Below are 56,639 nucleotides of genomic sequence, written 5' to 3'. Positions count from 1 at the left end.
TCGAGGTGCTCCTCGACGCACTGCGATTCAACGCCGAGGTCCGAGGAATCGTGCACCTCTACCTTTCGTTCGCGGCGGAGGCCGCGCAGGTCACCCATCCGGCACACGGGTACTTCACTGCGAGATTCGAGGGACACGTCGCCCGAACGACCGAGACCATCCTCGAGGGGCAGAGGCAGGGTGTCGTGCGAGAGAGGGTCGTGGCTGCTGACGCGGCACGGCGCATCATCGCCACCGCCGATGGGGTCCAATTGCAATGGCTCCTGGACCCCTCGGTCGACGCCCACGCACTACTCGCGGCGACCATCGACGACCTCTTCACCACCGGGACTCGAACCAGCATCCGCTCCGCCTCGCATCACACTCGGTAGCGCAGATCGCGCCTCCTACGCCGACGGAGGAGGCGCCGTGCGGTGGCGCCTCCTCCGCGGATGTTGCAGTTCGGACTAGGCACGAACCACCAGGACCTGTGCGGTCACGGTTCGCTTACCCTCCTGCCGGGTCTGACCCTGCTGCAAACTTTACACACTGTTGAAAGTTGTGGCGAGCCTCTCGGATGCGATGCGATGAGACCTCCCGCCGAGCCACCCGTGCCGCGGATCGTCGGCAGCAGGCTGGCGCCGAGCGCGCGGCGACCTGCGCCACCAGACCTCAGCGCGCTCCGTTGCCCGTGGGCCCGTCGGCGAGGTCCCTGAACCGGGGTGCGCCCAGATGCATGCAGACCGCCGCGACGCTCAGCAGCGTCGCGAACACCGCGAGCACGACCTCGGTCCGCATCACGCCCCCGAGCACTCCGATCACGAGCACCGTCGACGCGGATGCCGCATAGGTTGCGACGGCGAACTTCGACGCGAGCGAGCTCTGCTGACTCGGGGCCGCTCCGCGCGTCAGGTGCACCAGCGAGGTCCGGTAGGCCACAGCCCCGCCAGCACCGAGCAGTGCCATCGCGAGCAGGGCGAGCGGGTTGTTCGAGATCAGCACCGACGTGACCGCGAGCGCGCAGCCGACGGCGAACGCGAGGTGACCGCTCGCCGCGGGGAGCAGCCGACCGAGCGGCACGCTCGCGAGCTGAGCGATGGCCGCGGCGACCAGCATGGTGACGCTGCCGGCGAACTGCGCAATCGGCATCGAGGCATCGGAAAACACCGTGGGCGCGTACACGACGCCCGAGCTGAGCCCCGTCCAGACGACGGCGGCGCGCGAGATCGTCCGGACGTCCGCGCGCGTCAGGCGCCGGGAGGCCGGAGCCCCAGCCCCGCCCTTCCGCGCAGCGCGTGGCACACCGCGGGGAAGCAGCAGGGCGAGCACCAGCGCGAGCACGAGAGCTGTCGCGGCACCAGCGAAATACATGGACATCGCCCCTGCGACGGTCTCGAGCGCCGCAACCCCCTGGGCGATCGCAGTGCCGACAACAGCGCCGACGAGGTTCCCCGTCGCAGCCAGCCCCCGCCCGCGCCCTCTGAGCGCACCCACGACCAGACCTGCCGCACCGCCCGTGGCGAGTCCGACCGCGACACCGGTCGCGGCCCGTCCGACGAGCAGCTGCACCTCGCTCGAGGAAGCGAGGAGCAGGTTCGCGAGCGCAGCGATGAGCAGGGCCGCGACCACGGCCGCACCGGGTGTCACCCGCAGCCGCGTGAATCCGACGACCAGGAGGGTGGCAACCGCTGCCGATACGTAGACCACGAACGTCAGCGACACACCGAGCGGGCTCAGGGGAACCTCGGCCCGGAGCATGGGCAGCAGCGGGTTGATGCTGTTGGCGCCGGCGATCACGAAGCCGAAGGCGATGGCGGCGAACGCGGCCAGCGCACGCTCCCTGGGGCGGATGTTCGTCAAGGGCACTCCAGATATCGCTCACCGATCGGATCGCGAAGGCCCCGAAGGTCACCTGGCGCGCGGGTGCCACGCACACACCCTGCTGAGGCCGAGTGTACCTCCGAACCGCCGGTGGACAGCGCTCCAGGATCCGTGTACATTCATGCAACGGACATGTGACTGGTCATGCAGGCAGGATCCGATTGTTGCTCTACAGAGCTACGATCGGGTCCTTTTTTTGTTGCCCGGAAGCTGTCCCCCGAGTTCCAATGGAGGAGCACAACATGAACATCAGCTCAGAGGCGGCAGAGATCCTCGAGCACGTCGGCGGGAGCAGCAACGTGTCTGCCCTGCAGCACTGCTCGACCCGCCTGAGGTTTACCCTCAGCGACGACACCCCCGTCGACGAGGCCGCGCTCAAGTCCATCCCCGGCGTGCTTGGCGTGGTCCGCGGCCCACAGACGCAGGTCATCGTCGGAGGACGGGTCCTCGAGTACTACCGAGCGGTCGAGAAGCTCCGCTCGGGGTCACCGACCGCCCCCGCGGCCGAGAAGCCCCGCACCCCGTGGACCGCCAAGCGGGTCGGCTCGAAGGTGCTGGACTTCGTCGTCAGCGTCTTCGTGCCCATCATCCCCGCCATCGCCGGCGCGGGAATCTTCAAGTCACTCCTCGTCCTCGCGGCTGCGCTCGGCTGGATCGACCGGGAGAGCGATTCGTATGCGCTCATCTCCGCCGTCCCCGACGCCGTCTTCGCGTTCCTGCCGCTGCTCGTCGCCTACACGACCGCGAAGAAGCTCGACGTGAACCGGCCGGTGGCCCTCGGCTCCGTCGCGCTGCTCCTCTTCCCCGGATTCACGAGCCTCGTGACCCAGGATGGCGGCGCGGCGCTCTTCGGGATTCCGGTGCCCGTCGTCAACTACAACGCGCAGGTGTTCCCCGCGATCCTCGCGGTACTGCTGCTCTGGGGCGCGGAGCGCTTCTTCACGAAGTTCTCGTGGCCGCCCATCCGCACCTTCTACGTGCCCCTCATGTGCTACCTCGTGGTCGCGCCTGCCACGGTGTTCCTCATCGGCCCGTTCGGCTTCGAGATCGGCGACCTCTTCGCCGGCCTGCTCTTCAACTTCCACAACACCTTCGGGTGGATCGCCGTCGCGCTCCTCGCCGCCATCCTGCCGTTCCTCATCTCTGTCGGCATGCACAAGCCGCTCCTGCCGCCGACGATCACGACGATGGCAACGTACGGCAAGGAGAGCTTCTACCTGACCGCCTCCCTCGCGCACAACATCGCCGAGGCCGGCGCGAGCTTCGCCGTCGCCGTCCGCACCCGCAACCAGGTGCTCCGCGCCACAGCGATCTCCGCAGGCTTCTCAGCACTGTTCGGCGTCACCGAGCCGGCCCTCTACGGCGTCACCCTCCAGAACCGACGCGCCCTCATCGCGGTGCTCGCCGGCGCCATCACCTCGGGCGCATACCTCGGCATCACGTTCGTCGACACCTTCGCGATCGTCAGCCCCGGCCTCGCGAGCTTCTCCATGTTCATCGACGCCCTCGACCCGTGGAACCTCATCCACGCCCTCATCGGCCTCGTGATCGGCGCGGCCGTGTCGTTCATCGTCGGCGTCGTGCTGTGGAAGGACTCCGACTCTGGCACCCTGCGCGTGCTCGGCAAGACCGACGAGCATGCGGACCCGGACGCCAGCGCGGACGCGGGCACGGATGCCGCAGCGGGTGCGACGCAGCCTCGCGCGCTCACGATCGTCTCCCCCATGCAGGGCGAGGTCGTCGAGCTCGCCTCGCTCGGCGACGGGGTCTTCTCGACGGGTGTGCTCGGCGACGGCGTCGCGATCCGCCCCACGGATGGGCGCGTGGTCGCCCCCGTGTCGGGCACCGTGACCTCCCTCCTCGACTCGCAGCACGCGATCGGCATCCGCACTGACGACGGCGTCGAGGTGCTCGTGCACGTCGGCATGGACACCGTCGTCCTCGAAGGCGCCCCCTTCACAACGCACGTCGCGCAGGGTGACCGAGTCGAGGCGGGCCAGCCCGTCATAGACGCGGACCTCGACGCCATCGCCGCGGCTGGCCTCGACACGATCACCCCCATCGTCGTCGTCAACACGGCCGGCGGCGACGCGCAGTTCGACACCGGCCAGCACGTCAACCGGGGCGCATCCCTCATCTCACTCACCAACATCAAGGAGACCGCACATGGCACTGTCTGATCACTTCCTCTGGGGCGGCGCAATCGCCGCGAACCAAGCCGAAGGCGGCTGGGGTGAGGATGGCCGCGGCTGGGTCGTCACCGACGTGCTCCGCCGCCACCCGAACGCCAACAACGACGACTTCGCCGCGCTGCACGCCGTCACCCTCGAGAGCATCGCCGAAGCCAAGCGCGACCCGGACCCCACGTACTTCCCGAAGCGGCGCGCCATCGACTTCGTGCACCGGTACAAGGAAGACCTCGCCCTGTTCGCCGAGATGGGCTTCAGCGTGCTGCGGGTGTCGATCCTCTGGTCGCGCCTGTACCCGACCGGCGAGGAGCTCGAGCCCAACGAAGACGGCATCGCCTACTACCTCGACCTGTTCGAGGAGATGCAGCGCCACGGCATCCAGCCCCTCGTGACGCTGTCGCACTTCGACGCACCCCTCGAGCTCGCGGTCACCCGCAACGGCTGGCTCGACCGGGCCACGATCGGCCTCTTCGAGCGTTTCGCCCGCACCTGCTTCGAACGGTTCGGGCACATCGTGAAGCGGTGGATCTCGTTCAACGAGATCGACGGCATGGAACGCCACCCGTTCACCTCGGGCGGCATCATCGAGGAGACCGTGACGGGGACCTCGATCACGCAGGCCTGCTACACGGCCCTGCACCACCAGTTCATCGCCGGCGCATCCGTCACCCGCATGCTGCGAGAGCTGCACCCGGACGCGCAGATGGGCTGCATGATCACCATGCTCACGACCTACCCGCGCACCTGCCACCCGAACGACGTCGCCGCGACGCGTGCGAAGGAACGCCTCCTCTACATGTGCTCGGATGTGCAGGCCGGCGGGTCGTACTCGCCGATCGTGCTCCGCCAGCTCGAGGAAATGGGGGTCACGGTGCCGTTCGAGGACGGCGACGTTGAGCTCCTGCGCGAGCACACCGCCGACTTCGTGTCGTTCAGCTACTACATGTCGATGACCGAATCAGTCGACCCCGACGCTGAGCGCACGCCGGGCAACACGGTCCTCGGCGTCAAGAACCCCTACCTCGGCTCGTCCGAGTGGGGCTGGCAGATCGACCCGATCGGGCTGCGCATCTCCCTCCTCGACCTCTACGACCGCTACCGCAAGCCCCTCTTCATCGTGGAGAACGGGCTCGGGATGCGCGACACGGTCGACGAGGACGGACGGATCCGCGACGACTACCGCGTCGAGTACTTCCGAGCGCACTTCGAGCAGATGATCCAGGCTGTGGACGAGGGCGTCGATCTGCTCGGCTACACCAGCTGGGGGCCCATCGACCTCGTCAGCTCGTCGACGTCGCAGATGAGCAAGCGGTACGGGTTCATCCACGTCGACCTCGACGACCTCGGGAATGGCACACTGGAGCGCCGACGCAAGGACTCGTTCCACTGGTACCGCCAGGTCATCGAGTCCAACGGCGCAGACCTCAGCTAACCCCCTCCCCTCCAAGCGGCGTCAAAGGAGACCACCGTGCCCGCCATCAAGAAGGTCCTCAATTCCAGTGTGGTGCTCGTCGTCGACGACCGCGGCGTCGAACGCGTCCTGCTGGGCAAGGGCATCGGGTACGGACAGAAGCCGGGCGACGAGGTTTCGGCGACGATCACGGACCAGGAGTTCATCTCCCTCCCTGACTCGGATCACCGGAACCTCGTCGAGCTGCTCGCGCAGATCCCGGCAGAGTACGTCGAGCTGACCCGCGAGATCGTCGCGGATGCGGGTCGCGCGGGACTCACCCTCGACCCGCACGTGTACCTCACCCTCACCGACCACCTCCATTTCGCGGTGGAGCGATACCGGAAGGGCATCGCCCTCACGAACCGGCTCGCGTGGGAGGTGCGCACCGTCTACCCGGACCACCACGCCGTGAGCGTCCGTGCTCTCGACGACGTGGAACGACGCCTCGGAGTGCGGCTCGGCGAGGAGGAGGCAGCCAACGTGGCCTTCCACCTCGTCAACGCCGACACGGGCAAGCTCGGCGTCGACTCGATGCGCGTCGTCGACCTGGTCGCGAAGGTCACGAGCATCGTGACGATGACCTCCGCCGTCCGAGTCTCCAGGAAGGACCTCCACGCCTCACGGTTCCTCACGCACCTGCAGTTCTTCGCGGAGCGCTTCTTCGCGGGCCAGCTGCTGGGCGGCGACGACTTCCTGTTCCGGAACCTCAGTGAGCGAGCCCCTCGTGCGATCGCGACCGCTGAACGCGTGCGCACGTTCATCCGCGAGACGCACGGCGTGGAGCTGCCCGACGAGGAAGTGGCCTTCCTCGCGGTGCACATCGCGCGCGCCTCGCCGGAGTAGAGAAGAGAGGCGAACGCGGCGCCGCGCGGTCTTCTCCGGACAACGCGGCGCCCCATTCCTCCTACTGGCGTCGGTCCCCGGCCTCGGCCGCCTGCCCTTTGAGGCGCCCCGCGACCCACACACCCACCAGGGCGAGTGCGGCGGTGGACCCGAAGACCGCGAGGAACGCGGGCGTCGTGGCTCCGAGCCGCGCGACGGCCGCCCCACCGAGGCCGGCGATGACGGCCGTCGCGAGGGTCTGCGCGAGCTGCAGACTCGCGCTGATGCTCCCCGCGGCCGAGGTCGGCGTGGCCGACATGGCCGCCGCCGTCGATGCGTTGAACGCGATCCCCATCCCGATTCCAGCGATGCCCCAGCCGACGACGGCCCAGCCAGGCCAGACCACCGGAAGCGCGACAGCAGCCCCCATGAGCAGCTGGCCGCCCAGCAAGACGAGCATCCCGAACCTCGTCGAGCGAGAACGCTGCCCCGGTCTGGCCGCATCGATCCGCGCCTGCACGAACGACCCGGCCGTCCAGGCGAGCGCGCCGGCCGCGAGACCCAGCCCTGCGATCGTGACATCGAGGCCGTGGATGCTCGTGAGCCCGAGGGGCAGGAACGCCTCCGACCCGAAGTACACACCGCACAGGATGAAGCGCACGACGACCCCGGCCGGTGCACCACGACGCGCACGGAATGAGCCCACTGGCAAGGTACGACGCAAGCCCACGGCCGCGGCCACCAGGCCCATGACGAGCAGCGCAAGCATCAGCGGGAGCGCATCCACCTCGAGGCCGAAGAGCACGGCCCCCGTCCCAGCCGCGAGGAGCACCGAGAACCAGACGGGCGCGGAGAACAACCGGCCGCTCCGCACCCTCGGGCCTGCAGAGACCCGGAGTGCACCAGGCAAGACGAGCGGGAGGAGGAGGATCGTGATCGGCGCGATGGTCCAGAACACGACGCGCCAGTCGAGCACCGTCGTGAGCACCCCGGCGAAGACCGGACCCAGGAGCGACGGGATCGTCCACGCCGACGACAGGAACGCGAACATGACGGCCTGGAGCCGAGGCGGATACGCGAGGCCGACCAGGCTGTACGCGTACGCCATGATCGCTCCGACCCCGAATCCCTGGAGCGCTCGCGCGGCCACGAACACGCCCCACCCGGGGGCGAGACCGGCGAGCAGGCAGCCGAGTGCGAAGACCAGGCTTCCGACCACCACTGCCCGCGCGGGCCCCCTGCGGTCGATGTCGCTCCCGGCGACGACGGTGCCGACGATGCTGGCGAGCATGAGTGCAGAGAGCCCCCAGCCGTATCCGCGCAGGCCGCCCAGCTGTTCGGCGACGGTCGGGAGGACGGTTGCGACCCCAAGCGATTCGAAGGCCACCGCCCCGACGCTCACGAGGATCCCGATCGTGGACCCGCGCAGACGTGGCGAGAAGACACCTCCGGCCTCGACCTCTGAGGGTGTCGTCGCCCCCGCCGTCGAACGCGATTCATCCTGCTGCATGCCCACTCCCATCATTACATTCCACACCGGAACGTAATGAATGTAGGGTACGGTGAGGCAATGCCGCAACCAGAGCCGCACACCGCACCCCAGACCCGATCACTGCCGCACGGCCGCCCCCGCGACGCGACGATCGACGCCAGGGCGACCGAGGCGGTCATCGGCCTCCTCGAGACCGGTCAGTATCGCGCGCTCACGATGGAGAACGTCGCGGCAGCCGCCGGCACGAGCAAGCCCGCGCTTCGGCGGCGCTGGAAGAGCCTGCCGGGCATCGTCGTGCACACGCTCATCTCGGTGCTCGGAACGACGCCGACGCCTGACACCGGCTGCGTGCACTGCGACCTCGTCAGCGGCATCTCGAACATCGCCGACGGGTTCGGCAACTCCCCCATCACCCGCGCACTCCCGGGGCTCCTCGCCGACCTGGAGGCCGACCCGGAGCTCCGCGAACTGTTCCTCAGCGAGTACTTCGAGGCTCGCCGCGCGACGACCAGGACAGTCCTCGAGCACGCCATCGAGCGAGGAGACCTGCGGGCGGAACTCGACATGGAGCTCACCCTCGACCTCCTCGCGGCACCGCTCTACTACCGAGCGTTCTTCGGCCACCAGCCGATCGACGCGAAGCTCGCCGAGCGCACGGTGCTCAGCGTCCTGACCGGTATCGCCGACCCCTCCTGGAAAGAACGGCACCATTCGGAACAGGACCGGCCACCAAGCTAGCCGAGTCGAGCACCGCCTCGAACGCCGTGCTCAAGAAACGGACGATGCTGCCGCCGCCGCGCGGTGCGCGCGCACACGTCCGCGGGATGCACACGCAGCCGCCGGGCACCACCGTCTGCGGCCGGATGAATCCAGAAAGACCCAGCGACAGTCGACCTCATCGCACTGGCGAAGGAGCGCACGGTCGGGCCCCCGCAGCGTGAGGGTCGCCTGGATGGCGAGCGCTGACAGCGCGGACGCGACATCGCCGAGCGGCGCCCCAGCCAGAGCCGGGTTCCCCTTCGCGGAGAACTCGAGGAGCGCGTCCACCCTCAGCTCCCTGGGCGGCGAGGGCTCCACGGCTGCCATCGCCAGCCCACGAAGGGTCTCGCGGAGCCGCACCGTTTCCTTCAGGTCACTTTCGCTCGGCGCCTCTCGGGGCCGCAGGCCCATCAACGTGAGCCACCGTTGGAGGTCGTCAGGGCCCTGAAGGCGCTCGACGGGATGCGCGCCGAATGTCTGCCCCCGAGTAGCGAGGAGGTTGAGCCACGCCGCTCCACCATCTGTCCTGAATGCTGTCTTGTCGGCCACTCGACAAGTGTAACGTGTGAACCGTTACAGAATGGAGACGCCATGGACAAGCAGTACGACCCAGAAGCCGGCCTCGATGCGCTCGCCGCGTTGCAGGAACCCGAGACGACGCAGGGATGGCGCACGACCGTCGACGCGACGGCGCCCGGTTTCGATGAGTGGATCGTCGGTGCGGTCTTCGGCGGCACCTACCAGCGCCCCGGGCTCAGCCCCCGCGATCGGCAGCTCCTCAACCTCGGAGCCCTCGCGGCGCTGGGCGGCGTGGATCCTCAACTGCAGGGACAGATCGCATCGTCGATCAGGATCGGCATGTCGAGAGAAGAGGTCGCCGAAGCCTTCGTGCACCTCGTCGCCTACGTCGGCCTGCCCCGCACCATGGCGGCCCTGCGCGCACTCGACACGGTCTCCCCGAACAGCACGACAGCGTGAGCGCTGAGGTCGTCCGAACGATTGCCGGCGACCTCGACGCAGCGAGCCTCGGCGTCGTGGACTCGCACGACCATCTCTTCCTCTCCACGCCCGCCCTGCCGGGCCAGGAGCTCGCCGACTTCGCGGCCGCGGTGCTCGAGGCTGACCTCTTCCGCGAGGCCGGCGGAACCACGATCGTGCAGTGGACTCCGCGCGGCCTCGGTCGGCAGCTGGCCGCACTGCGAGAACTCGGGCACGCGTCCCGGACCCACATCGTCGCCGCGACCGGCCGGCACCGCCGGGAGGTCTACCCGCCCGGGCATCCGCTCCTCGACGCCAGTGCCGTCGAACTCGCGGCGGCCTTCGTCGACGACGTGATCGATCGGCGGTGCGGCCTGATCAAGGTCGGGACCGGACCGGCGGGCGTGACGCCGTTCGAACGGACGAGCTTGGATGCAGCTGCGGCCGCGCATCACGCGACCGGTGCGCCCATCGCCGTCCACCTCGAAGGAGGAAGGGGCGCCCTCGAGGTCGTCGGCCTGCTCCGGGAGCTCGAAGTGACGCCTGAAGCCGTCGTCCTGGGACACCTGGGCCGCAACCCCGACCTCGAGTACATCGCCGAAGTCAGCACCACGGGCACGTACCTGTGCGTCGACGGCCCCTCGCCCAACCACGCACGCACGGACACCGCCCTGCTGTCTGTCATCAGCCGGATCGTGGACACGGGCCACGCCGACTCGCTCCTCATCGGCGGCGACACCACGACGCGCTCGGCGACAGCAGCCGACGGCGGGGCCGGGATGCGCGGCCTCCTCAGCCAGACGAGGCGGACGATCGCCTCGCGCGTCGGTGACGCCGTCGCCACAGCGATGTTCACGGCGAACCCCGCTCGGGCGTGGCGCCTTCGCGGCAGTGAGCACCCCGAACGACGAGCCATCTCGGCGGACGCGGATGCGCGCTGCGCAGCGTCACGCGCGCGGATCGTGAACCGCAGCTCCGTCGGCTAGCTGGGGATGATCGTCCCCTGGTGATACCGGAGGGTTGGGCCTCGCGTGTCCCAGAGCGACGCATGCCTGCTGTCCCGACCGGGCTCATGGAGCACGTAGTTCACGAGCACGAGCTCCGCGCTCACCCGATTGAAGAGCCACTCCGATGTGCGCGGCAGAGGTCGCTCCTCCTCGCCGGCCAGGGCCGCCACCGACTCCGCGTACGTCCAGCGACGCCCGGAGCGCCCGATCTCCGCGAAGTCCTCGGACAGGAACGCGGACGTCTGGGCGGAGTCGGCTCGAACGGCCGACGAGAGCAGCGCGAGTTCAGCGCTCTTGATGTCTGCGAAGTCCTCGGTATCCGTCTCCCACATAGAGCGACCCTATCGACGCATCGGCTCTCCGGACGCCTGAGAGGAACTGCCCGGACGCCGACCGGACACGCTGCCCCGCAGCGCGCCAGCAGCAACCAAGCCGCAGACCACGAACATCCCGGCCCCGGCCGCGACCGGTATCGCGATGTCGACCACCCCCAGGAGCCCGCCCATCGTCGCCCCGATGGCGAGCCCCAGGAGACCGAGCACGCGCGTGCTGGCGCCCACGCGGCCGAGCAGCTCGTCCGGGATGAGGCGCTGGCGGAGGGACTGCGAGCAGATGTTCCAGACTGTCGCGTGCAGGATGTAGAGCGCCAAGAGCACGCCGGCGACGATCGGCTTCGTCGTGAGGCACAGCCCACCGAGCGTGAGCGCCCCCAGCGCCAGACTGGCCACGATCGTCCATCGGTATCCGAGCCACGTGCGAAGCCGGGCTGCGAGGAAGGAGCCGAGCAAGCCGCCGAGGGCCGACGCGGCGAGCAGCAGGCCGTATCCGGTGCTGTCCAGGCCGAGGCGCTCCTCGGCGAACAGCACGAGAATCGAGAAGGGCAGCATGTAGCCGACGCTCGCGAGCGCTCCGATGAGCGCAAGACTGCCGACGACGCGGTGGCGTGCCAACCAGGCGATGCCCTCGCGCACCTCGACGAAGACCGAACGTCGTGCATTGCGCGCATCCCCTCCTTTCCTCGACGGTCGCCGAATCGGCAGCGCGAGGGCGACGAGGCCCGCGACGGCCCACAGCCCACCCATCGCGAAGACAGGGGCTGCTGCGGCGAGTGCGAACAGCAAGCCCCCGAGGGGAGGGCCCGCGAACTCGTCCGCGACGAGCTGCGCCGCCGCGACCCTCCCGTTCGCGGAATCGAGTCGCTCGCGGTCGACGAGCGACGGCAGCATGGCCGATGCGGCGTTGTCCGCCGCGCTCTCCAACGTCGCGACCACGGCCATCGCCGCATACAGGACCATGAGGGAGGAGAAGCCGAGCTGGATGGCCACGGCAAGCCCCAGCAGGGCGCAGCCGCGCAGCACATTCGCCGCGACGATCAGGGTCCGACGGTCAACCCGATCGACCCAGACGCCGATGGGCAGCGCGACCAGGAGGCGGACCAGCGCGTAGAGCGTCGCCAAGCCCGCGACGAGGCGCGGGTCGTCGGTAACCGAGGCGGCCAGCAGCGGCATCGATACGAACGCGATGCCGTCTGCCAGGTTCGACAGGGCGTTCGCGCTCCAGAGCACACGAAATCCGCGACCGAGTGGCATCCGGGAAGCCTACCGATGCGTGGCTTGCCTGATATCCCTCATCAAGCGCGGAGTCCGAAGGCGTCGCACCTCTGGCAGCCAGGCCCGCGCCGGGTAGCTCAGCCGCACGACGAAGTAGTTGAGGTACTCGACGGCCCCGAATGCCCATGTGAACAGGACGAGCACCGCGACCAGCCAGGAGCTGGGCCACCAGGCCACGACGCCGACGAGACCGCCGACGAGCACCGCGAGGTTCAGCCACTTCAACACCCAGAACGTGCGCGCGAGACCGACGGGCATCCTGGAGGTGCCGACCCAGCGGCGGGCGAGCAGCCAGTACGAGCCACCGTGCAGGAGCACGAGCAGCAGGGGTGCGAGCGCCGACCAGAACGCGGCGACGTCACTGCCCGACGGCAAGATGGGTGGCACGACCCACACGCCCAGCATCGTGAAGGTCAGGACCGACGCCAGCTCGCCGGTGCCGAGCGAGAAGTACTGGCGGCGGGCAGCGTCGCGCAGCCCAGGCAGCGAACCGCTGGGACGGGACGGACTCACCCCGTCGAAGCCGGGCGGCCGACGTTCCGTCACCTCGAGCGCTCGACCGAGTTGCTGCTGCTGCGCACGACGAGCCTCGTCGGCAGGATGCGGTGCTCCCCGCTCCGCGGCTGCTCGCCTTCGGCGCTCGCGTCGACGCGCCCCACCACCATCTCGACGGCCGCGGATGCGAGCTGCGCCGGATCCTGCGCGAGGCTGGTGAGCTGCAGGTACGGCAGCTCGGCTTGCTCGGAGTCGTCGAAGCCGACCACGGCCAGGTCCTCGGGAACACGCTTGCCGAGGAGGCGCGCCTGGGCGACGACGCCCTGCGCGCTCCGGTCGTTGAAGGCGACTACAGCGGTGGCGTCCGGGTAGCGGGCCAGCGCCTCCTCGATCACCTTCGCGCCGGCGGCCTCCGAAGCTCCGCCCGCGACGATCGCGACCTGGTCGCCGAGCCCGGCAGCAGCCGTGGCGGCGAGGAACGTGGCCGTGCGCACCTCATCACCCGAGACGCCAGGCGCCCCGAGGTACAGGATGCGCGAGTGCCCGCGCTCGTGCAGGTGCCGCACCGCCAGCTTCATGCCGCGCGCGTCGTCCATGGACACGCTGTCGAACGACGCCGACGAGTACTGGCTGGCGACCGTGACGACGGGAACCTCCTCGGCGATGCGGTCGAGCTGCTCCTCGGGCAGCGACGCTCCGAGCAGGACGAGCCCCTCGACCCGCTCCCCCAGCAGCGCCTCGATCGCATCCGCCTCGCCCCGTCGCTTCGTGACCGCAGCGAGCGACACGTTGTACCCGGCAGACCGGGCCGCGAGCTGGAGCTCGTCGATGAGCTCGCCGTGGAACGGCTGCGCCGCGTGGAAGACGATGCCGACGAGGCGCGAGCGGCCCTGCTTGAGCATCCTCGCCCGCTCGTCGCGCCGGTAGCCGAGACGGGCAGCGACCTCGAGAACATGCGCGCGCGACTCTGGGCTCGCACCCGGCACGTCGCGCATGACGATCGACACGAGCGGCTGCGAGACGCCAGCCGCGTCGGCGACGTCGCGCATCGTGACGCGCTTGCCGCCGCCCGGTCTCACCGGGCGGCGGGCGTCTCGTGCGTCAACGTCGCTCATACCTCGATGCTAAAGGCCTCCCGGAACCTGCGGAGCGCGAGGTCGGAGTCACCGGACGCGAACGCCTCCATCGCGACGACCCCGCGGTAGCCGAGCTCGTCGAGTTCCCGAGCGACCCGCGGGTAGTGGATCTCGCCCGTTCCCGGCTCGCAGCGCCCGGGCACATCCGCGACCTGGATCTCGCCGATGAACGGCAGCGCGCGCCCGCACAGGTCGACGAGGTCCCCCTCGCCGATCTGCGCGTGGTACAGGTCGAGGTTGAGCCGAAGGTGCGGGCTGTCGACCGCGGCGACGAGCGCGATCGTGTCGCTCGCCCGGTTGAACGGCACGCCGGGGTGGTCGACGGCGTGGTTGAGGTTCTCGAGCGTGAACACCTTGCCGTACTCCTCGCCGAGCTTCGCGAGGCGCTCCAACGTGCGCAGGGCGGCGAGCCAGTCGGCCGGAGTGGTGTGCGCGCTCGGGCGCACGGGCAGGCCGTTGTCGTCGAGGCCCGTCCCGTGGATCACGAGGCGCGGCACATTCAGCACCTGGGCCGCCTCGAGCGACTCGCGCGCCGTGGCGACGATCGCGTCGGCCCCGTACGGGTCGATGAGCTCACCTCGGATGTACCCAGACATGGAGCCGAACGTCGCGCCGGTCGCGACGAGCGCATCCAGGTCCTTCTCCCACCACCGCCAGATCTCGACCTCGAAGCCGGCTTCATCGATGCGGCGCACTCGCTCCTCGAACGGGAGGTCGAGGAACAGCATCTCCGCACACGCGGCGAGCACGAACGGCGATTCGACAGCGCCCGAGCCAGCACTCGAGCCAGCACCAGCGACGGCCCCGCTCATCGGACGACCTCGACTGGTGCGCCGGTCTTGACCGACTCGATGCAGGCGAGCGCGATGACCATGGCCTCGAGCGCGGCCTCCGTGCCGGGGCGGGGGGTCTCGACGCCGGCGACGGCGTCGACGAATGCCTGCAGCTCGCCCGTGTAGGCGGCACGCATGAGCTGCGTGTCGGCGCGCACCGTGTCGAAGGACGCGCCCGCCGCGCCATAGAGGCGCAGGCTCGACGCCGCCAGCTCACCCGCGGTCGCCATGCCGGCGCTGCCGAAGACCTCGGCACGGGTGTCGTAGCCGTAGGCGGCGGAGAAGTTCGCCTCCGCCGTTGCGATGGCGCCGTTGTCGTAGCGGATCGTGACGACAGCGGTGTCGAGGAGGCCCTTGTCCTTGAAGTCCGGCGCGACGAGCGCATCCGCGACCGCGTAGACCTGGGTGGCGCGGGAGCCCGGGTTGAAGAAGTTGAGGGTGTCGAAGTCGTGGATGAGGGTCTCGAGGAAGATCGTGAACGGCGGGATCGCCGCGGGGTTCGCGAGGCCCGGGTCGCGGGTCACCGAGCGCAGCAGCTGCGGCGTGCCGAGGGCTCTCGCGTCGAGGGCGGAGCGCAGCTCGGGGAACCCGTTGGCGTAGCGGCGGTTGAAGCCGACCTGGAAGATCACGTCGTGGCGTTCGACGGCGGCCTCGACGCGGCGCAGCTCCTCGAGCGAGACACCCGTCGGCTTCTCGCAGAAGATGGCCTTGCCTGCCGCGGCCGCCTGCTCGACGAGCGCGGTGTGGAAGCGGGGCGGGGCCGTGATGACGACCGCGTCGAGGTCGGGGCGGGCGAGCAGCTCGGCGATGTCCGTGTACGACTGCTCGACGCCGAGCGTCTCGGCGAGCTTCGCCGCGGCACCCTCGACGGGGTCGGCGATGGCGATGAGCTCGGCGTTCGGGATGCCGCGGGCGATGAGCACTGCGTGGTTGCTGCCGATGCGGCCGGCGCCGATGAGCGCGACACGAATGAGGGGGGTCTTGGACATGGTGCTTCTCCTGAGGACGGCGGTGCCGACACGACACTGTGCTGCTGGGTGCGCCCAGCACGCACAGACTATTACGTACTAGCGCTCGGCGTCTAGTACGTATAAGGTTGCCTCCAGTCGGCCGGGAGACCCGGCCCGAATCGCGCAGAGATCACCCAGGGGCGCGACGAACCGCGGAGACAAAGGAGTTCTCATCACTTCCACGCATGGGGCATCAGCGTCAGAGACGACCCTGCCCAAACTCACGCCAGGCCCGTACCGCAAGCGGCTCGGACTCATCTCGATCGTCGCCTGCTTCGGCGGACTGCTCTTCGGCTACGACACCGGCGTCATCAATGGCGCGCTGCGCCCCATGGCCGCGGAGATCGGCCTCGATGCCTTCACGGAGGGCGTCGTCACCAGCTCCCTCGTGTTCGCCGCCGCCTTCGGTGCACTCTTCGGCGGACGCATCTCGGACGCCATCGGTCGCCGCCGCACGATCATCATCCTCGCCGTGCTGTTCTTCCTCGGCACGGTCGTCGTCGTCGCGTCGCCGAACTTCGCGCTGCTCGTCGTGGGGCGCATCATGCTGGGGCTCGCCGTCGGCGGCGCATCCACCGTCGTGCCCGTCTACCTGGCAGAGCTGGCGCCGTTCGAGATCCGCGGTTCGATCACGGGCCGCAACGAGGTCGCGATCGTCACGGGTCAGCTCTCCGCGTTTGTCATCAACGCCATCCTCGGCAACACGCTCAGCCACATCGACGGGGTCTGGCGCATCATGTTCGCCGTCTGCGCGATTCCCGCCATCGCCCTCTTCTTCGGGATGCTCCGCATGCCCGAGTCGCCGCGCTGGCTCGTCGAGAAGGGGCGGCACGCGGACGCGCTCACCGTGCTCAAGACGGTGCGCTCCGAGGAGCGCGCGATCGCCGAGCTCGGCGAGGTCGAGCAGGTCGCGAAGGAAGAGCAGACGGAGGCGAAGGTGGGCCTCGGCGCGGTGCTCACGAACAAGTGGCTCATCCGCATCCTGCTCATCGGCATCGGCGTCTCCATGATGCAGCAGCTGACCGGCATCAATTCGATCATGTACTACGGGCAGGTCGTGCTCATCGAGTCGGGCTTCGAAGCGGATGCGGCTCTCATCGCGAACATCGCGCCCGGTGTGGTCGCCGTCATCGGCGGGTTCATCGCGCTGTACATGATGGACCGTGTGGATCGCCGGAAGACGTTCGCGATCGGCCTCACGCTGACGACGACCTGCCATCTGCTCATCGGCGCCGCGTCGCTGCTGCTTCCGGTCGGCAACCCGGCCCGCCCGTTCGTGATCCTCATCCTCGTCGTCGCGTTCGTCGCCTCGATGCAGACCTTCTTGAACGTCGCCGTCTGGGTGTACCTGGCGGAGATCTTCCCGCTGCACATGCGTGGCCTCGGCATCGGCGTGTCCGTGTTCTTCGGCTGGATGACCAACGGCTTCCTGGCCCTCTACTTCCCGAGCCTCATCGCCGGGATGGGCATCAGCGGGGTGTTCTTCCTCTTCGCCGGCATCGGGGCGGTCGCGTTGCTCTTCACGATCACGCAGGTTCCCGAGACCCGCGGGGTGACCCTCGAGAAGCTCGAGGTCGGCGTCACGACGGGAGCAATCCACGTGCTCGGGAAGACCCGCTAACCACCACAGAATTCACGACTCGGCCGCTTCTGCGAGCGGCCGACCTGCCCGCGGGATCGGCTTTGATCTGGACGTCCGAGCCGACTCCGCGGGCTCTTTCTGTGCGCTGCGCCGAACAGCATCTCCGGGCTCGCGCAAACGTCGACAAGTCTGCTCTAGTCGAGAAAGTACGCGAGCGTTTTGGCGTCCGAGTCCAGGACTTCCTCCGGTGCGACCCCAACTTCGAGCGCAAGCTCGACCGAACCGAGCAGAGCGGTTGCAATGTCTGGTGAGAGAGCATGATCCAAGAGGTCGAGATAGCCGGCCAAGCTCTCGTCAAGCCTTCGGATGAGGTCTTCGTATTCGCTGGCGAGGTGTTCCGCCAGCACCTGCTGTTCCCGGAGATAGCGCCCGATGAGGGCCGCCTCACGATTGGCAAGAGAATCGCGCACGGCCTTGTACATGATGATGCCCACGGCATTGCCGATTACTGCGCCCAGGACAGGCGCGGGTATGAGCGCCTGCCCGACGAAGGAAGACAATGCGCTGACCGCAGATTCCAGGCAGACAAGCTCCGCGTTCCCGATGAACTCGGTCTCGGAGATCTCGCCCGCGCGGAGCCGGTTGGCCTGCTCCGCGATGGCGAATCCTGCGGTCACGACCGAGCTGGCGACGGCTGCGGAGGTCTTGGTGAAGTTCGTCAGGGAATAGATGGTGAGCCCCCTGACGCCACCCTTCGCGAAACCGAGACCAGAGTCGCCCGCGATCTCGATCCAGTTCTCGCTGGTGAAGTCCCTGAGCTGCGTTCCGCCGCGTCGCTTCTCGACCACGGCCAGCACGAATGTGGCCCCACCTTCGATGGCCGCAGCCGCGAGTGTGACCTTCATCCCTTCCTGCAGGCTCGTGCCGCTCGCCTGCACGGCATCGGCGCGCTGCGTTCCATCGGTGGAGCGAAGCGACTCCTTCTCTGCGCTGAGCGTCGATTCGTACGCACCACGCTGGGCCTGGTGGTACTCCAGCTTCGATGGCTCGAGCACGTCGATGTCGACGGAGTTCTGAGAAAAGAATGCTTGGACTCGCTGCCACTCCCGGAAGGATGGGCCGTCACCGGGACCTCGGACGAGCTTGCCCGCCTCCTCGGGGCTCATCGCGTGGAGCGCCTGAATTCTCTCGAAGTGATCTGCAGGGATCTGGTACTTGGCACCGTTCTTGAGGAAGTCGGGGTACTTTTCGAGGTGGTCCGCAATTGCGCCGAGCCCAAGACGCCCGCCAGCAGCGACGAACTTCTGCTGGATGTCGATGCCATCTCGAAGGAGGTCGACAGGACCGTTGTCGTTCACCCACTGATAGGCAGCATCGGTCCCGACGATCAGACTCCGTGCATTGCCGATCCCGACTTCCGCCACTTCCGCGATGAACCCGTGCATGCCCTTGACCCCGCCACGATTGGTGGCAATGACCTCGAGGTCGATCTTCGCGATAGCAGCATCGATGCTGGACAGAGCCTCGCGGAGGTTCAGGTCCTGCTGACCAAGGGCCGCCAGAAGAGTGTCAACCCGCAATTGATTGAGATGGCTGGCCCAGGCAGCGACGGCTTGCTCCTGACTGCTCTCGATGAGCCGGCCGGCGTCACTCATCATGGCTGGCGGGCATGATCCGTGTCCCAAGTAGCGCGGCGCACGCCTTGGTGTTGTTCACCAGTGCTGCAAGCTGAGACTGCTGATCAGGTGCCAGAGTGATGAAATCGGCCGCGTAGAACTGCAGGGCGCCGCAGTACGTCTTCAAGAGCAGCTCGCGGATGGAGGCGGTGCGCTGGAGGAGATCGTCGATCTGAGCATCCATCGTTCGCACGAGCGCCGTGTTCTGCATGACAGCCTTGAGCGCCTCCTGCTTAGCCTCGCGGTTCTCGAACTTCTTCTTGGCGAACAAGGCGATGGAAGTGAGAAGCGCTGCGCCGGCGACGGTCCACCCGATGGGTCCAGCGAGAGCGAGGAGCGCGCCACCTGCTGCAGTGCCGCCCCCACCCGCGGCGAGCGCTCCACCACCGAGCCAGGCCATCGCGGCATTGGTCGCCGCAGCACCGGAGAGAGTCGAGATTGCTGTGCCTGTCGACGCAGTTCCGAAGGTCGTAGCGACCCACATCGCCGCGGTCGGTGCCACGCTTGCGACGGCCGCACCCGCCGTAATCCCCGCCCCAGCGCCCGCAGCTGATGCTCGAGCGGCTTGGAGGTCCTTATGCGCGAACTCTTCTGCCTCTAAGAATTGGGCTTTCAGGAGGTCGATCTGCTGGAAGTCCGCATCAAACGACTTCGGAGTGTTGGCGATGCTGTTCACCACAGTCTCAACGAGTTCGATGAGATCTGTCGAGCGCTCACGCTGACGAAGCAGCGAGAACCCCTTGTCGCTCATCGCTGTGAAAGCCGCGTTGTATTCGGCGATGGCGTCCTCGTAGGGATCTGACTTCGGAGCGCTCAGCTTCTCGACTGTGTCGACCGTCACGTCCTTCAGATCACCGGCTTGCTCGACCAACTGCGCCGAAGCGTGACGAGCGAACTTGCCGAGTCCCCCAAACGCTTTCGTGATGCCTTCCTTGGCTTCACCCAAGCCGTCTTTGGCTTCACTCGAACTGGTTGAGCTGTCCATTGCCACTGCCTCCCCGACGTTTCCGGTTTAGATAGGAGGCTATCGAGCACTAACGACATTTTGCGATCGAGGGACCGACGTCGTCGCTTCAGAGCAGCGGCACCCCACCCGCAGCTGCGTCAGCTGTTCGACGACTCCCCATCGACGACCGCGGTGACGCGGTCGAGGTACAGCGAGACGAGCTTCGCTTCCTGCGGGGAGAGGTCCTCGGAGAGGCTGCGGATCTGGCCGGAGACGGGGTCGATCTCGTCGGCGTCGAGGTCGGTGTCCACGGGAACGATCATCTTGCGTCGACGGTCATCGGGGTCCGGCGCCGTTCGCACAAGGCCAGACTCGGCGAGGCGCTGCACGAGCATCGTCGCCGACGCGCTCGTGACGTCGAGCCAGTCGGCCAGCTCGCCTGGGCTCGTTCGCTTCCCCTCGCCGGTGCGCTCGAGGATGAACCGCATCGCCGAGCGGTGGGTCTCGCTCAGCTCACCGGTCGCCTGGCGGCGCCGCCCGAGGCGCGCCTCCGCGCGGCGGAGCTCGTCGACCGCCTCCGAAGCCTCGTCTCCTGGAGTCGCGGAGGGGCGCTCACGCGTCGTCGAGTTCTGTTCGCGGTTCCTTGAGACGTCAGTCATCAGCTGTGGTCACCGGCCCGATCAGAGGAACGCGGAGACGGCGGCGATGAAGCCGAGGCTGAGCGTCGCGCCGATGACGGACAGGGCGAGGAACTCCTTCGGGAGCGTGCGGCGCTGGTAGGCATCCCAGTAGCGGTCCGAAGTGGAGCGCTTGGCAGACTTCTCAGAGGTGGAGGTGGGAGCGAGGGAAGTCATGTAGTTAGCCTAGCTATGTTCATCACGGGCAACAAGGTGAGAACTCCCCACCCTCACCAACGGGCCGGTCACCGACCGAGCGCACCCGATATCCCTCGCGCCGCCATCCGCACCCCGAGTGCGAACTGCGGCTCGGCGAGGCGCTCGACATGCGCGATGATCGACACCGCCGCGACGACCTCGCCGTGCGCATCCACCACCGGGGCGGCCATCGAGAACGCACCAGGCGTCATCTCCTCGACCGACCTCGAGAGTCCCGTCGCCCGGATCTCCGCGAGCCGGCGCCGAAGCGCCTTCTCCTCGGTGATCGTGTTCGGCAGGTACTGCCGCGGCTTCGACGCGACGACCTCGTCGAAGACCTCGATGGGCGAATGCGCGAGCAGCACGAGCCCAACGCCCGTCGCGTGCAGGGGCAGCCGCGTGCCGACATCCGAGATGACCCGCACCGCGTTCGGGCTCGAGATGCGCTCGAGGTACACCGCGCCGAGGCCGTCCCGCACCGCGATGTGCACGTTCTCCTCCGTCGCCTCCAGGAGATCCTCGAGATACGGCCGTGCGATGGCGCGCAAGCGCTCGACCGTCGTCCGCCGCGCCCCGAGGCGCCACAGCTTGATGCCGACCCGGTAGGTGCCCGACTCCGTCCGCTCGAGCCCACCCCACCCGGTCCAGGACGCGAGCATGCGGTGCGCCGTCGACACCGGCAGGTTCGCCGCCGCCGCGACCTGCGTGAGCGTCAGCTCCTCACGAGCCGCGAACGCGTCGACGATCGCGAACAGCTTCTGCGCCACACTGCGCTCATCACCACCGCCACCGGACATGCCGCAATGGTAGCCGCGAGCGGACCATCCACATCGATGATGCTCGGCATCATGAACTTCAGCTTCCCTGATATGTGGGTTCGGAACGAAAGTGGTGTTGTGCCCGAGACGGCACATGCAAGCCGCGGCCGATAACCGCCACAGACGCACCGCACCAGACGAAAAGGATCGACGATGATCAAACTGCTCTCCCACCTCTCGCACATCGAGATCGCGACGCCAGACGTCGAAGCCTCGGTCACGTTCTACGAGAACGAATTCGGCCTGCGCGTCGTCGCACGCGAAGACGGCAAGGTCTACCTCCGCTCGTGGGGCGACTACTACACGTACAGCCTCGTCATCGCCGAAGGCCCAGAGGCCGCCCTCAACGTCATGGGCTGGCGCACCTCCAGCGCCGAGGCGCTCGACGAGGCGGCCAAGCGCATCGAAGCCGCCGGCGTGCACGGTGAATGGGCCGACCGCAGCGTCGGCCACGGCAAGTCGTACACCTTCACCGGGCCGTACGGACACACGATGGAGCTCTACTGGGACGTCGAGAAGTACCAGGCAGACGCCGAGCACGCCTCCGTCTTCCCCGACCGCCCCGAGAAGCGCTCGAAGCACGCCGTCGGCCCCCGCCAGCTCGACCACGTCACCGTCGCCGCCTCCGACGTTCGCGGCTTCGCGAAGTGGTACAACGAGGTCCTCGGCTTCCGCATCATGGCCTACACGGTGCTCGACGACCACCCCGTCACGGTCTTCTCCGTCCTCACCACCAACGAGAAGTCGCACGACCTCGGCGTCGTCCTCGACAGCTCGTCGCGCCCCGGCCGCATCAACCACTACGCGTACTGGGTCGACACCCGCGAGGAGCTCCTCCAGGGCGCCGACGTGCTCATGGAGAACAACATCCCCATCGAGTACGGCCCCTCCATCCACGGCATCGGCGAGCAGAGCTTCCTCTACCTCCGCGACCCCAGCGGCATGCGCATCGAGGTCAACACGGGCGGATACCGCAACTACGTGCCCGACTGGGAGCCCAACGACTGGAAGCCCTCAACCGGCTCCAACAACCTCTACCGCAACGGCGCCATGCCGATCTCGATGACCGAGTCGTTCCCGCCGGACGCCGGACGCCCCACCGCGACCGAAGAGGGCATCCTCCCCGGGACCGAAGAGGCCATCCTCAACCCGTACGCAGTGCAGGGCCGCGGCTAGGTCACTCCGCTCCGGGCAGTGCCCAGCTCGTCGGCTGCTCCACCGGCGAGCTGAGCACCGCACCCGCACGATCCGCGCGGGCCCCCGCATCCACCAGGTTCCTCCTTTCCTGGTGCCGGATGCGCGGGCCCGCGTCTGTGCGCGATCTCATCTGTGCGTGCGCGTCAGCTCCGGATAGAATCTGCGTGCTCGCGTGAGCGGATGCGCGCGTCAGCGCGTCGGCAGGGCGACCCCGGTGACCTCGGCCAGCTCCGCGATGAGGCGCGCCCGGAAGTCCGCGTCACGCACACCGCCCGCCGGCTGCTGCTCGGCGCCGTGGTGCCAGTAGCCGCCCGTGACCTGCAGGCTCGGGTCGACCGCCAGACGCTCCTGCGTCTCGTGGCCGAGGTCGAAGTCATCTGGTGCCCCGGACCCGCCCATCTTCGTCGCCACCCAGCCCGGGTCGACGGAATTGGCGAGCACGCGCGGACCCCACAGCTCGGCGACGCCCGCCGAGAAGGCCGCGACGAGCAGCTTCGTGTCGGAGTAGCTCGCCGTCACGGAACCACCCGACCAGTCGAGCCCCGCGAGCTCTGCCTTGCCGTCTCGGTGCATGCTGCTGCTGAGGTAGACATGCCTGCTCGGAGTCGTCAGGAGAGCCGTGCAGAGATACGGCGCGACCACGTTGACGGGCAGCAGGCTCGGCCCCGTCAGCACTCCGGCGTTGTGGATCACCGCGTCGATTGCCCGCCCCTCGTTGAGCTCGTCCGTCGCGTCGAGCACCGCGTCGCGGTCGGACAGGTCGGCGACCACGAGGTCCGCACCGCGGTCGATGAGCGCCGAGACTGCCTCCGCCCGAGCCGCGCTCCGCGCGTGCACGATGACCTCGTGCCCCTGGTCGAGGAGCGACTCCGCAGTCGCGTATCCGAGGCCGTCCGTTGAACCGGTGATGAGGATGCGTGTCATCGCCCCATCCTCACACCCCGACTGCTCTGCACGCTCAAACTCCCTCGTGGCACGGCGCAGGAGGTATATTCACTGGCAACTGACACGGTCGACTCCGTCGCCGTGACCCCATTCGCTTCCCTGGCCTGAAGAGACGAACATGACGCGACAAGAAGTTCTCGCCCTCGGATACCTCATCGCGGGACTCGCGCTCGGCGTGATCGCCGTCATCGCAGACCTCATGGGCGGACCCGCCTACCTGCACGCCCTCACCTGGGTCGGCGGATTCGCCGGCGGCTACGGCCTCATCACGATCATCAAGAGCGCGCGACAGCGCAAACGGCACCCGCTCGGCACCAGAGACTACGAGCCGGACACCAGCAACCCGCCGCACCTCCTCTGAGCCTCTGGGGCGGGCCTACCCGCCGAAGATGCGGCGGGTGATCTCGGCCGCGGACCTCTCGAGGAGCAGCCGCAGCCGCGGCTCATCCTGGGGGCGATCCTCCGACCAGGTGACCGCGATCGCAGCCGCCGGCCACCCAGTGTGGTCGAGCACTGGCATCCCCACCGAGCGCATCCCCGCCGACACCTCGCCGTTCTCCGACGCCAGCGCCCCGCTCCGGACCCCATCGAGTACCGCCCGCAGCTCACGCGGAGTCCTCGGGCCGCGACCCGTGCGATCCGCGAACGAAGACGCATCCGGGAACAGCGCACGCACCTGCTTCTGCGGCAGGGCCGCGAGCATCGCGCGACCGGATGCGGTGAGGTGCGCCGGCAGACGCACCCCCACGTCGGCGACCAGAACCGGCCGACGCGGTGCGCGCTCGTCGACGATGTAAAGCACATCCCGGCCGCTCATCACCGCAAGGTGCGCGCTCTCCCCCACCTGGTCGACGAGGTCGGCGACCACCTGGTGGCCGACGCGCGCGAGCGGCTCCTGCCGCGCGTATCCGCCAGCCAACTCGAACGCGGCCGTCCCGAGACCCCAGCGACGCTCGCCGCGCAGATGCACGACGAAGCGGTGCTCGAGCAGCGTCGTCAGCAGGTGGTAGACGCTCGAGCGCGGGATGCCGAGCTGCGTCGCGATCGTGCTCGCCGCAACCGGCCCCCGCTGGCGACTCAAGAAGCTGAGGATGGCGAGCGTCTGGTCGGCCGCCGGCACCTGGGCGCGGCCAGCAGCCTTGCCGTCGGCTTCCGTCACGAGCTCACCCCGGCAATGCCCTCGAGCGGCCTCGACCTGGCCGCGCGCGTGACCAACATGAGTGCAAAAAACGGCCCGAACCGCGCCAAAAGCCCTCGGACGGCAGATATTGCACGCAAGTTGGTCAGGCGCGCAGGCGACTTCGCCGGGCCCGCCGCGTCGGTGGCGCACGACTCCCGGGCAGCCGTGACCAACGTGAGTGATAAAACCGACCCGAACCGCAGCAAACGGCCTCGAGTAGCGGGTATCTCACGCAAGTTGGTCAGGCGCGCGGGCGACTCCGTCGAGTCCGCCGGATCCGCCGCGTCCGTGGCAGCCGCCGGGGCCGGCGGGTCCGACTCCCGGGCGCGCGTGACCAACATCAGTGATGAAAGCGGCCCGAACCGCGCTACGGGGCCTCGAGTGGCGGTTATCTCACTCATGTTGGACACCGGGGCGACCGTCAGCAGCGCACGCGCGAGCTGGCCGGCCAGCGCGGGCACTCTGTCTGAGATCACAGACACTGAGTGTCCTCCCCGCGCTGACAATGCGCAACGGGTGGGGTGGAATCGAGGTCATGAGCACACCCGCATCCGCCGCCGGCCGCACCTCGTCCAGCCCCGCCGAACCCGGCTCAGGCCAGGCCGCATCGATCGGGCCCGTCACTCTCGGTCTTCGCCCGCTCGAGCCTGCGGAGGTCGTCGCTGTCGCAAGGCATGGCGCGCACGTCGACGTCGCACCGGCCGCACTCGCCGAGGTGGCGCGCACCCGCGACCTCATCGAACGCCTCGCCGACGACCCGAACCCGCACTACGGCATCTCGACGGGCTTCGGCGCGCTCGCGACGAAGTTCATCGCGCCCGAGCGGCGCGTGCAGCTGCAGGCGAGCCTCGTCCGCTCGCACGCGGCTGGTACTGGGCCGGAGGTGGAACGCGAGGTGGTCCGGGCGCTGCAGCTGCTGCGCCTGCAGACCCTCGCGACGGGGCGAACCGGCGTGCGCCCCGTGGTCGTTGAGACCTACGCGGCCATGCTCAACGCGGGCATCACCCCGATCGTGCGGGAGTACGGTTCGCTCGGCTGCTCGGGTGACCTCGCCCCGCTGTCTCACCTGGCCCTCGCCGCGACCGGCGAGGGCACCGTGCGCGACGCGAGCGGCACCGAAGTTGATGCGAGTGCGGCACTAGTGGCCGCCGGCATCGAGCCGCTTGTCCTCCGCGAGAAGGAGGGCCTCGCGCTCATCAACGGCACCGACGGGATGCTAGGGATGCTGCTGCTCGCGATCCACGACATCCGGATGCTGCTCACGACGGCCGACCTGGCCGCCGCGATGTCGGTCGAGAGCCAGTTCGCGACCGATGCTGTCTTCGCCGCCGATCTGCAGGCCCTGCGCCCGCAGCTCGGCCAGGGCGAGTCCGCCGCGAACCTGCGTCGATTCCTCGCCGGATCCCCCATCGTCGCCAGCCACCGCGGGCCTGAGGACGGCCGCGTGCAGGACGCCTACTCGCTGCGCTGCTCCCCCCAGGTGCACGGGGCCGCCCGCGACACGCTGGCGCACGCGGCGATGATCGCCGAGCGTGAGCTCGCATCCGCCGTCGACAACCCAGTCGTGACGCTGGATGGTCGGGTCGCGTCGAACGGCAACTTCCACGGGGCGCCCGTCGCATACGTCCTCGACTTCCTGGCCATCGCGGTCGCCGACGTGGCCAGCATCTCCGAACGCCGCACCGACCGCGCCCTCGACCCGTCCCGCAACCGCGGGCTCCCGCCGTTCCTCGCGCACGAGGTCGGCGTCGACTCGGGCCTCATGATCGCGCAGTACGCGGCCGCGGGCATCGTCTCGGAGCTCAAGCGGCTCGCGGTGCCCGCATCCGTCGACTCGATCCCGTCATCGGCCATGCAGGAGGACCACGTCTCGATGGGCTGGGCTGCAGCGCGCAAGCTGCGCCGCGCCGTCGACGGGCTCGGGCGCGTGCTCGCCATCGAGGTGCTCACCGGATCCCGCGCGCTCGAGCTCCGCGCTCCCCTCGAGCCTGGCCGGGCAACCAGCGCCGTCCTGGGCCTCGTCTCCGCCGTCTCCGATGGAGCCGGTCCCGACCGTTTCCTGAGCCCCGAGATGGAGGCCGTCGCCGAGCTCGTGCTCTCGGGAGAGGTGGCGCGGACAGCCCTCGCGAACTCCACCGCCAGCTGACGCGCGACGCGGCGAGCACGGCTGGCCCGCCGGATCCAGATGCAGCTCCCACATGACTTCCGGAGAGTTCTCGCTCACAATCGAAGCGGAAGCCGCATTCCTTCCTGCCTCCCCTCGGCTCCATTCCCTCCCCGTGGCACCTCGCCGCCCCCACTCGAGAGGTCCTCCATGTCGCACCCGAACCATTCATCTCGCCGACCCGAGCTCTCGCGCAGAGCGCTCGTCACGGGCGCGGCCTGGTCAGTGCCGCTCATCGCCGTCGCATCCGCCGCCCCGGTCGCTGCTGCGTCTGGCGTGTGCACGCAGGACGCGCAACTCAGCTGGCAGAACACCTTCACCGCCACGGATACGAGCAACGGCGTCGGCACCTTCACGACGCCGACGGGCGAGGTCGTCACGTACACCGTCACCGTCGCCCCTGGGCCGAACATCGAGGTTCCCGCGACCTCCGACAACCTCAACACGACCGGTGACGGCATCTTCCTCGGCGACCGACAGACGGTGGCCGCAGCAAACAAGGAGTTCGACGCCGCCTACACGCAGACGACGACGATCACCTTCGACCGACCCCTCGCGAACATCCGCTTCCGCGTCTTCGACGTCGACGGGAGCGACTTCTACCGCGAGCACCTCCGCGTCGTCGGACTTCCGGGAGCGGTCGCGACCCCCGGGAACAGGGTCGAACTGGAGCCCGTATCCAACACCTACCGTCCGACGGCCGACCTGCCGATCGGGCCGGTCGTGGCGGGTTCCGTCACCTACTCGTCGACCGGCTCGACCGACTCCTTCATCGTCGAGCTGACGACACCACGAACCGCGGTGCCGCCGCAGGGCGTCCTGAGCCACGGGGTGCGGATGACGAACCTCACGTACACGACGGCCTGCCCCGCCGTGTAGTCCAGCCGTCGCCTACGTCGTCGGCGCGGCCTCGTCCCAGCCCTGCTGCGGCGTCTCGCACGTGTCGCGGAACACGTACTGCGAGGGCAGCTTGCGCTGGTGCGACGACCAGTCGATGGCGGGGCGGCGCTGCTCCTTGGGGAGGTAGCCGAGGCGGTACACGGCCATGAGCTCGAACTCGTCCGGCACCTTGAGGAGGTCGACGATCTTGTCCCACTGCCCCGGCACCTCCATGGGGAACGACACGAATTGGATGCCCATCCCGATCTCACCTGTGGTGAGCCAGATGTTCTCCATGGCCGCCCCCATGCTGAACACCGAGTAGAACGAGGACAACTCCCCGGGCCGATACTCGGCGCGGTCGAGCATCACGCCGAGCAGCAGCGGTGAGCCCGCGACGAGCTTGCGGTTCTCCTCGCCGAGCGTGTTGGGGACGCGCAGCGAGTTCATGAGGAACTGCCCGCGCTTCGTGAACACCTGGCTCGTGAAGGGCCGGAGCGGCGCGGGGAGCTTGTCGAACAGCATCCCGTCTCGCCGCTGCTCCATCTCCTGTTTGCTGAAGCGGAAGTACGGCTTGTACCGCTCGAAGAACGTGCCGTTGCTCATGGCCGTCGTCATGCTCTCGCCGCTGATGCTGGCGATCTCCTCGATCGTCTCGCGCGCCTCGACGACAACGAACCGCCACGGCTGGCTGTTGAGCTGCGATGGGGCACGACCGGCGACCTCCATGAGGAGGCGCTGATGCTCCTCGCTGACGGGGTCGGGGAGGAACGGGCCGTTGGTGGTCTTGCGGCGCCGCAGGACGTCGAGGAATTCCATGCGCTGAGTCTGGCGCATCCGCCTGAAACGTATGCCCGAGCCTTCGGGTGGACCTCGGGGCTCAAAAGTCCAGACCCTCAGCCTGATGCTGGCGATCCGAACTCCTTATGTGCGATTTCGACAGAAGCGTGGAAGCCTGGCCTGAACACCCGGCTCAAAGGAGAACCAGTGACCAGTCCCCTCAACGTGCTCATCCTCTCGGGACACATGACGTCCGAGCATGACAACGAGTTCCGCAGCTTCCGCCAGCACAACCAATGGCTGACGACACTCCTCGAAGACACGGGGCGGTTCAAGGTGCGCGTCACCGAGGACCCCCGCGGTCTCACCTCCGAGATCATCGGCAAGTACGACGCGCTGCTCATCGTGTTCGAAGGTCGCGACGGCTACCACGACCAGGGCACCGGATTCGGTCCGGAGACGGACGCGGCGATCCTGAAGTTCGTGCACGACGACGGCAAGGGCATCGTCTGGTTCCACGGCTCTGCCGTGCAGGAAGACGACTGGGGGTACCCGGAGGAGTACAACGTCATGCGCGGCTCGAAGCTCAGCGTGCCAACCGGCATCCGCCCCCGCCCCTGGGGTGAGGCGCAGCTGCGCACGACCGAACCCCGCCACGCCATCACCGACGGCATCAACGACACCTGGACGGTCACGGGCGACGACATCCTCGTCGGCGTCGAACTGTACGAGGGCGCGCGGGTTCTTCTCACGACCTTCGACGACCTCGAGTCCTACGAGAAGGCGCCCATGTGGCCCATGCCCCACTACCCCGTCGCGATTCCGCCGGAGGGCATCACCGCGCTGCCCGGAATCAACACGGAGCAGCCCCTTGCCTGGATCAACGAGTACGGCACTGGCCGCTCGTTCACGATCACGATCGGGCACGACATCGACACGTTCCGCCGCATCGAGTTCATCCGCATGTTCCCGCGCGGCGTCGAGTGGGCAGCGACCGGCGAGGTGACCCTCACCGGACCGGACCGCCGCGGTGACCGCCGCATCAACCCGTGGCCGTACTACAACGGCGAAGGCTGAGGCGCTTCGGCGCCAGATGTGTCGCCGCGCGGTCTGGCGGCCCCACCTACATCGCAGTCACCCGCGCCTGAGCCCGCGCCCGCAAGATCGCTGCCAGTCGAATACCCGTCCAGCGCTCATCCTGGAAGGCAATTCGACTGGCAGCGATTGACCGGTCGGGGCGCTGGCGGGCAGGGCGGCAGGGCAGGGCAGCAACGCGGCAGCGGTGGGGCCGGGCGGCAACCCGGCAGGGCTGGACTTCTCAGCGGCGAGCGGATGCTCGCACCGCGAGCGCGTAGAAGGGTGCGGCCGCGAGCGCGATGGCGGGGTGGCGTCGGGAGTGGGTGCCGGCGTACGGGATCGCGGCGAGCGGGAGCGCAGTCGGCAGCAGCAGCGTGCCGGCGCGGCGGCGATGCTCGTCGCGGCTCGTGAGCAGCGCGACGCCGGCGGCGAGCGTGAGCCCCGACGTGCAGATGTAGAGGGCGTGGTGGATCCAATGCCAGCGGCCGGTTCGCACGACACCCGTCGCGACGCTCACGCCGAGGGCGCAGTTCGCGGCGTAGCTGGTTGTCGCGGCGACCAGCAGCGGGGGCACGTTCACGTCGCCGACGGTACACCGGCGGGCTGAGGCGAGCCCTGCGGCGTGAGCGTCTGGTCTCGGGTCAGCAGCAGCCGGTAGGGGAACTCGCGCCGCACCGTCCATCCGTCCGGCGCGACCGCTCGGAGCTCGGGCGCCGTGTAGCTGCGACGGATGGAGAGCGTCCCGTCGAAGTGCACGAACGACCCGCGGTCGAGGGGCTTCGTCGCGGCGCCGAACGCGGTGAGCGCGATGCGTCCACGCTCGATGTCGCTGTGCAGGGTAAGCGGGGCGAGGGCCGCGCTGTCGGCGAGGAGGCCGGTGAGCGCATCCGGGTCGAGGTGGTGCAGGAGGTGGTTGGACGTGACGATGTCGTAGGACTCCCCCGCGGCGACGAGATCGCTGCTGGACGCCGCCCGGAAGTCGACGCCGCTCCCCGTGAGGCCGCGCGTCTCGACGAACTCGTGCGCTCGCTCGTCGGGGTCGATGGCGGTCACCTCGAGGCGCAGCCCGTCGTGCGCGGCCCACCGGGCGAGTGCCAGTGGAATGTCGCCGCCCCCGAAGCCGATGTCCAGCAACCTGGATGTGCGCTTCCGGTCGAGCACGGGCCGCACGTCGCGCAAGTACACGCGCCGCCAGCCCGCGACGAGGGCGTTCACGGCGCGGAACTGCCGGTACGTCGCGAAGAGGCGATCGCGGTCGCAATCGGGGTCGTCCATGAGCTCGAGCGACGTCGTATCGCGCGGGAGGGCGAACGCCGAGGCGACCGCGCGGAGTGCGGTCACGCGCGCACCCGCGTGAATCGTCCGACCTCGACCGTGAGGCCGGGACCGAACGCCATCGCGCAGAGCGCCTCGCCGCGGTCGCGACCGCTGGGGTTCTCGACGCTCGGATCGCCGACGCTCGGGGCCCCGACGCTCGGGGCGCCCATGGTCGGATCGCCGGCGCTCGGGCCGCCGACACTCGGGCCGCCAACGGTCAGGGCGCCGACCGCCGGGGCACCGGAGCCTGGGCCGTCAACGCCCTGGCCGTCGATGCTCAACTCGCCGCCGCTGATGCCGCGCCTCGAGTCATCGGCGTTCCCGCTGAGCAGCCGTTCGAGGATGAACAGCACCGTCGCGCTCGACATGTTGCCGTGGTCGCGCAGCACGCCTCGTGACGGCGCGAGCTGCTCCTCGGTGAGCCCGAGGGCCTGCTCGACCTTGTCGAGGATGCTCCGCCCGCCCGGGTGGATCGCCCACAGCGGTGTCTCGGCGGGCACGGTCGGCGCGAGCAGCGGAGCGACGACGTCTTCGATCGACGCCCCGATGATGCTCGGCACGTACCCCGAGAGGCGCATACGGAACCCGCTGTCGCCGATGGTCCACGCCATCTCCGACTCGCCCTCGTCGGTGATGGTGCTCGCGAGGGCGTCGATGGTCAGGATGCGTGTGCCGGCCGGGGCGGGACGTGCCGTCACGAGGGCTGCCGCAGCCCCGTCTGCGAAGACCGAGGTGGCGACGATCTGCTCCGGGTCGTTCGAGCTCGTCAAGTGGATGGTGCACAGCTCGACGCACACGATGAGCACGACCGCGTTCGGGTCGGCTCTGGCGAAGGCATACGCTGCACGCAGCGCCGGGAAGGCGCCGTAGCAGCCCATGAAACCGAGGTGGAAGCGCTGCACGCGGGGCGACAGGCCGAGGCCGCGCACGAGTTCGTAGTCGGGGCCGGGCGCGTAGAAGCCCGTGCAGGAGACGGTGACGACGTGCGTGATGTCGCCGGTCTCGAGGCCGCTGCCCTCGAGTGCGGCGCGGGCGGCCCCGAGCAGCAGCTCGGGCACGCGCTCGGCGTAGACCGCATTGCGGGCGCCGGTGGAGGCGTCCAGCACTAGGCCATCGGCGACGAGCGCCGAGTCGGTACCGCCGGCCAGCGCATCCACGACCGTGTGCCTCGTCTCGATCGCGGAGCCATCGAAGGCCGCGCCGATGAGGCGCGCGCCGAGGCGGTTGATGCCGGGCTGGGCCGCGAAGAGGTCACGGGCCTTCGTCTGGGGCAGCTCGGTCGGGGGGACGGCGGTGCCGATGCTGCGGATGTGCACGCTCACGGCACGACCGTACGCCCCGCATCCTGAGAGCCCCCGCGAGTCGCCGCTCACGCAGAAGACCAGGCGAACCGGAGCCCATCACTGCCCGATGAACTCCCCTCGACGCGAGGCCCCGGAAGGCGAATCGCCGGGCAGCGATCACGCCATGAGGGGCGCGGGGAGGCCCGGGCGAGCCCCAATGAGTGGTGTCACTTCGTGCGGGGTTTCGGCAACGGTGATGGGTTTTGCGGATGCGCGTGCGGGGTTTCGGTGAACGGTGATGAGTAAGAACCCATCACGCTTGCGAAAAGCCCGCATGGCGCGGTCGACGGGGACCGGCACTGCACCTGGGCCAGTTGAGATGGCGCCATCGCGCGAGGCGCGGTCCCAGCATCGTCTCACCCACACCGGAACACAGGGCGCGCCGACCTTGCGAAACGACACCACGCCACGTGATGTGACCACGGAGGCAGAGACGCAGAGCGGGTCTCGGCAATCGCTGCCCGCCGAATACCCCTCTGCGCGGCAGCACAGGGGACGAAACGCCGGGCAGCGATCCCGGCGGAGGGAGGCGGCGGGAAGCGGGAAGAGGGGTGCGGCGGCGGGGAGGGGGAGACGGCCGGGGCGGGGAGGGGAGGCGGCGAAGAAGCGGAGAGAAGCGGCGGGGAGGCAGAGACGCAGAGCGGACCTCAGCAATCGCTGCCCGCCGAATACCCCTCTGCGCGGCACCCCAGGGGGCGAAACGCCGGGCAGCGATCCCGGCGGAGGGAGCCGGCGGGGGCGAAACGCCGGGCAGCGATCCCGGCGGAGGGAGCCGGCGGGGGCGAAACGCCGGGCAGCGATCCCCGTGGCGGGCGGCGGCGTGAGCGGGGCGCGGGCGGCGGCGGGAGCGGGGCGCGGGCGGCGGCGGGAGCGGGGCGGGGCGGGGCGGCGGGGCAGGGCAGGGGCAGGGGCGGGGGCGCGCTCTACGCGCCGGGGTAGGTCATGAGGTCGCCGGTGAGCGGCACCTGGTTGGTGCGCTCCCCGGCGTTCGCTTTGTCGACCTTGTAGGCCTTGCCCTGTTCGCCGGCGTCGAGCGCGGCCTGCGAGGTGACCTGGCCGTCGAGCGTGAACGTGTCGAAGACGAAGGGCAGCCCGTTGGAGGCGAGGGGGTTCGGGGAGTCCATGATGTGGAAGTGGAGGTGCGGGGCGTCGCTGTTCCCGCTGTTCCCGAGCAGGCCGAGGCGGTCGCCGCGGGCGAGCTGCTGACCGACCTGGATCTCGAAGGGGTTACCGGTCTTGAGGTGGGCGTAGAACGCGTAGTTGCCGCCGCCGATGTCCTGCACGACGTAGTTGCCGCCGTATTCGTCGAGGGTGAGGGTCGGGCCGGGGGCTGTGCCGGCTTTCTGCTCGGCGCGGTCGCTCGTGATGGCGACGATGGGGCCGTCGGCGACGGCGATGACGTTCTCGCCGAAGCCGGGGTAGTTGCGCGGGTTGTCACGCGAATCTTCGTAGAGCTGCATGGTGGGGGTGAGCTTGACGTAGTCGATGGCCCAGCGTTCTGGCGCCCAGTAGGCGCCGTTGATGGGGCTGACGGCGCCGCGGTGGGCGGTGAGGCCGCAGCAGCCGTTGGCGTCGAGCCAGCCGCTGCCGGTGAGGGGCGGGCCGATGACGGCGACCTCGCGCTTGTCGACGGCGACGGCCTGCGTGGTCTCGGCGATGGTCTTCTCGTACAGCGGCGGTTGCGCCTTCGGCATCTCGACGGTGACGGTGTGGTCGATGAGGTCGGGCACGTCGGCATCGGATGCGATGGTCGCGTCCATCCACACGGTCGCGTTCTGACCAGGCCCGAGCTCGACGCCGCCTCCGTCGGTGGTGCCGGCGACCCGCATCACGTCGTCGAGGTCGTCACCCTCGAGCTCCTGCAGCACCGTTCCGCCGCTGCTCGCCTCGACTCCCTGGATCTTCACCTTGGAGGGCGACCCGTTGGTGAGCTGCAGCTCGTAGGCGAGGTGGATGCGCTCATTCGTTCCGAGCACGGGGATGGGTGCAGCGAGGGCGGACACGACGACGGGCGTGAACTGCTCGCCGCTCGCCGCCGGAGGTGCGGCGGCTGATGGGGTCTCGGTGACCGAGGGAGGCGCATCCGCCCCGATCGTGAGGGCTGGGCTCGCCGAGCAGGCGCTCAGCGAGGCGAGCGCAGCCGCCGCGAGGACCGCTGCGAAGACGCGCGCGCCCCTTGCGGTGATGCCGGTCATGGGCTGAGTTTAGGCTCGCGCAGGGAGGCTCGCCAGGCACAGCGCTCGCCGCTATTGCGTTCGCCGCTTCCGTGAGGTGACGGCCCGCTGCAGCAGCACGAACACGAGCAGGATGCCGCCAGTGATGATCGTCGTCGCCTCCGGAGGGATACTGCCGTCGCGAGTGATGAGAACGTTCATGAGCCCGAGCACGAGGGCGCCGACCACTGAGCCGAGCACGAACCCACCACCGCCGGTCAGCAGCGTGCCGCCGATGATGACCGCAGCGATCGCGTCGAGTTCCCATCCGACGCCCGTGATGTTCTGCGCGATCCCGAGCTTCGAGGTGTAGAGCACCGCCGCGATGCCCGCGAGGGTGCCGCTGATGACGTAGATCATGATTTTCGTTCGCGCGACGGGGAGTCCCATGAGCAGCGCGGACTGCTCCGAGCCTCCCATGGCGTAGACGGTCCGCCCGAAGCGGGTGCGGTGCAGGATGAAGAAGGCGACACCGACGAGGAGAACCGCGATGACGACAGCGGGGGTGACGACGAGGTCGTTGATCTTCGGCCCGTCGATGATCTTGATCTCGGTGGAGAGTCCGCGGATGGGCGAGTCGTCCGCGAGTCGCTGGGGCTCGGTGCTGAGCATCGAGGCGAGCCCGCGGGCGAGGAACATCATCGCGAGGGTCGCGATGAACGGCTGCACTCGGAAGTAGTGGATGAGGATTCCGGAGGCGAGGCCGAAGAGCGAGCCGATGCCGACCATCAGCACGATCACAAGGATCGCGGGGAGGCCTGCGCTGGAGAGCATGACCCCGACCAGGCTGCTGACTGCGATGACCGCGCCGACGGAGAGGTCGATGCCGCCCGTCAGGATGACGAAGGTCAGTCCGATGGCGAGGACGATGAGGTACGCGTTGTTGATGAGGAGGTTGGAGAGGGTGCTGAACTGCAGGATCCCGCCGTACGCGAGTTCCCCGTATGCGAGCATCCCAACGAAGATGACCACGGCGGCGAGCGTCGGGAGGGAGTCGAGGTTCGGCTTGAACTTCGCGAGCCTGGTGACCTCGCTGGTCTGTTCGACGATGGTGGTCATGCGGCAACCGCCTTCTGCGCTGGTGCGGAACTCGCGGGTCCGGTGGGGGTCTTGGCTCGTCGCCGTTTGAAGAAGTCGCGGACGCGCTGCGACTGCAGGAGGCAGACGAGGACGATCACGATCGCCTTGAACGCGGGCGTGGCCGAGGATGGGATGGAGAGGAACACGACAGTCTTGTCCAGCGTCGCGATGAGCAGGGCGCCGATGACGCTGCCCGTGAGCGAGAACTTGCCGCCGGCGAGCGACGTGCCGCCGATGACGACGGCGAGGATCGCATCCATCTCCGACGCCGACCCTGTCTTGGCGACTTCGACCGTCATGACGGTGGCGGTGCTGAGGATGCCGGCAACGCCCGCGAGGATCGCGCTCGAGATGTAGACGAAGAAGAGCAGCCCGATGGGGCGGATGCCCGCCATGCGGGAGGCCTTGGGGTTGATGCCGATGGACTCGATCATGAGGCCGAGCGCGGTGCGTCGCACGAGCAGTGCGACGAGGACGACGATGCCGACGGCGAGCACGAAGATCACTGGGAACCCGCCGATCGTGCCGTTGGCGATCCAGCGGAACGAGTCGTTGCTCGCCGACGTGTTCTGGCCGGCGGTGATGACCTTCGCGAGCCCGCGCCCGGCGAGCATCATGATGAGCGTGGTGATGAAGGGCTGCAGGCCGACCACGGAGACGAGGAGTCCGTTGACGGTGCCGAGGAGCGCGCTGATGAGCAGCGCGAGGCCGATGGCGGTCAGCGCCGAGCCGAAGGAGTTCTGCGCGGACGCCATGAACTCCATCGAGACGGCACCCGCCACGGCCATGACGGAGCCGACGGACAGGTCGATGCCGCGCGTGGCGATCACGAGGGTCATGCCGACGGCGATCATCATGACGGGTGCGCTTGCGCGGAGGATGTCGATGATGTTGCCGTTGAGGTCACCGGTCGCCTGGTTGACCGAGATGCCCAGGTAGCCCGGGTCCTTGAGCAGGTTGACGATGATGAGCAGCACGAGTGCGACGACCGCCCAGATGTAGGGCTGTCGAAGTGCGCCGCGCACCGGGTGGTCGGTGGCTCGTCGGCGTTGGGGCGGTTCGGCGGGGCCGTCGGTGGTCGGTGTGCCGAGCGCGGCCGTGGTCTGGCTCATGCGTGGGCTCCCTCGACGTCAGTGGATGCGGGTGGGGTGGACGGGGTGTCAGGCAGCTGCGTGTCGACTCCGTCGGCTGCGATGGTCTGGACGATGAGGTCCGCGGTGACGTCGGGGCCGTTGGCGATCTCCGCGATCTTCCTGTGGTCCTTGAGGACGACGATCCGCTCGCTGAGCCTGACCACCTCGTCGAGCTCCGACGAGATGAAGATGACCGACATGCCGTCTTCGGCGAGCTGCGCGATGGTCTCCTGGATCTCGGCCTTGGCTCCCACGTCGATGCCGCGGGTCGGCTCGTCCAGGATGAGCAGCTCGGGCTTCGTGGCGAGCCAGCGACCGAGGAGCACCTTCTGCTGGTTGCCTCCGGAGAGGTTGCGGATGGCGCGCTCCGGGTCGGCGGGGCGGACGTTGAGCTCGGTCAGGTACTTGGCGCAGAGCTCGTTCTGCTCTCTTCTGGACAGCGGGCGAGCCCAGCCTCGTCTGGCCTGGACGGCGAGGATCAGGTTCTCGCGAACGGTGAGGTCACCCACGATGCCCTCGTCTCGACGGTTCTCGGTCGAGAAGGCGATGTGCTTGCCGAGCGCGGCGGCGGGCGAATGCACCTCGGCGGGCGACCCGTTCAGGTGGGCCGTTCCGGCGTCTGGCTTGTCCGCCCCGTAGATCAGGCGCCCGAGCTCGGTGCGTCCCGATCCGAGCAGTCCGGCGAGACCGACGACCTCTCCGCGGTGGACCTCGATGTCGACGGGATCGATGGAGCCTTTTCGACCGATGCCCTGAGCACTGTAGAGGGGGACGTCGTCGCTGTCTCGGGCGTCGACCCGTCGGTTGGCGCCCAGCGACTCGAGGGTCGAGAACTCCTTGCCGATCATCTTCGAGATGAGATCACTTCTGCTGAGGGCGGCGGTGGCGTACTCGCCGACGAACTGGCCGTTGCGGAGCACGGTCAGCCGGTCGCTGATCGCGTACACCTGGTCGAGGAAGTGGGAGACGAACAGGATCGCGACCCCCTGCTCGCGAAGCTGGCGGATGACGGCGAACAGCCCTTCCACTTCCTGCGCGTCGAGGCTCGACGTCGGCTCGTCGAGGATGAGGACCTTCGATCTGATGACCATCGCTCGGCTGATCGCGACGAGCTGCTGCATCGCGAGCGAGATGCTCGAGAGCGAGCGCTTCGGGTCGAGGTGGTCGAGCCCGAGCGCTGCGAGTGCGTCGCGCGCTGCCGCGTTCGTCTTGCGCCAGTTGATTCCGAGGGGCCCCCGCACTTCGTGCCCGAGCATCACGTTCTCCCCGATGGAGAGGTTGTCGCAGAGGTTCACCTCTTGGTAGACCGTGGAGATGCCTGCGGCTTGGGCGTCTGCCGTGCCCCTGAGCTGCCGCTCCTCGCCGCCGATCAGGATGGCGCCTGCGTCGATCTTGTAGACGCCGGTGAGGGCCTTGATGAGGGTGGACTTCCCCGCGCCGTTCTCGCCCATGAGGGTGTGCACTTCGCCGGGGAAGAGTCGGAAGTTCACGTCTTGGAGTGCTTTCACTCCGGGGAACTCGATTGAGATGCCGCTCATCTCAACGATTGGCTGGTTCGCTGCCATGATCGCCTAGCGTTCTGCCGGTGGCCGGCGTCGAGTGTGTGGGGTGGGCGCGCCCGGTGCGCCGCCGAGAGAGCGGCGGCGCGCCGGGGCACGAGCGCTGTCAGTACTTGCGGTCGGGGAGGGCGGTGGTCGCGGCCTCCGGCGAGTCGAAGGTCACGCTCTCGACGACGATGTTCTTCTCGACGCTCTCGCCGGCGACCGCGGACTTCACGACGTCGACGGCGACGTCACCGAACAGCGGGTTGTATTCGGCGACGAAGGACAGGCGACCAGCTGCGAGCGCTTCGAGGGCGGCCTTGGTGCCGTCGATCGTGATGATCTTCACGTCGGTGCCTGGCTTGAGTCCTGCTTCTTCGACGGCGAGGGCTGCGCCGAGTCCCATCTCGTCGTTCTGTGCGAAGACGAGCTGCACGTCGTTGCTGTTCGACTTGAGGATCGTCTCGAAGACGCTCTTGGCCTCTTCCGTCGACCAGTTCGCCGACTGGCTCTCGAGCTTCGTCAGCTTCGGGTCGATGCTCTCGTCCCACCCCTTGTTGCGGTCGTTGACGACGGAGAGCCCGGGGGGACCTTCGAGCACGACGTAGTTGCCTCCGTCTGCGAACTGCCCGTTCGCCCACTCGGCTGCTGCTGAGCTGATCCCCACGTTGTCGGGGGCGATGTGGCTCGTGTAGAGGGCTTCGTCGTTCGGCTCGATGCCGCGGTCCAGGAGGATGACGGGGATCTCGGCCTCCTGTGCCCGTTCGAGGACGCTCTCCCAGCCGGTGGCTTCCGTGGCGGAGAGCAGGATGGCGTCGACGCCCTCGTCGATGAACGAGGTGAAGGCTGTGATCTGCGAGTTCTGGTCCCCGTTGGTCGCGGGTGCATATTTCAGCTCGAAGCCGTTCTCGGTGGAGAACGAGTCCTGGATGTTCTGCTCGTTCGCGGTGCGCCAGCCGCCTTCTGGTCCGACGGCGACGAAGCCGACGGTGATGAGTTCCCCGTCGCTGCCGGCAGCCGCGTCTCCTGAACCTCCGGAGCAGGCTGCCATGCTCAGAGTGAGTGCTCCTGCCATCGCGATCCCGGCGATGGTCTTGATCGTTGACTTGTTCACGCTTGTCTCTCCTCGTTGAGAGCAGTTCACTCGTGCCTGGGCCGTCGTGACGCTGCGCCGTGGGATGCTTCCTCGCATCTGCCGAAATGTTATCGATCACATACGGGGAGCGCAACCGGCAATCTTAATCGTTATTCGGACACCGGCACTCGCTGGCTGTGGGCATAATTGCGGAATGACGAACGGACCTGTGGATGCGATGAAGCCCAAGCGGGCTGCGAGCGTGTTCGACGTCGCGCGTGCAGCCGGGGTGTCCCACCAGACCGTCTCGAGGGTCCTCAACGACCATTCGAGCGTGCGCCCGTCCACTCGGCAGAAGGTGCTGGATGCGATGGGCGAGCTGAACTACCGGCCGAACCTCGCCGCGAGGGCACTTTCCTCGAAGCGCAGCCGAACTCTCGGGGTGCTCTCGACCGCGAGCGGCGAGTACGGCCCGTCGTCGAGCATCATCGCCATCACGGAGGCCGCACGGGCACGGGGATACACGACGATCGTCGAGCAGACGGACGGCTTCGATGTCGCGTCGATCGAAGAGGCCCTCGGGAATCTGGCGAGCCTCAACGTCGAGGGCATCGTCGCGGTCGCTCCGCAGACCCCCCTCCTCGAGGCCCTGAGCTCCATGAATTCGGGCATCCCGTTCGTGACGCTGCAAGCATGGGCCACCGAGGGAGGGGCCGACCTGGCTCAGGATCAACTCCAGGGAGCGCGCGTTGCGACGGCCCACCTCCTCGACCTGGGGCACATCGACGTGGTGCACCTCGCCGGCCCCAGCGATTGGATCGACGCAACCTCCCGCCTCCGGGGCTTCCGCCTCGAGATGGAGTCACGAGGCCTGGTTCCGCGACACATCGACGCCAGGGACTGGTCCCCCGGCGCCGGCTATCTGGCCGCGGCTCAGATCTTCGAATCGAAGGCGACGGCCGTGTTCTGCGCGAACGATCAGACCGCCCTCGGCGTGCTCCACGCGGCGCACGATGCCGGAGTCTCCGTCCCGGACGACCTGAGCGTCGTGGGCTTCGACGACATCCCGGAGGCCGCGCACTTCTGGCCGCCGCTGACCACCGTTCGGCAGCATTTCGCCGCTGCTGGGGCCCAGTGCGTCGCGCGACTCCTCGACGGCGACGAGGGCATCCCGAACGTGCTGCCGAAGCTGATCAGCCGCGCCTCGACTCGTCGGATGACCCTCGAGAGCTAGCCGGGCCGCGTCCACAACTCTGGGCTTGCGCTCACGGCCTCTACATGGTGTGATCGATCACATTACATCCGGTCGAGCCAAAGGAGACCGCCAGGATGAGTCATTCGACGAACTCGGAATCGCGCATGCAGGACGCCGATCGTCCGAGCGCAGACACCGCGGATCGCTACGTCATCGGCGTCGACTACGGCACCCTGTCCGGCCGGGCGGTCGTCGTCCGAGTCCGTGACGGCGCCGAGCTCGGCGTCGGCGAGCTGCCGTACCCGCACGCCGTGGTCGACGAGCGGCTCCCGGCAACGGGTGAGCAGCTCCCGCCCGAGTGGGCGCTGCAGGTGCCGAGTGACTACGTCGACGTCCTCAAAGCCGCCGTGCCGGCTGCCATCGCCGACGCCGGCATCGACGCAGCGGATGTCATCGGCATCGGCACCGACTTCACGGCCTGCACCATGGTGCCGACGCTCGCCGACGGCACGCCGCTCAACGAGGTCGCCGGCTTCGAGACGCGCCCCCACGCCTACGTGAAGCTCTGGAAGCACCACGCAGCGCAGCCGCACGCCGACCGCATCAACGACCTCGCCGAGCTCAGGGGCGAGAAGTGGCTGCCCCGGTACGGCGGCCTCATCTCGAGCGAATGGGAGTTCGCGAAGGGCCTCCAGCTCCTCGAGGAGGACCCCGAGGTGTACGCCGCGATGGACCACTGGGTCGAGGCGGCCGACTGGATCGTCTGGCAGCTCACGGGCACCTACATCCGCAACGCCTGCACCGCCGGCTACAAGGGCATCCTGCAGGACGGCGAGTACCCCAGCCGCGAGTTCCTCGCCGCTCTCAACCCCGAATTCGCCGACTTCGCGGAGGCCAAGCTGGCCCACGAGATCGGCCAGCTCGGCGACGCCGCCGGCACGCTCTCGGCGGAAGCCGCGGCGTGGACGGGACTGCCAGAGGGCATCGCAGTCGCGGTCGGCAACGTCGACGCGCACGTCACCGCCCCGGCAGCGGCCGCGACCGAGCCGGGCCAGATGGTCGCCATCATGGGCACCTCCACCTGCCACGTCATGAGCTCGGACACCCTCGCCGAGGTGCCGGGGATGTGCGGGGTCGTGGACGGCGGCATCGTCGCGGGCCTCTATGGCTACGAGGCCGGCCAGTCTGGCGTCGGCGACATCTTCGCCTGGTACGTCGAGAACCAGGTGCCCGCCCGCTACGAGCGCGCCGCGGCCGAACTTGGCATCTCCGTGCACGAGCACCTCACGAACCTCGCGGCAGCGCAGCCCGTCGGCGCGCACGGCCTCATCGCGCTCGACTGGCACAGCGGCAACCGCTCCGTGCTCGTCGACCACGAGCTCTCCGGCCTGCTGGTCGGTGCGACACTCGCGACGAAGGCGGAGGACGTCTACCGCGCCCTGCTCGAGTCGACGGCCTTCGGCACGCGCAAGATCGTCGAGACGTTCAACGCCTCCGGGGTTCCCGTGACGGAGTTCATCGCGGCCGGCGGACTGCTCAAGAACGCGTTCCTCATGCAGACCTACAGCGACATCCTCGGTCTGCCGATCTCCACGATCGACAGCGCGCAGGGGCCGGCGCTCGGATCCGCCATCCACGCGGCGATCGCCGCAGGCGCGTACCCGGATGCGCGCGCCGCGGCCGCCGCCATGGGGCGCGTGACCCGCGCCAGGTACGTCCCGAATCCCGAGGCGGCTGCCGCGTACGACGAGCTGTACGCCGAGTACGACGAACTCCACGACCATTTCGGGCGGGGCGCGAACCAGGTCATGAAGCGCCTCAAACAACGCCGCCGCGCGGCGCTCGCCAGTGCATCCGGTGCCCCAGCCCCGGCAACCCGCGAGGAGGTCAACGCGTGAGCATCCAGACGCAGATCATCACGCCTGAAACTCAGGCGAGCATCGACAAGGTCCGCGCCGAGGTCGCCTCGCTGCACGACGAGCTCGTCCGCTACGGGCTCGTCGTCTGGACGGGCGGCAACATCTCCGGCCGCGTGCCGGGCACGGAGCTGTTCGTCATCAAGCCGTCCGGTGTCAGCTACGACGATCTGAGTGCCGACAACATGATCCTCTGCACCCTCGACGGCGAGGTCGTACCCGGCACTCCCGGCTCCGATCGCTCCCCCTCGAGCGACACCGCGGCGCACGCCTACGTCTACAGCAACATGCCAGAGGTGGGCGGGGTCGTGCACACGCACTCCGACTACGCCGTGGCGTGGGCGGCGCGGGGCGAGCCGATCCCCTGCGTCATTACGGCGATGGCGGATGAGTTCGGCGGGGAGATCCCCGTGGGCCCGTTCGCGATCATCGGCGACGACTCGATCGGCCGCGGCATCGTCGAGACGCTGCGCGGGCACCGCTCGCGGGCGGTGCTCATGAAGAACCACGGGCCGTTCACGATCGGCAAGGACGCCCGCGACGCCGTGAAGGCGGCCGTCATGGTCGAGGACGTCGCCCGAACCGTGCACATCTCCCGGCAGCTCGGCACGCCCGACGCCATCCCCCAGCAGGCCGTCGACTCGCTGTTCGACCGCTATCAGAACGTCTACGGACAAGACCCGACAGGAGCCCTCAGTTGAGCGCACTCACCACTTCCTTCGACGCCGCCGAGATCTGGTTCTTCACCGGCAGCCAGGGCCTCTACGGCGAGGAGACGCTGCGTCAGGTCGCCGAGCAGTCGCAGGCCATCGTCCGGACCCTCAACGAGTCGCCGAACACGCCCGTGAAGATCGTCTGGAAGCCGGTGCTCACCGACTCCGACGCCATCCGCCGCGCTGCCCTCGAGGTCAACTCGAACGACAACGTCATCGGCATCGTCGCGTGGATGCACACCTTCAGCCCCGCGAAGATGTGGATCCAGGGCCTCGACGCGCTCGCGAAGCCGCTCCTGCACCTGCACACGCAGGCCAACGTGGAGCTGCCGTGGGCCGACATCGACTTCGACTTCATGAACCTCAACCAGGCGGCGCACGGCGACCGCGAGTTCGGGTACATCCAGACTCGCCTCGGCATCCCCCGCAAGACGGTTGTCGGCCACGCGTCGAGCGCGAGCGTGACGCGGCAGATCGACAGCTGGTCGCGCGCCGCGGCCGCCTGGCAGGCCGTGCGCACCATGAAGCTCGCGCGCTTCGGCGACAACATGCGCTTCGTCGCGGTCACCGAGGGAGACAAGACCGAGGCCGAGCTGCGCTTCGGCGTGCAGGTCAATACGTGGGGCGTCAACGAGCTCGCCGACGCCGTGGACGCGGTCGACGACGGGGCGGTGGATGCGCTGGTCGCCGAGTACGAGGAGCTGTACGACGTCGCCCCCGAGCTGCGGCGCGGCGCCGAACGCCACCAGTCGCTGCGCGACGGCGCCGCCATCGAGCTCGGCCTGCGCTCCTTCCTCGAGGCCGGCGGCTTCAGCGCCTTCACAACGAGCTTCGAGGACCTCGGGGCGCTCAAGCAGCTCCCGGGGCTGGCCGTGCAGCGCCTCATGGCCGAGGGCTACGGCTTCGGCGCCGAGGGCGATTGGAAGACGGCCATCCTCGTGCGCGCCGCGAACGTCATGGGCGCCGGCCTGCCCGGCGGGGCGAGCCTCATGGAGGACTACACGTACGACCTCACCGAGGGCAGCGAGCTCATCCTGGGCGCGCACATGCTCGAGGTGAGCCCCTCCCTCACAACCGCCAAGCCGACCCTTGAGGTGCACCCGCTCGGCATCGGCGGCAAGGACGACCCCGTGCGCCTCGTCTTCACCGCCGACCCGGGCCCCGCAGTCGTCGTCGCGCTCAGCGACATGCGCGACCGCTTCCGCCTCGTCGCGAACGTCGTCGAAGTCGTGGAGCCCACCGCTCCCCTGCCGAAGCTGCCCGTCGGCCGCGCCGTGTGGCAGCCGGAGCCCTCGTTCGAGGTGTCGGCCGCCGCCTGGCTCACGGCCGGCGCAGCCCACCACACGGTCATGTCGACCGCCGTCGGCATCGACGTGTTCGAGGACTTCGCGACCATCGCGAAGACCGAGCTGCTGCGCATCGACGCCGACACCACCCTGCGCGAGTTCAGCAAGGAAGTGCGCTGGAACCAGGCCTACTACCGCCTCGCGCAGGGCCTGTAGACCCGGCGGTTCTCGAGCGACCTCGGTGCCGCCGCGGCCGGTGCCGCCGCGGCTCTTCGCGGCGGCGCCGAACGACGACCACGAGGTGGCGCCGCTCTTGTTCGGAGAGGGCCAACGGCGCCACCCCGTGGCACCTCCCCTCGGCATGCCGCGCCGCGGTCACACCCGCTGGACCTGGCCCCGCTGCGCGATACTCCGCGCCGCGTCGTGGATCGCCCGCGAGATGGCGTACATCGCGGGCGTGTACTGCCGCCGCGCGAGCGACGCGATCGTGATGGAACGGGACGGCACCTCGTCGCGATCGGCGAAGCGGACCATCTTCACGTCCGGCCGGTGGTGCGCGATCGCGAGCTCCGGCACCATCGCGATCCCCACACCGGCCGCCACCATCGCCTCGATCTCCTGGTAGTCGTGCGCCTCGTAGACGACTCGCGGCTCGAACCTCGCCGCCGCGCAGGCTCGGAACAGCACCTCCGAGGCAGGATGCCGGTCGTTGCGGATGATCCACTGGGCCGAACGCAGCGACCTCACGGTCACGTTGTCCTCGATCTCGGAGTCGGCCGCGACCAGGAGCACCGTCCGATCCGTGGCGACCGGCACGAGCGACAGCGACTGCTCGGCCGCCTCCGTCCAGGCGTAGCTCCACATGAGCGCGAGCTCCACCTCGCTGCTGTGCAGCATCTCGACGAGCCGCGGCCGAAGCGCTGACCGCACCTGCACGGTGATGCTCGGCTGCGAGTGATGGAAGCTCTTGAGCGCGTCGGAGAGCAGTGACGCGCTCACGGTGGGGAACGAGCCGAGGCGGACGGTGCCGCGCTCGAGACCTCGAAGCGCCTCGAGGTCGCCCCTCGCGGCCCGCATCTCTCGCCGGAAGAGTCTCGCGCGCTCGACCAGCACGGCCCCGGCCTCCGTCACCTGCACACCCCGGGGAAGGCGGACGAGGACGGGCTGGCCGATCGACTTCTCGAGCTTGGTGATGCGCTGAGAGGCGGCGGACACCGTCATGTTCGCGCGCTCGGCTCCCGAGGTGATGCTGCCAGCATCCACGACGTCCAAGAGCAGGGACAGGGTTGCGGCGTCGAAGAGGTCCGACATGACTCACCTTTCAGTTTAGCTAAAGCCTAGCGTAGCAACATTCAATTTACGTGAAGCCTTTCGCTTCCTAGCTTGGAGGGAGTCAGACGAAAGGCTCCACGATGCAAACCCCAGCAACCCTCATGCGAGGCGGCACCAGCAAGTGCTGGATCTTCGACTCCCGCGACGTCCCTGCGGACCGAGCGGCGCTCACCGCGCTGCTCGTCGACACGTTCGGCGCACAGGACCCGCGGCAGCTCGACGGCGTCGGCGGCGGCACCTCCGTCACCTCGAAGGCCGCCATCGTCTCGAGGAGCGCCGACCCCTCCTTCGATATCGACTACCTCTTCGCGCAGGTCGCCGTCGGCGAATCCGTCGTCGAGTGGGGCAGCAACTGCGGGAACTGCGCTACTGCGGTCGCGCTCTGGGCCGTCGACACCTTCGACCTCGCACACGGGGCGCCGAGCACCGAGGTGCGGATGCGCAACCTCAACACGGGCGCAGAGGTGACCGCCCGGGTGGACACGGAGGAGCACGAGGCGACCGTGAGCGTCCCCGGTGTCCGGGGAACTGGCACCGCCGTCGACCTCGCCTTCATCAACCCGGTCGGCTCGACCACGGGAAGCCTCTGGCCCACAGGCAACCACCGCGACGAGCTCACCGTCGACGGACTCACCGTGGCGGTCTCGATGGCGGATGCCGGAGCCCCGGTCGCGCTTGTCGAGGCAGACTCGCTCGGCGTCTCGGCCGCCGCGACCGAGGAGCAGGTGCGCCAGTACGTTCCCATGCTGCGCAAGATCCGCGCCCGCGCTGCCGTTGCGATGGGCATCGCGCCCTCCATCGACGAGGCCTTCGACGCGATCCCGAAAGTCGGCATCGTCGGCCCGCCCGTCGACTACGTGACGTCGCTCGGGGAGTCGGTCAGCGCCAGCGACTACGACGTCTCGGTCCGCATGCTCTCGATGAACAACCCGCATCCGACCATCGGCCTGACCAGCGCGGTGGCCATCGCGCTCGCGACGACCGCCACCGACTCGGTCCTCGGACCAGCCGGCCAGCCGGCGAATGCTGCGTCCGCCACTTCGACCCTCGACGTCCGGGTGATCACCATCGGCACGCTCGGCGGCACCCTCCGCTGCGAAGTCGAGATCTCCGCAGACGGCTCACGCGTCCTCCTGCGACGCGCTGCCCGCCGGCTCGCCGACTCGCAGCTCTACGTGCGGTGAGCACGCCCCTACTGGCATATTCTCCATCCTGATCCGAAAGCGTGACAATGTCGTCCACTGAAATCCTTCCTCTCATCGCACTGATCGCGATGTTCGTGATCGCCACGATCTTCCCCATCAACATCGGCTTCCTCGGGTTCGTCGGAGCCTTCGCCGTCGGAGCCATCTACCTCGGCTTCGACGACAAGGAGATCCTGTCCGCGTTCCCCGGCTCGATCGTGCTCACGATCGTGGGCGTCACGTACTTCTTCGGCATGGCCAAGAAGAACGGCACGATCGACCTCTTAGTCAACGTGTGCATCCGCGCAGTGCGGGGCCGCGTCTCCCTCATCCCCTGGGTCTTCTTCGCGGTCGCATCGTTCCTGACCGCGCTCGGCACGTTCAGCCCGGCCGCCGTGGCCCTGATCGCACCCGCCGCGATGACGTTCGCAGCCCGCAGCCGCATGAGCCCGCTGGTGATGGGCATCATGACCATCAACGGCGCCCACGCAGGGGCGTTCTCGCCGATCTCGGTCTCCGGGATCATCGTGCGCGACCTCGTCGAGGGAAACGGCCTCGCCATCGAGCCCTGGTCGCTCTTCTTCGCCAGCTACGGCATCAACACCCTCCTGTCGATCCTGACCGTCGTGGTCTACGCCGTCGCGAGCCGAGTGCGCACACTCGAGTACACGGCGACCGGCTCCATCACCACCGCCGGCGCCCACGACATCGACGACGAAGGGCCTTCGAAGGCGAACCGCGTCCAGGCGCTCACGCTCGCGCTGATCGCCGTGATCCTGGTCCTTGTCCTGGTCTTCCACCTGCCGATCAGCTTCATCGCCATCGCGGCGGGCATCGTGCTGGCCTTCACCGATCTGAAGAAGCAGAGCGACGCGATCGCCGGTATCAGCTGGTCAACCGTGCTCCTGGTCTCCGGCATGATCACCTACGTGTCGATCCTTCAGGAGCTCGGCACGATCGATCACCTCGCCGACATGGCCCTCCTCATCGGAGCTCCGATCGTGGTCGCGCTGGTGCTCTGCTACGTGATCGGCCTGACGTCGGCCTTCGCCTCCTCCACCGCGCTCCTGACGGCGATCATCCCCCTGGCGATGCCGCTGCTCGAGATGGGCGCGCTCCCCATCGTGGGAGTCGTCGCGGCGCTCTCCATCTCGGCCACCGTCGTCGACGTCTCACCGTTCTCCACGAACGGCGCGCTGGTGCTCGCGAACGCGCAGGGCATCGACCGCCGCGTCTTCTACAAGCATCTGCTGCTCAACGCAGTCGCCGTCGTCGCGATCGCCCCGCTGCTCTGCTGGCTGATCCTCGTCATCATCCCCAACGCGGTCGGGTAGCTCGGCCACAGGAGAACACGGTCCGCAGGTAAGCACGGCCCGCTGTCGCATCCCGAGACGGGAGCCCCAGCGGGCCGTTGCCTCACGGGTGCAGCGAGGCGTCCGCCGGCGTCGTCCGCCACGAGGTGAAGTGCACCACCAAGCCGCCCCGCGATGGCGCGCAGCAGAATGGGCCGGCCGCCACGAGCGCATCGGCAGCCATCGGTGCCACTCGAACAAGGCGCCACGGCTCGGCGTCCACCCGGGCGCGGATGGTGACGGCGTTGCCGTCCCGGCTCGCGCGCACCGTGACACGGCGGCCACCCCACTCGGGCACTGGCGCCAGCGACCAGTCCGACTCGGACCTCGTGACCACGGCCCCCAACTGCTCCTGCCCGTCGCTCAGCTCGATGCCGGCCTTGATCCAGGTCTCGTCATCGACCCTGAGGAAGATCCCTGCCTGGTCGAACTGCTCGGTGAAGTCCACGGCGAACTCCACCTCGATAGCCGAATCCTGCTCGAATGGCCGCAGGAGCGCGTGCTCGGTGTCGTGGATGAACCCGTAGGACGTGGTGCGCCACGCGTCGCTGCCCTCCACGGCGGTGACGCGGAGCCCATCCTCGCTCGCCTCCGCGGCAACCGGCTCGTTGGTCCAGTGACCGTCACCCCACGGGATGCTCGTCGCGTTCAGTTCCGTCATCATCGACTCCGTTCGGCTCGGGGCGGCACGCGCAGCCCAGGTCGAGCGTGCGTGCGGTCAGTTCGTTGCGCAGTCCATCATCTCTGTCGACCGCGCTGCTCGGCCAACCGCTGCCGCTACTCCGTCCACACGCCTTCGCGGGGAATCACGAGGGGCGTGCCGGTCTCGGGGTCGTCGATGATGCGGCAGGGCAGCGAGAAGACGTCCTCGACGAGCTCTGCCGTGAGCACCTCGCCCGGCTTGCCCTGGGCGACGATCTCGCCGTCGCGCATGACCACGAGGTGCGTCGCGAAGCGGGCCGCCTGGTTGAGGTCGTGCAGCACGGCGACCAGCGTGCGCCCCTCGCCGCGGAGCCGTCGGAATAGCTCGAGCAGCTCGTACTGATGGGAGATGTCGAGGAACGTCGTGGGCTCGTCGAGCAGCAGCACGGGTGCTTCCTGCGCGAGCGCCATCGCGACCCACACGCGCTGCCGCTGACCACCGGACAGCTCGTCAACGAACCGCGACGACAGCGCATCCACCCGCGTCGCGGCCATCGCAGCGGTGACGGCGCGCTCGTCGGCCTCCGACCAGCGGTCGAACATGCCCTGATGCGGGAACCGGCCGCGCGCGACGAGGTCGGCGACCCTGATGCCCTCAGGGGCGAGCGACGTCTGCGGCAGCAGGCCGAGGCGCTTCGCGACGTCCTTCGTCTTGAGCGTGAAGATGTCGCTGCCATCGAGCAGCACACTGCCGTCGCTGGGCTTGAGGAGCCGGGCGAGGGCCTTCAGCAGCGTCGACTTGCCGCACGCGTTCGGCCCGATGATGACGGTGAACGAATGCGCCGGCACCTCGAAGTCGAGGCCCTCGATGATGGGCTGCTCGTCGTAGCCGACGTGCACGGAGGTGGCCTTGAGCTCTGCCGCGACCAGGCCCACCCCGGGGCCCGCCTTGCTCGCTGTATCCGCTTCGATCGTCATCGCTGACGTCCCTTCTTCGTGGTCTGCTCGTGCACGAGCAGCCAGGCGAGGTAGATGCCGCCGACGCAGACGGTGAGCACGCCGACGGGGAGGTCGACGAGTTGCGCGACGAGGTCGGCGGAGACGAGGAGGAGCGCGCCCACGAGCGCCGACGGCAAGAGCTGCAGGCTGGCACCCTTGGTGAGCCGGCGCGCGATCTGCGGGGCGGCGAGGGAGATGAACGAGATGGGTCCGGCCGCAGCCGTGACGAGCGCCGTCAGCGCGACCCCGACGAGGGTCGAGAAGGCGCGCGTGCGGTTCGCGTGCACGCCGAGCGACAGGGCCGCGTCGTCACCCACCTCGAGCGCCGCGAGCGGACGCCCGAGGAACCCGCATCCCACGACCAGCGCGGCGAAGATGAGCGACGCCGGCAGCAGCTGCGCGTAGCCGAGCGCACTCAGCGAGCCGGAGCCCCAGACGGCGGCGAGCATCGCCTGCTCCTGGCTGACCCGCATCATCATGAGCGCGTTGAGAGACGCGAGCATGGCGCTCGCGCCGATGCCCACGATGATGAGCCGGAACGGACGAAGTCCCTTCCGGTAGGCAAGCAGGTAGACGGCCGCCGCGACGACGGCCCCGCCGAGCAGGGCCCCCGCTCCGATGGCGTAGTACGAGGTCGAGCCGATCCAGAGCATCACGATGATCGCGCCCGTGTAGGAGCCCGTCGAGAAGCCGATGATGTCGGGGGATCCGAGCGGGTTGCGGGTGATCGACTGGAAGATCGCGCCGCTTGCGCCGAGCGCGAGGCCGGCCAGCACGGCGAACAGGAACCGCGGAAGGCGCCACTCGAACACGACGAGCCGGTGCGCCCTGGACGCATCCGCGTCGAAGAGCGCCGTCAGTACCTCCCAGGGCGAGAGGGCGAGCGTGCCGTAGCCGAGCGAGACGATGCCGAGCGCCAGCACGGTGACGACGATCGCGGCGCACACGACGACCGCGCGGCGGCGGTGGAGATTGGAGAAGCGGCCGAAGCGCACGGCGTAGGTGCGGTCGCCGAAGTCGATGCCCCGGGCAGCAGCCTCGGCGGCGACGGCGACAGTTCCCTCCCGTGTCGCGGTCACAGTCCGCTCACCTTCTTGCGGCGCACGAGGCCGATGAGCACGGGTGCTCCGATGATCGCGGTCACGAGCCCGACCCGCAGCTCTCCGGACGGCAGCACGATGCGGCCGAGAATGTCGGCGGCCAGCAGCAGGATGGGCGACATGACGATCGACATGACGATGATCCAGCGCTGGTCGGGCCCGACGAACCAGCGCACGACGTGCGGCACCATGAGGCCGACGAAGCCGATCGGGCCGGCGATCGCGACGGCGGTGCCGGCGAGCAGCGTCACGGCGATCACGACGAGCACTCGGGTCGAGCGGATGCGCACCCCGAGCGAGGCCGCGAGCTCGTCACCCAGCGACAGCGCGTTGAGGGAGCGGGCGCAGAACAGCGCGAGCACCACCCCGACGATGATGACGGGCAGGCACGTGAGCACCACGTCCATCGACCGTCCGCCGATGGACCCGACTCCCCAGAACCGTGTCACGTTGAGGGCCTCGATGTTCTTCAGCACGATCGCCGAGGTGAAGCCGCCGAGCACGGCGCTGATCGCAACGCCTGCGAGCGTGAGGGTCAGGGGCGTCGCCTTGCCGCCGCCGACAGAACCCATCGCGTAGACGAGCATGGTCGCGAGGAACGCCCCGATGAGCGCGAACCACACGTACTGGCCGGGAGCGGTGAAGCCGAAGAGGCCGACCGCGAGCGTCACGACGAAGCTCGCGCCGGCATTGACGCCGAGGACGCCGGGGTCGGCGAGCGGGTTGCGGGTGAACGCCTGGATGAGGGCGCCGCACAGCCCGAGCGCGGGCCCGACGACAAGCCCCACGAGGGTCCGCGGGATGCGCAGGTCGAGCACCATGACGTGTTCTTCGGTGGCGCGCGAGCCGAGCAGACTCTCCCAAACCACCTCGGGCGAGATGGCTCGCGCGCCGACGAAGATGCTCAGCACGACCGTGCCGGCGAGCACCGCGAGGGCGACGACAAGCGCGAGGGTGCGCTTGGCGTTGCTGCTCGCCAGGCCGCTCCCGCTGGGGTCCCGGGGGTTCGAGCGAGCCGCCCCGACGCTCGGACCCGCCGTGCTGATCGTCGCCACGGCGCGGCTAGAGGCCGACCGAGGCGTAGATGCGGAAGACCTCGTCCATGCGGGTCTCCTCATCCATCTCCGGTTCGCCGTCGCCGGTCTCGCCGTAGAGGTCCATGATCTGCTGCTTGATCGACTCGTCGAGTGCCTCCCACTTCGCCGACCAGGCCTCGACTTCGTACGTCCAGTAGCCGACGACCTTGTACGCGGAGCCGGGGAGACCGAGCGTGTGGCGGAGGTGGCTGCGCACCTCGCGCGTGACGCGCGTCTCGCCGGCCACCCACACGTAGACGCTGCCGTCGTTCGGAATGTCGAGGCGGCGCACGGCCTCGACGAGGCGGCTCGGCCGGTGGCCGTTGCCGGAGCCGCGCACCCAGTGCGCCGCCTTGAGGTCGACCGACGGGAACAGCTCGTAGCCTGCATCCCGGATCTCGCAGACGATCTCCGTCTCGACGTGCGGCGTCAGCTCGGCGATGCGCAGCGCGGCAGGCAGGGCCGGCTCGTCGCAGATGAGTACCTGCTTGGCGACGCCCTCGGGCAGCGCGTACAGGTCGCGCGGCGGGTTGATGCCGAGCACGTAGCCGGGCTTCGCGCCGAGCACCCACGTGCTCGCGATCCCGCCCTCGTGCACGACGAAGTCGATGTCGATCTCACCAGGCCGGTGGTCGCGGATCGTGTACGTGCGCATCTGCGAGGGCTCGACGCCCTCCTCGTAGTCCCAGCCGCGGCCGGAGACGAACGGCAGGCGCGGCTCGAGGTGCGCCTCGTCGGGGAAGAAGAGGCGCACGTACTCGTCGCCGATCCCCGTCGTGGGGTAGTCGAGCAGGTCGTCGCCGCCGAACGTGACCCGGAGCATCCCGGGCCCGAGCTGCCGCACGCCCGTCACGACGGCGCGGTGGATGCGCTCGACGTAGCCGCTCGCGGCTGTCTCGGATTCGGTTCCGGTTTCGGTTCCGGCTTCGGTGAGGGCGGTCATTCCGCGCCTCCGACCCCGTTGCCGTCGATGGCCGAGTTCAGCATGGGAACGAACTCGTCGATGGCCCAAGGGATGGAGAGGGGCGTGGGCGCGTTGGTCGCCATGGCGAGCGGCTCGCTCTCGAGGAACAGGTAGTGGCCGGTGGCGATGGGCTCCCACAGCTTGAACGTGGGGTGGTTGAGCGTGTAGTCGAGCTCTTCCTGGCTGTTCGACCAGGCGACGAAGATGTCGGCGGGGATGGTGTCGAGTTCCTCGAGGCTCACGGCGCCGTACCAGTTGTCGCCCTCGACGGTGCCGAGCACCGTGTCCATGGCCGGGGTGTTCTTCAGGCCCAGCTCGGTGAGGAACTGCACCCGCAGGTCGCTCGGGATGTAGATGCCGGCCTCCGTCGCCCCATCGCTGAGGGTGAGCCCGTACGCGAAGGTCGTGTCGGCGAACCGCGGGTTCTCCTCCTTGACGGTGTCGAGCTGGCTCTGCGTCTCGGCGATGATCTCGTCGGCCTTCGCGGGCTGGCCGAGGCTGTCGCCGACGATCTCGACGAGCGACTGCCAGGACTCGGAGGCCCACGGCTTCTCGGGGTACGCGACCGTCGGGGCGATCTCGGTGAGGCGGTTGTACTCGACCTCGGTGAGGCCGGAGTGCGGGGCCAGGATCACGTCGGGCTCGAGCGTGAGGATCTGCTCGAAGTCGAGCTCGTTCGCGTCGTTGTAGTTGAGGATCTCCGGCATGGTGCCGCCCAGCTCCTCGACCTCCGCGCGGAACCAGGGCGAATAGCCTTCCTCGTCGCCGCCCCACGTCTCGGGAATGCCGACCGGCACGGTGCCGAACGCGGCGACGACGTCCTGCGTCGCCCAGCCGATCGTCACGACCCGCTCTGGCGCTTCCGAGATCGTGGTCTCGCCGAAGACGTGCGTCATCGTGACCGGCAGGGCACCCTCCTCGGCTGCCGTCGCCGTCACTCCGTCAGCCGCTGCGGCGTCACCGGATGCGCAGCCCGCGAGCGCGAGGACCGTGACGGTAGCCGCGGCGAGCGCTCCGGTCCAGCGGCGATGCGTCGAGCGTCGCGGGGCGGGACGGGACGAGGTGGACAAGCGACGGGTGACAGTCGAGGTCAAGGTGGCTCCATTCGACACAAGTGCAGGCACTAGAGGTAAGGCTAACCTCAGAACACACCGAGCTTACGGAGGCGGCGTATCGCTCCGCGGTCACTCGACATCGCATTCCTGCCACCTCGGGCGTCGCGCGGGTGCCCTCTCGCCGCGCTACTCTTCGAAGGTGAATCAAGACGAGCTGTTCGGGGGGCTGCTCGCCATCTTCGTGCTCGCGGTCATCGCGATCGGTGCGATCGTCGTCTTCGGCGACCTCAGCATCCGCCCCCGCCCGAGGCGCCTCCCGCTGTGGCAGTACACGCACCGCGTCATCGGCAGGGACCAGCCGTTCGTCACCTCGAGCGGGTCGTTCCCGGCGAACGAGCAGCGCCTCTGGGAGCTGTGGGTCGAGAGCCACAAGCCCGGGAAGCTCGTCGCCGTTCCCGTCGAGGAGCATCCGTCCACCCCAGTCGCCGCCCCAGCCGAGGGCGACACCGATAGCGGGGACGAGACCGGGGCCGACGGTTCGCCAGCCAAGCCAGCAGAGCAAGCAGAGACGCGTCAGCTGCGGGTCTCCAGGGTCTCCCGTGAGCTTCGCTCCGTGTATCCGCTGGCACTCGTGGGCTTCAACGCCTACTTCGAGGATTACGAGAAGAGCGAGTTCCCCGTTGGCCTCATCGTGCGCGGCAGCGATGGCGTCGCGATGATGACCCTCACCGCGGACGACGTCGTCGCGTTCGACGAACGGGGGCGCAGGCTCTGGTCGAGCCGCTGGGAGCGCCTCATCTTCTCCAACGCCCACGACCTGCTCCTGTACAACGGGCACACGCAGATCCGCATCGACGACGAAGACCAGCGCGACCTCGTCGAGGCGCTTGTCGTCAAGTACGGCCGACTCGAGCAGATGCACTTCCTGCCAGGCCCACTGCGCCGCGACACCGAAGACTGACCGGGCCGCACGGCGCTCACGCGTCGCGCCTCGCAGCTGCCAGCTGGAGTGCTAGTTCTAGTTGCGCGCGGGAACCGATTCGCCGTCCAGCGCCGCGTTGATGAGCGGCACCATGCCGTACACGGCATACGGAATCGAGAGCGGCGTCGGCGCTTGCACGGCGTTCTCGAGCGCCGCATCCTCGAGGATCAGGAAGTGCCCCTCGGAGATCGGCTCCCAGAGCTTGAACGTCGGGTGATCGAGCATGTACGCCGTCTCCTCGGGACTCGTGGTCCACGCGACGTACAGGTCTGCCGGCACCCCATCGAGCTCCTCGAGGCTCACCGAGCCGTACCAGTTCTCCCCCTCGACGCCGGCCATGACGTGGTCGAGGCCCGGCGTGTTCTGAAGGCCGAGGTCCAGGAGGAACCGCACGCGCAGATCGCTCGGGATGTAGATGCCCGCTTCAGTGGCACCGTCGGTGAGGCTGACACCGTAGACGACACTGTGGTCCGCGAACCGCGGATTCACATCGGCCGCTGCCGATATGACCCGCTCCGATTCGGCGATGATCGTGTCGGCCTTGCCGGGTTGCCCGAGAGCGTCGCCCACGACCTCAACCAGCGACTGCCACGACTCAGCCGCCCAGGATCGCTCGGGGTAGGCGACAGTTGGTGCGATCTCGCTGAGGCGGTTGTACTCGGTCTCGATGATTCCGGAGTACGGAGCCAGGATGAGATCCGGTTCGAGGGCGAGGATCTGCTCGAAGTCGAGCTCACCGGCGTCGTTGTAGGCGAGGATCTCGGGCAACTCACCTCCGAGTTCTTCGACTTCCGCGCGGAACCAGGGCGAGAACCCCTCCTCATCTCCACCCCACACATCAGGCGTGAGCACCGGAACCGTGCCGAACGCGGCGACCACGTCCTGCGTCGCCCAGCCGATCGTCACGACCCGTTCCGGAGCGTCGCGCACGGTGGTCTCACCGAAGACGTGACCGATCGTCGCCGGAAGGGCACCCTCCTCTGCTGGGGTCGCGATGACGGCGCCACCGGTTCCCGCCTCCGCGGCACCGGATGCGCAACCGGCGAGGGCGATCACCGCCGCCGTTCCGATCGCGAGGGTGCGCATCCACCGCCGCGAGATGCTGTACTGCTCTGACTCCATGGGTTCTCCATTCGCTCGACAGTCTCAGAGCGTATGGATGGTCAGCGTCGCGTTGAGGTCAGGATCTGTCGCGCTCCTGCACCGGCTTCGAACGAGACGAGCTACGGCCGCCAATCGCTGGGCTTCGAGCCCATGGCGCGCCGGAAGGCTGCACTGAACGCGCTGGTCGTGGCGTAGCCGACGCGCCCGGCGACGGTGCCGACGGGCAGGTCGTCGGCGAGCATCCGCGCTGCCGCCGCCATACGCACCATGGTCC

At 68.7% G+C, this 56,639-nt stretch carries 54 protein-coding genes (2 of these 54 running past the window's edge); 20 read left to right on the top strand and 34 right to left on the bottom strand.

What is annotated here, in order from left to right; all coding sequences use genetic code 11:
- Positions 1-371, top strand: the 3' portion of a protein-coding gene (locus ITJ67_RS03795; RefSeq protein WP_160071143.1) for a TetR/AcrR family transcriptional regulator. 241 nt of this gene lie to the left of the window's left edge; only the last 371 of its 612 coding nucleotides appear in the window; its start codon lies off the left edge, out of view; the stop codon is at positions 369-371.
- 280 nt (positions 372-651) lie between these two features.
- Here ITJ67_RS03795 and ITJ67_RS03790 read toward each other — a convergent pair whose 3' ends face one another.
- A complete protein-coding gene (locus ITJ67_RS03790) occupies positions 652-1,839 on the bottom strand; it encodes an MFS transporter (protein ID WP_194676792.1) in 1,188 nt (395 codons plus the stop codon).
- A 263-nt stretch (positions 1,840-2,102) separates the two neighbouring features.
- Between ITJ67_RS03790 and ITJ67_RS03785 the strand changes: the two genes are divergently transcribed.
- From ITJ67_RS03785 to ITJ67_RS20155, 3 genes are read left to right on the top strand one after another with little or no spacing between them, the layout of a single operon-like run.
- Entirely contained in the window at positions 2,103-4,040 is a 1,938-nt protein-coding gene (locus ITJ67_RS03785) for a glucose PTS transporter subunit IIA (protein WP_160071141.1), read from the top strand.
- On the top strand, positions 4,027-5,481 hold the full coding sequence (locus ITJ67_RS03780) for a family 1 glycosylhydrolase (RefSeq protein ID WP_160071140.1): 1,455 nt from the start codon (positions 4,027-4,029) through the stop codon (positions 5,479-5,481). Before ITJ67_RS03785 ends, ITJ67_RS03780 begins: the two co-directional genes overlap by 14 nt.
- A gap of 36 nt (positions 5,482-5,517) precedes the next feature.
- Positions 5,518-6,345 carry a PRD domain-containing protein gene (locus ITJ67_RS20155; RefSeq protein WP_104239894.1) on the top strand — a complete coding sequence of 276 codons (828 nt, stop codon included), beginning with the start codon at positions 5,518-5,520 and terminating at the stop codon, positions 6,343-6,345.
- Positions 6,346-6,406: 61 nt separating this feature from the next.
- Here the strand turns inward: ITJ67_RS20155 and ITJ67_RS03770 are convergent, their stop codons facing one another.
- The gene (locus tag ITJ67_RS03770; protein WP_228502276.1) at positions 6,407-7,834 is read right to left on the bottom strand and encodes an MFS transporter; all 1,428 of its coding nucleotides are present in this window, start codon (positions 7,832-7,834) and stop codon (positions 6,407-6,409) included.
- Between the two features lie 60 nt (positions 7,835-7,894).
- Between ITJ67_RS03770 and ITJ67_RS03765 the strand changes: the two genes are divergently transcribed.
- Positions 7,895-8,554, top strand: coding sequence for a TetR/AcrR family transcriptional regulator (locus ITJ67_RS03765; protein ID WP_194676791.1), 660 nt, complete (start codon positions 7,895-7,897; stop codon positions 8,552-8,554).
- A gap of 30 nt (positions 8,555-8,584) precedes the next feature.
- On the opposite strand, the gene ITJ67_RS20405 is transcribed toward ITJ67_RS03765, so the two are convergent.
- Positions 8,585-9,124 (bottom strand): ABATE domain-containing protein, encoded by a 540-nt coding sequence (locus ITJ67_RS20405; protein ID WP_194676790.1) that lies wholly within the window; start codon positions 9,122-9,124, stop codon positions 8,585-8,587.
- Positions 9,125-9,166: 42 nt separating this feature from the next.
- Here ITJ67_RS20405 and ITJ67_RS03755 point away from each other — a divergent pair, with 42 nt between their 5' ends.
- Positions 9,167-9,553 (top strand): carboxymuconolactone decarboxylase family protein, encoded by a 387-nt coding sequence (locus tag ITJ67_RS03755; protein ID WP_160071137.1) that lies wholly within the window; start codon positions 9,167-9,169, stop codon positions 9,551-9,553.
- On the top strand, positions 9,550-10,539 hold the full coding sequence (locus tag ITJ67_RS03750) for a phosphotriesterase (RefSeq protein ID WP_194676789.1): 990 nt from the start codon (positions 9,550-9,552) through the stop codon (positions 10,537-10,539). Before ITJ67_RS03755 ends, ITJ67_RS03750 begins: the two co-directional genes overlap by 4 nt.
- Here the strand turns inward: ITJ67_RS03750 and ITJ67_RS03745 are convergent.
- The 6 genes from ITJ67_RS03745 to ITJ67_RS03720 are packed head-to-tail and all read right to left on the bottom strand — an operon-like array spanning position 10,536 to position 15,623.
- The gene (locus ITJ67_RS03745) at positions 10,536-10,892 is read right to left on the bottom strand and encodes a DUF4440 domain-containing protein (RefSeq protein ID WP_194676788.1); all 357 of its coding nucleotides are present in this window, start codon (positions 10,890-10,892) and stop codon (positions 10,536-10,538) included. The genes ITJ67_RS03750 and ITJ67_RS03745 overlap by 4 nt on opposite strands.
- Positions 10,893-10,901: 9 nt before the next feature.
- The gene (locus tag ITJ67_RS03740) at positions 10,902-12,149 is read right to left on the bottom strand and encodes an MFS transporter (protein WP_194676787.1); all 1,248 of its coding nucleotides are present in this window, start codon (positions 12,147-12,149) and stop codon (positions 10,902-10,904) included.
- 9 nt (positions 12,150-12,158) lie between these two features.
- The gene (locus ITJ67_RS03735) at positions 12,159-12,716 is read right to left on the bottom strand and encodes a hypothetical protein (RefSeq protein WP_236558317.1); all 558 of its coding nucleotides are present in this window, start codon (positions 12,714-12,716) and stop codon (positions 12,159-12,161) included.
- Positions 12,713-13,780: a LacI family DNA-binding transcriptional regulator gene (locus ITJ67_RS03730; protein ID WP_194676786.1), complete on the bottom strand. Its 1,068-nt coding sequence runs from the start codon at positions 13,778-13,780 to the stop codon at positions 12,713-12,715. Before ITJ67_RS03730 ends, ITJ67_RS03735 begins: the two co-directional genes overlap by 4 nt.
- Positions 13,777-14,613 (bottom strand): TIM barrel protein, encoded by an 837-nt coding sequence (locus ITJ67_RS03725; protein ID WP_194676785.1) that lies wholly within the window; start codon positions 14,611-14,613, stop codon positions 13,777-13,779. Before ITJ67_RS03725 ends, ITJ67_RS03730 begins: the two co-directional genes overlap by 4 nt.
- Entirely contained in the window at positions 14,610-15,623 is a 1,014-nt protein-coding gene (locus ITJ67_RS03720) for a Gfo/Idh/MocA family oxidoreductase (protein WP_194676784.1), read from the bottom strand. Before ITJ67_RS03720 ends, ITJ67_RS03725 begins: the two co-directional genes overlap by 4 nt.
- Positions 15,624-15,762: 139 nt before the next feature.
- Here ITJ67_RS03720 and ITJ67_RS03715 point away from each other — a divergent pair, with 139 nt between their 5' ends.
- Complete coding sequence (locus ITJ67_RS03715) at positions 15,763-17,265, top strand: sugar porter family MFS transporter (RefSeq protein WP_194676881.1); 1,503 nt, start codon at positions 15,763-15,765, stop codon at positions 17,263-17,265.
- Positions 17,266-17,420: 155 nt separating this feature from the next.
- Here ITJ67_RS03715 and ITJ67_RS03710 read toward each other — a convergent pair whose 3' ends face one another.
- From ITJ67_RS03710 to ITJ67_RS03690, 5 genes are all read right to left on the bottom strand, one after another.
- On the bottom strand, positions 17,421-18,884 hold the full coding sequence (locus tag ITJ67_RS03710; RefSeq protein WP_228502275.1) for a hypothetical protein: 1,464 nt from the start codon (positions 18,882-18,884) through the stop codon (positions 17,421-17,423).
- Complete coding sequence (locus ITJ67_RS03705) at positions 18,874-19,887, bottom strand: hypothetical protein (RefSeq protein WP_194676783.1); 1,014 nt, start codon at positions 19,885-19,887, stop codon at positions 18,874-18,876. The genes ITJ67_RS03710 and ITJ67_RS03705 overlap by 11 nt, the downstream gene beginning before the upstream one ends.
- Positions 19,888-20,006: 119 nt before the next feature.
- A complete protein-coding gene (locus ITJ67_RS03700) occupies positions 20,007-20,507 on the bottom strand; it encodes a MarR family winged helix-turn-helix transcriptional regulator (protein ID WP_160071130.1) in 501 nt (166 codons plus the stop codon).
- Between the two features lie 21 nt (positions 20,508-20,528).
- Complete coding sequence (locus ITJ67_RS03695; protein WP_160071129.1) at positions 20,529-20,702, bottom strand: hypothetical protein; 174 nt, start codon at positions 20,700-20,702, stop codon at positions 20,529-20,531.
- A gap of 68 nt (positions 20,703-20,770) precedes the next feature.
- On the bottom strand, positions 20,771-21,520 hold the full coding sequence (locus ITJ67_RS03690) for an IclR family transcriptional regulator (protein ID WP_194676782.1): 750 nt from the start codon (positions 21,518-21,520) through the stop codon (positions 20,771-20,773).
- 174 nt (positions 21,521-21,694) lie between these two features.
- On the opposite strand from ITJ67_RS03690, the gene ITJ67_RS03685 reads away from it, so the two are divergent.
- The gene (locus ITJ67_RS03685) at positions 21,695-22,717 is read left to right on the top strand and encodes a VOC family protein (RefSeq protein ID WP_104239928.1); all 1,023 of its coding nucleotides are present in this window, start codon (positions 21,695-21,697) and stop codon (positions 22,715-22,717) included.
- Between the two features lie 210 nt (positions 22,718-22,927).
- On the opposite strand, the gene ITJ67_RS03680 is transcribed toward ITJ67_RS03685, so the two are convergent.
- Entirely contained in the window at positions 22,928-23,662 is a 735-nt protein-coding gene (locus tag ITJ67_RS03680; protein ID WP_194676781.1) for an SDR family NAD(P)-dependent oxidoreductase, read from the bottom strand.
- Positions 23,663-23,801: 139 nt separating this feature from the next.
- On the opposite strand from ITJ67_RS03680, the gene ITJ67_RS03675 reads away from it, so the two are divergent.
- Positions 23,802-24,044 (top strand): hypothetical protein, encoded by a 243-nt coding sequence (locus ITJ67_RS03675; protein WP_194676780.1) that lies wholly within the window; start codon positions 23,802-23,804, stop codon positions 24,042-24,044.
- Between the two features lie 15 nt (positions 24,045-24,059).
- Here ITJ67_RS03675 and ITJ67_RS03670 read toward each other — a convergent pair whose 3' ends face one another.
- On the bottom strand, positions 24,060-24,842 hold the full coding sequence (locus tag ITJ67_RS03670; protein ID WP_323741378.1) for an IclR family transcriptional regulator: 783 nt from the start codon (positions 24,840-24,842) through the stop codon (positions 24,060-24,062).
- Positions 24,843-25,398: 556 nt separating this feature from the next.
- On the opposite strand from ITJ67_RS03670, the gene hutH reads away from it, so the two are divergent.
- On the top strand, positions 25,399-27,009 hold the full coding sequence (gene hutH / locus ITJ67_RS03665) for a histidine ammonia-lyase (RefSeq protein ID WP_194676779.1): 1,611 nt from the start codon (positions 25,399-25,401) through the stop codon (positions 27,007-27,009).
- A 168-nt stretch (positions 27,010-27,177) separates the two neighbouring features.
- On the top strand, positions 27,178-27,906 hold the full coding sequence (locus tag ITJ67_RS03660) for a hypothetical protein (RefSeq protein ID WP_194676778.1): 729 nt from the start codon (positions 27,178-27,180) through the stop codon (positions 27,904-27,906).
- A 12-nt stretch (positions 27,907-27,918) separates the two neighbouring features.
- Here the strand turns inward: ITJ67_RS03660 and ITJ67_RS03655 are convergent, their stop codons facing one another.
- Positions 27,919-28,725, bottom strand: a complete 807-nt coding sequence (locus tag ITJ67_RS03655) for a nitroreductase family protein (RefSeq protein ID WP_160071123.1) — start codon at positions 28,723-28,725, stop codon at positions 27,919-27,921.
- 168 nt (positions 28,726-28,893) lie between these two features.
- Here ITJ67_RS03655 and ITJ67_RS03650 point away from each other — a divergent pair, with 168 nt between their 5' ends.
- Positions 28,894-29,763 (top strand): ThuA domain-containing protein, encoded by an 870-nt coding sequence (locus ITJ67_RS03650; RefSeq protein ID WP_194676777.1) that lies wholly within the window; start codon positions 28,894-28,896, stop codon positions 29,761-29,763.
- 241 nt (positions 29,764-30,004) lie between these two features.
- Here the strand turns inward: ITJ67_RS03650 and ITJ67_RS03645 are convergent, their stop codons facing one another.
- From ITJ67_RS03645 to ITJ67_RS03610, 8 genes are all read right to left on the bottom strand, one after another.
- Entirely contained in the window at positions 30,005-30,343 is a 339-nt protein-coding gene (locus tag ITJ67_RS03645) for a hypothetical protein (RefSeq protein WP_160071121.1), read from the bottom strand.
- Entirely contained in the window at positions 30,340-31,104 is a 765-nt protein-coding gene (locus ITJ67_RS03640; protein WP_323741377.1) for a class I SAM-dependent methyltransferase, read from the bottom strand. The genes ITJ67_RS03645 and ITJ67_RS03640 overlap by 4 nt, the downstream gene beginning before the upstream one ends.
- Complete coding sequence (locus tag ITJ67_RS03635) at positions 31,101-32,402, bottom strand: type III polyketide synthase (RefSeq protein WP_194676776.1); 1,302 nt, start codon at positions 32,400-32,402, stop codon at positions 31,101-31,103. Before ITJ67_RS03635 ends, ITJ67_RS03640 begins: the two co-directional genes overlap by 4 nt.
- Positions 32,403-33,346: 944 nt before the next feature.
- On the bottom strand, positions 33,347-34,618 hold the full coding sequence (locus ITJ67_RS03630; RefSeq protein WP_194676775.1) for a M23 family metallopeptidase: 1,272 nt from the start codon (positions 34,616-34,618) through the stop codon (positions 33,347-33,349).
- Positions 34,619-34,669: 51 nt separating this feature from the next.
- The gene (locus tag ITJ67_RS03625; protein WP_160071367.1) at positions 34,670-35,695 is read right to left on the bottom strand and encodes an ABC transporter permease; all 1,026 of its coding nucleotides are present in this window, start codon (positions 35,693-35,695) and stop codon (positions 34,670-34,672) included.
- Complete coding sequence (locus ITJ67_RS03620) at positions 35,692-36,828, bottom strand: ABC transporter permease (protein ID WP_194676774.1); 1,137 nt, start codon at positions 36,826-36,828, stop codon at positions 35,692-35,694. Before ITJ67_RS03620 ends, ITJ67_RS03625 begins: the two co-directional genes overlap by 4 nt.
- Positions 36,825-38,387 (bottom strand): sugar ABC transporter ATP-binding protein, encoded by a 1,563-nt coding sequence (locus ITJ67_RS03615; RefSeq protein ID WP_416362299.1) that lies wholly within the window; start codon positions 38,385-38,387, stop codon positions 36,825-36,827. Before ITJ67_RS03615 ends, ITJ67_RS03620 begins: the two co-directional genes overlap by 4 nt.
- A 127-nt stretch (positions 38,388-38,514) precedes the next feature.
- Positions 38,515-39,504: an ABC transporter substrate-binding protein gene (locus ITJ67_RS03610; protein WP_323741376.1), complete on the bottom strand. Its 990-nt coding sequence runs from the start codon at positions 39,502-39,504 to the stop codon at positions 38,515-38,517.
- Positions 39,505-39,679: 175 nt separating this feature from the next.
- Between ITJ67_RS03610 and ITJ67_RS03605 the strand changes: the two genes are divergently transcribed.
- The 4 genes from ITJ67_RS03605 (at position 39,680) to araA (ending at position 44,791) form a co-directional block, all read left to right on the top strand.
- Positions 39,680-40,699: a LacI family DNA-binding transcriptional regulator gene (locus ITJ67_RS03605; RefSeq protein WP_228502274.1), complete on the top strand. Its 1,020-nt coding sequence runs from the start codon at positions 39,680-39,682 to the stop codon at positions 40,697-40,699.
- A 125-nt stretch (positions 40,700-40,824) separates the two neighbouring features.
- Positions 40,825-42,558 (top strand): ribulokinase, encoded by a 1,734-nt coding sequence (gene araB, locus ITJ67_RS03600; RefSeq protein ID WP_194676877.1) that lies wholly within the window; start codon positions 40,825-40,827, stop codon positions 42,556-42,558.
- Positions 42,555-43,277: an L-ribulose-5-phosphate 4-epimerase gene (locus ITJ67_RS03595; RefSeq protein ID WP_416362298.1), complete on the top strand. Its 723-nt coding sequence runs from the start codon at positions 42,555-42,557 to the stop codon at positions 43,275-43,277. Before araB ends, ITJ67_RS03595 begins: the two co-directional genes overlap by 4 nt.
- Positions 43,274-44,791: an L-arabinose isomerase gene (araA, locus tag ITJ67_RS03590; RefSeq protein WP_194676771.1), complete on the top strand. Its 1,518-nt coding sequence runs from the start codon at positions 43,274-43,276 to the stop codon at positions 44,789-44,791. Before ITJ67_RS03595 ends, araA begins: the two co-directional genes overlap by 4 nt.
- A 159-nt stretch (positions 44,792-44,950) precedes the next feature.
- Here the strand turns inward: araA and ITJ67_RS03585 are convergent, their stop codons facing one another.
- Complete coding sequence (locus ITJ67_RS03585) at positions 44,951-45,886, bottom strand: LysR family transcriptional regulator (RefSeq protein WP_194676770.1); 936 nt, start codon at positions 45,884-45,886, stop codon at positions 44,951-44,953.
- Positions 45,887-45,987: 101 nt separating this feature from the next.
- On the opposite strand from ITJ67_RS03585, the gene ITJ67_RS03580 reads away from it, so the two are divergent.
- Together ITJ67_RS03580 and ITJ67_RS03575 are read left to right on the top strand one after the other, a co-directional pair.
- Positions 45,988-47,091: a PrpF domain-containing protein gene (locus ITJ67_RS03580; RefSeq protein ID WP_194676769.1), complete on the top strand. Its 1,104-nt coding sequence runs from the start codon at positions 45,988-45,990 to the stop codon at positions 47,089-47,091.
- A gap of 47 nt (positions 47,092-47,138) precedes the next feature.
- Positions 47,139-48,425: an SLC13 family permease gene (locus tag ITJ67_RS03575; protein WP_194676768.1), complete on the top strand. Its 1,287-nt coding sequence runs from the start codon at positions 47,139-47,141 to the stop codon at positions 48,423-48,425.
- 82 nt (positions 48,426-48,507) lie between these two features.
- On the opposite strand, the gene ITJ67_RS03570 is transcribed toward ITJ67_RS03575, so the two are convergent.
- The 6 genes from ITJ67_RS03570 to ITJ67_RS03545 form a co-directional block, all read right to left on the bottom strand.
- Positions 48,508-49,104, bottom strand: coding sequence for a DUF1349 domain-containing protein (locus tag ITJ67_RS03570; protein ID WP_194676767.1), 597 nt, complete (start codon positions 49,102-49,104; stop codon positions 48,508-48,510).
- Positions 49,105-49,220: 116 nt separating this feature from the next.
- Positions 49,221-50,063 carry an ABC transporter ATP-binding protein gene (locus tag ITJ67_RS03565; RefSeq protein WP_194676766.1) on the bottom strand — a complete coding sequence of 281 codons (843 nt, stop codon included), beginning with the start codon at positions 50,061-50,063 and terminating at the stop codon, positions 49,221-49,223.
- Positions 50,060-51,163 carry a FecCD family ABC transporter permease gene (locus ITJ67_RS03560; RefSeq protein ID WP_323741375.1) on the bottom strand — a complete coding sequence of 368 codons (1,104 nt, stop codon included), beginning with the start codon at positions 51,161-51,163 and terminating at the stop codon, positions 50,060-50,062. Before ITJ67_RS03560 ends, ITJ67_RS03565 begins: the two co-directional genes overlap by 4 nt.
- Positions 51,160-52,239, bottom strand: a complete 1,080-nt coding sequence (locus ITJ67_RS03555; RefSeq protein WP_323741374.1) for a FecCD family ABC transporter permease — start codon at positions 52,237-52,239, stop codon at positions 51,160-51,162. Before ITJ67_RS03555 ends, ITJ67_RS03560 begins: the two co-directional genes overlap by 4 nt.
- A gap of 7 nt (positions 52,240-52,246) precedes the next feature.
- Entirely contained in the window at positions 52,247-53,203 is a 957-nt protein-coding gene (locus tag ITJ67_RS03550) for a siderophore-interacting protein (RefSeq protein ID WP_194676764.1), read from the bottom strand.
- Positions 53,200-54,318, bottom strand: a complete 1,119-nt coding sequence (locus tag ITJ67_RS03545) for an ABC transporter substrate-binding protein (RefSeq protein WP_228502273.1) — start codon at positions 54,316-54,318, stop codon at positions 53,200-53,202. Before ITJ67_RS03545 ends, ITJ67_RS03550 begins: the two co-directional genes overlap by 4 nt.
- Positions 54,319-54,478: 160 nt before the next feature.
- Between ITJ67_RS03545 and ITJ67_RS03540 the strand changes: the two genes are divergently transcribed.
- Positions 54,479-55,240: a hypothetical protein gene (locus ITJ67_RS03540; protein WP_194676763.1), complete on the top strand. Its 762-nt coding sequence runs from the start codon at positions 54,479-54,481 to the stop codon at positions 55,238-55,240.
- Positions 55,241-55,297: 57 nt separating this feature from the next.
- On the opposite strand, the gene ITJ67_RS03535 is transcribed toward ITJ67_RS03540, so the two are convergent.
- Together ITJ67_RS03535 and ITJ67_RS20150 are read right to left on the bottom strand one after the other, a co-directional pair.
- Positions 55,298-56,383: an ABC transporter substrate-binding protein gene (locus ITJ67_RS03535; RefSeq protein WP_194676762.1), complete on the bottom strand. Its 1,086-nt coding sequence runs from the start codon at positions 56,381-56,383 to the stop codon at positions 55,298-55,300.
- Positions 56,384-56,484: 101 nt separating this feature from the next.
- Positions 56,485-56,639: the 3' portion of a helix-turn-helix domain-containing protein gene (locus tag ITJ67_RS20150; RefSeq protein ID WP_194676761.1), read on the bottom strand. The gene runs 631 nt beyond the window's last position; 155 of the gene's 786 nt are visible here — the last part of the coding sequence; the start codon falls outside the window, past its right edge; its stop codon occupies positions 56,485-56,487.

The organism is Pseudoclavibacter sp. VKM Ac-2867 (genome assembly GCF_015351275.1).
Classification (GTDB): domain Bacteria; phylum Actinomycetota; class Actinomycetes; order Actinomycetales; family Microbacteriaceae; genus Pseudoclavibacter.
Note: the sequence above shows the minus strand (reverse complement) of the source record. Positions and strands in the feature narration are given on the sequence as shown.

Bases quoted from the DNA above. Each gene is read 5' to 3' on its own strand.
- ITJ67_RS03785 (WP_160071141.1), top strand. From the start codon at position 2,103: ATGAACATCAGCTCAGAGGCGGCAGAGATCCTCGAGCACGTCGGCGGG.
- ITJ67_RS03780 (WP_160071140.1), top strand. From the start codon at position 4,027: ATGGCACTGTCTGATCACTTCCTCTGGGGCGGCGCAATCGCCGCGAAC.
- ITJ67_RS03770 (WP_228502276.1), bottom strand. From the start codon at position 7,834: ATGCAGCAGGATGAATCGCGTTCGACGGCGGGGGCGACGACACCCTCA.
- ITJ67_RS03765 (WP_194676791.1), top strand. From the start codon at position 7,895: ATGCCGCAACCAGAGCCGCACACCGCACCCCAGACCCGATCACTGCCG.
- ITJ67_RS03755 (WP_160071137.1), top strand. From the start codon at position 9,167: ATGGACAAGCAGTACGACCCAGAAGCCGGCCTCGATGCGCTCGCCGCG.
- ITJ67_RS03745 (WP_194676788.1), bottom strand. From the start codon at position 10,892: ATGTGGGAGACGGATACCGAGGACTTCGCAGACATCAAGAGCGCTGAA.
- ITJ67_RS03740 (WP_194676787.1), bottom strand. From the start codon at position 12,149: ATGCCACTCGGTCGCGGATTTCGTGTGCTCTGGAGCGCGAACGCCCTG.
- ITJ67_RS03730 (WP_194676786.1), bottom strand. From the start codon at position 13,780: ATGAGCGACGTTGACGCACGAGACGCCCGCCGCCCGGTGAGACCGGGC.
- ITJ67_RS03725 (WP_194676785.1), bottom strand. From the start codon at position 14,613: ATGAGCGGGGCCGTCGCTGGTGCTGGCTCGAGTGCTGGCTCGGGCGCT.
- ITJ67_RS03720 (WP_194676784.1), bottom strand. From the start codon at position 15,623: ATGTCCAAGACCCCCCTCATTCGTGTCGCGCTCATCGGCGCCGGCCGC.
- ITJ67_RS03710 (WP_228502275.1), bottom strand. From the start codon at position 18,884: ATGATGAGTGACGCCGGCCGGCTCATCGAGAGCAGTCAGGAGCAAGCC.
- ITJ67_RS03705 (WP_194676783.1), bottom strand. From the start codon at position 19,887: ATGGACAGCTCAACCAGTTCGAGTGAAGCCAAAGACGGCTTGGGTGAA.
- ITJ67_RS03700 (WP_160071130.1), bottom strand. From the start codon at position 20,507: ATGACTGACGTCTCAAGGAACCGCGAACAGAACTCGACGACGCGTGAG.
- ITJ67_RS03695 (WP_160071129.1), bottom strand. From the start codon at position 20,702: ATGACTTCCCTCGCTCCCACCTCCACCTCTGAGAAGTCTGCCAAGCGC.
- ITJ67_RS03690 (WP_194676782.1), bottom strand. From the start codon at position 21,520: ATGTCCGGTGGCGGTGGTGATGAGCGCAGTGTGGCGCAGAAGCTGTTC.
- ITJ67_RS03685 (WP_104239928.1), top strand. From the start codon at position 21,695: ATGATCAAACTGCTCTCCCACCTCTCGCACATCGAGATCGCGACGCCA.
- ITJ67_RS03680 (WP_194676781.1), bottom strand. From the start codon at position 23,662: ATGACACGCATCCTCATCACCGGTTCAACGGACGGCCTCGGATACGCG.
- ITJ67_RS03675 (WP_194676780.1), top strand. From the start codon at position 23,802: ATGACGCGACAAGAAGTTCTCGCCCTCGGATACCTCATCGCGGGACTC.
- hutH (WP_194676779.1), top strand. From the start codon at position 25,399: ATGAGCACACCCGCATCCGCCGCCGGCCGCACCTCGTCCAGCCCCGCC.
- ITJ67_RS03660 (WP_194676778.1), top strand. From the start codon at position 27,178: ATGTCGCACCCGAACCATTCATCTCGCCGACCCGAGCTCTCGCGCAGA.
- ITJ67_RS03655 (WP_160071123.1), bottom strand. From the start codon at position 28,725: ATGGAATTCCTCGACGTCCTGCGGCGCCGCAAGACCACCAACGGCCCG.
- ITJ67_RS03630 (WP_194676775.1), bottom strand. From the start codon at position 34,618: ATGACCGGCATCACCGCAAGGGGCGCGCGCGTCTTCGCAGCGGTCCTC.
- ITJ67_RS03625 (WP_160071367.1), bottom strand. From the start codon at position 35,695: ATGACCACCATCGTCGAACAGACCAGCGAGGTCACCAGGCTCGCGAAG.
- ITJ67_RS03620 (WP_194676774.1), bottom strand. From the start codon at position 36,828: ATGAGCCAGACCACGGCCGCGCTCGGCACACCGACCACCGACGGCCCC.
- ITJ67_RS03615 (WP_416362299.1), bottom strand. From the start codon at position 38,387: ATGAGCGGCATCTCAATCGAGTTCCCCGGAGTGAAAGCACTCCAAGAC.
- ITJ67_RS03605 (WP_228502274.1), top strand. From the start codon at position 39,680: ATGACGAACGGACCTGTGGATGCGATGAAGCCCAAGCGGGCTGCGAGC.
- araB (WP_194676877.1), top strand. From the start codon at position 40,825: ATGCAGGACGCCGATCGTCCGAGCGCAGACACCGCGGATCGCTACGTC.
- ITJ67_RS03585 (WP_194676770.1), bottom strand. From the start codon at position 45,886: ATGTCGGACCTCTTCGACGCCGCAACCCTGTCCCTGCTCTTGGACGTC.
- ITJ67_RS03580 (WP_194676769.1), top strand. From the start codon at position 45,988: ATGCAAACCCCAGCAACCCTCATGCGAGGCGGCACCAGCAAGTGCTGG.
- ITJ67_RS03575 (WP_194676768.1), top strand. From the start codon at position 47,139: ATGTCGTCCACTGAAATCCTTCCTCTCATCGCACTGATCGCGATGTTC.
- ITJ67_RS03570 (WP_194676767.1), bottom strand. From the start codon at position 49,104: ATGACGGAACTGAACGCGACGAGCATCCCGTGGGGTGACGGTCACTGG.
- ITJ67_RS03565 (WP_194676766.1), bottom strand. From the start codon at position 50,063: ATGACGATCGAAGCGGATACAGCGAGCAAGGCGGGCCCCGGGGTGGGC.
- ITJ67_RS03550 (WP_194676764.1), bottom strand. From the start codon at position 53,203: ATGACCGCCCTCACCGAAGCCGGAACCGAAACCGGAACCGAATCCGAG.
- ITJ67_RS03535 (WP_194676762.1), bottom strand. From the start codon at position 56,383: ATGGAGTCAGAGCAGTACAGCATCTCGCGGCGGTGGATGCGCACCCTC.